The organism is Nostoc sp. 'Peltigera membranacea cyanobiont' 210A (genome assembly GCF_002246015.1).
Taxonomy (GTDB): domain Bacteria; phylum Cyanobacteriota; class Cyanobacteriia; order Cyanobacteriales; family Nostocaceae; genus Nostoc.
Genome location: NZ_NOLJ01000002.1, coordinates 802,477 through 858,273, shown reverse-complemented (window position 1 = coordinate 858,273; position 55,797 = coordinate 802,477). Strand labels below are relative to the sequence as shown.

Sequence of the window (55,797 nt, the reverse complement as noted above, 5' to 3'; positions counted from 1 at the left end):
TAAAACACCAATAAAAATTAGTACTCTTGAGGAATACATCAATTTTGATGATGGCACAGACAAGCGTTATGAACTTGAGGATGGGGTGCTGCTAGAAATGCCTCCTGGTACTGGCAAACATGAGGCGATTATCACCTTACTGTTAGTTCGCTTTTTTTTAGAAATTCAAAAAATGGGACTGCCTTTACAACCGCGCCCTAACGGTACAGAGGTGCTGACCAATAAACAACTTAGAAGACCTGATATTTGTGTAATTACCAATGAACAGGCAAAAAGTATTGAGACTACCTCGGCTATCCTCAAAACTGCTCCACCCCTCTTAGTTGAAGTGGTAAGCCCCGAATCTATTGACAGAGACTATAACCAAAAAACCTCTGAGTATGCAGCTATGGGTGTGGTCGAGTATTGGATTGTTGATCCTCTGGAAAATAAAGTAACTGTGTGTTTGCTAAATCAGAGCAGTTATAAGCAAACTGTGTTTATCGAAGACCAACGGATTATTTCTCGAACTTTCCCAGAATTAACCCTGACAGCCCAGCAAGTATTTTCAGCTTAAGTGAAATCAAAAAAATACTGATTGCGTTCGTCGTTCGCGTAGCGTCTCGTAGAGAAGACGTTGCCGTTGGCGAAGCCTCTCGTTCGCGCAGCGTCTCCGACAGGAGAAGAGAAGGCATCGCCTAAATTTTGCAATGTTCAACTCGGTATAGGGATCTAACTTGTTAGTTTGCTGTCGCCTCAAGCAACTGCAACCAATATCTCCTCATTTTTCTCGGCTGCTAAAAGATACAGATTTCTCCACCCCTCGAAGTCTTCAAAACACGATTCATCTCTTGCAAACAGTGTTTCAGGATCGATCTGTCGAAAAATGCTGGCTCCTTCACTGACTAGCTCACGAGATATAAGTCCCAATGACTCCTCTGTTGATAACATTGGAGCAAGAATTCGATCTCCGAACATGAGCTTTTCAACAATCTCATCAGCATTCGCAAACTTTCTTCTCGATAGCTCCTGCGACAAACGTTTCTCGATCTCAACAGATGTTTTTTCTAGTGATGCTCTTCTATCTTCAATCCCTGGATAGGCTTGACGAGTAAGCCTTAACTCAGACCGCAATTGTGCGATTACCCGATCTGCTTCTAGCTCAGATCCAAAAGTCTCTTGGTGTGTTTCGATAACATCTTCAAAAATTTCATTAATCTCTTCAGGATCAATCTCAAAAAAGCGGAAAATCCCGCAACCATAAGGGAAAAGAGAAACTACAAGGATGCTAAGTGCCTTTTGGCTCTGAAGGCGTGCGTACAGGGTACTGCCAGGAGGAATTGCGCTGTAGAGTACGGAAACACCCATAAACAAGCTCATCTGAATTTTAACGCTTCAGACTATATCACTCTCAAATTGACACTGCCAACCTAAGTTTTGTGAAATGCAATCGATTCTACTCGATCAAAAATCACTACTTCTACGGTAGTCAGCCAGCGATGAACAGGACACACTTACGTGAGAAAGTGGGAACACGGAGAGAAAAAAAGCCTTCTAGGATATTACTGACGTTTATACTTAGCAAAAATTCTTTTAGAAAGACCTTATATTAAGTTCTGTAAATGTTACACTAAAACCTATCCAATGATGGATGTCTTTATTAAAATTTAAACTGTGTCAAGTTATGAACAAGATCGTAATATTACACTACCGATCCCCAGAAATTTGCGATTAACTTGACGTAGTAATAAATTAGGTTCTGACTTAAGTGGCTAATCAGGTATTACATTGTATCGCAGTCAGAACGCGATTTTTCCGGGAAAGTTCGTTGCCACGTTGTATATATTCATCAAAAAGGTGAATAGCCTCAATAACACAGAGGGTTAACCATGAAGGTATTCGACAATACCACCAAAAAGATTTTTCTGGCAAGCTGGGTATCAATCAATCAAGCAGAGACTACTGACCATAAAGCAACCCAGCTTAACCATTCTCCTTCCAAGCCCTACTGGGATATTCTCCAACCCCTACGGCAGCGAGTAGAAAACATTCAAGTCCGCGATCGCCAACTAGCTCACCGTTTGTGCAAGCTGATTCCATCTCAGTGCCCTTTTGAGCGCGATGTCAAATTATTTGGGAAGACCTTGTTTCACATCCCGCCCATGTGCAAGCTCAACCCCTTATATGAAGAAGTGGTTTGTTTACGTTTCCGAGCGTTGTGCTATCTAGCCGACGAGTGTGGCGAAGATATATCGCAGTACTGCTAATACTGAGATATGAACGCTGAGGAAAAAGTTAGGAGTCAGGAGTAAAAGGTCGGGGATCAATAATATAACTCCTAATTCCTAACTCCTAACCATTTTTTATTATTTTTTTACTATTTCTTTTGCCATTTTTGAATGGCATCTTGAGCATCTTCATAAGCGGCTGTTTCCTCTGGGACTAAAGCAGCGGTCGCAATTGCGGCATTACGTTCTCCTTCGGCGGCACGACGCTTGGCCAGGTCTAAAATTTTCTCACTCCATTTATTGATCGACTTTTGGGCTGTATCGAAGCCTGGTTGATCTGCTGGTACTTTCTTGGCAACTTCGATCGCCCGATTATAGGTAGATGCCTGCTCAGACTTAATTAAGGCATTAGCTGCATCTAGAAGAGTTCTGTTGCTCACATACTGTTTACCCTCTAGCCGCCACAGGTTAATTGCTGCTTGTGCTTTGGCGTAGGGGGCTTCGTCTTTGGTGATTAGTCGAGCAGCAGCAATAGCGCTGGCATACTGTCTTTGTTTAGCACGACCTTCTGCTAAATCTAAAATCATCTGGCTCCAAATCTGAATATTCTCTTGAGCTTGTTCGTACAGTGGTTCACCCGATTGAATTTTTCGGGCTGTAGCGATCGCCATGCTCAAATCGCTAGCCTGAGTTTGTCTGAGCGACATTTTCGCCAGGTCTAATACTGCTTGATTTCGCTTTTTTGACTGGGAACTAGAGGCTATTTGGGCGCTAGATTGGTTTTTGAGTCTAACTGGTGAAGTGCGTAGGCGTTGCCCGTCGTAGACATCGCTTGGTAAATTCTCGACAACCTGGCGATCGCTAACACTAGCATTAGGTGATGTGCTTGATATTTGCTTAATTCTAAAAGTTTCTTGATTACGCAGAAAAACTACGGCGATTAAACCTGCTACCAGCAAGCTGCCTCCGCCCCACAAGATAAACTGTTTCCAAAAAGGGATGCTTGGCTGATTCGCTGGCAATCGAGAGACGTAACCTTTGGAAGAATTGGGTATAAATCTTCCTCTGGTATTCACTCCCAAGGAAGTTTCTGCCATTGGCTGGGCAACTAATTTGCTACCTGACTCCTGGACTTTTTGACCCTTCACCTGTTGCGAGGAGTTCACACTAGCTTCTCCCCGTCTGCCCCGCTCTGTTGAAGTTCTAGAGGAATCATCGAGGGGAGGAGCTGCAAGGGCAATAGCAAAAGATTCTTCAGGATAAATCACCGCTTCTGGTTTAAAATTATTTTCCATTGCCAATTTTGGCAAGATTACTTGCTGCCTTGATGGGATGATCGTGGCAGGGTTTTGGATAGGACGCCAGTGGTGGTGACATAACTTTGGCACAATCAGGCTTAGGTAGTTTTCTAAATCTGCCAAGTTGCTGCCATTGCCAGAACGCAAAGCTTCTAATAAAGCTGCTGTAAAGAATCCGTGGCCTAGTTCGCTACTCTCATGGGAAAATTGCTCTGGTTGGCAAGAAAGAATTGTTGCCAGTTGTAGTTCTTGGGCTAGTTCTATTGTTTCTTCACCAACGGGGGCATCCGCTTGAGTGCCAAAAGCGCGGTTGATATCGAGTAGTAGCAATACATTCAGATCGGCAAGTTGCAGGCTTTGCATTAGCGATCGCAATTCTATGCCAGTCTCTTGCACCAGTTCGGGGTTGCCCTCTGCTGGCATTAAGTAATCTTTGCCCTTGTAGTTAACTCCATAGCCGCTAAAGAATAACCACAGATAGTCTTCCGGTTGCCAACTTGTTGCTGCCAAATCTTCAAGCAGCAGCAAAATATTCTCCTTCGTCGGGTAAGTCGATCTATCCCCAATCGGCGGCGAAGTATCTGTCATCACTAGACAGTGCTTGGGGAGAAAACCTGCCTCTGTCACCAAAAAATCTTCTAGTGCCTCAGCATCTGCTTGGGCACAACTTAAAGGTTGAAATAACTGATATTGATTGATACCAATCGCGATCGCCCAGTAATTTGCCATCCCGCTCTTTGTCAGTTATTGTTGTTTGCTGGTCTTAAAATTGTGGTTGGCTTTGCCAAAAAAACAAAGCTAACCTATGTCTTAATACTCTAGGTGATTCTAATTGAATCTTAAGTTAGAATGTAATTTTTATTACGTTAATTAGCCGGAAAATACCTTTACCTAATTTCAATAACAGATCATTACTAAGGAGATAGAAGGTCATGAGCAAAATTTCTGCTCACCTACCATCATCGCTCGCTCCCTTTTCAGTTATTAGCCAAATTGCCAGAAGAATCCGGATAATTCCTTTAGTAGTTTTGCTTATATCTACTGTCCCTGCGTGGTTTTTGATGGAAGCGATCGCACCGCAGCTTGTGCGAGCTTACACCGCTAGAGTCGATCTAGCTATTGACCGCCTGCCGGAAGAAAACTATGAAACCGTTCTCAGGAGAGCGGAAGCGGTCGCTAGGGCAGCTGCTCAAAGGAGCTTCGACCAAGATATCTTGGTGACAGATGTTTCCATCATTGTGTCCGTACAAAATTATGGAGCGATCGCACCAGTCCTGACATTAGATGTCAGTCGTCCTCAATGGCGATCGCGTCCTGATGCTCAAAATTGGGCCACTTACTTCAAAACTGCGCGATCTTTACTTTTCTTTGAAAATAACTCTAATCAAGTTCCAGCAGCTAGCGCTGTGTCAACGCCAAAATGACGGGTTGAGCTAGACACGTAGAGAAAGTCCGAGCCAAGGATTTCATTGGCTCGGAATTTCTCTTAAAGGAAACGCTACGCATTGCTTGCTTGTTTGTCAGAGTAGAGGTAATACGGTTCGGTTAAGGCAAGAGACGCGATGAATCGCCGTCTTTACAATAATCAGTCCTTTGTAGAGACGGCGATTCATCGCGTCTTTGCAATCTAGGGCGTGTCATCAAAAAACCTTATCCAAACCGTATTGAGAGTAGAGGAGACGCAAATAAGTCACTTTTAGAACTCCTTCTGTAAAAGCATCACCACGCCAGTCTTAACCCAACTTACTTATTCCTGACTCAACTGTTGTCTTTGGCGTCTGTGGATGGCCTAGAATAAGAAGGTTGTCAAGAATCGCGATATCTGCTGACATGGCTGTTCCTAAGAAGAAAACTTCCAAATCAAAACGAGATAAACGTCGAGCTACCTGGAGGCATAAAGCCGTCGTTGAAGCTCAGAAAGCCCTATCTCTGGGCAAGTCAATTTTGACTGGACGTTCTACATTTGTTTATCCAACTGCTGAAGAAGAGGAAGAAGAATCATAATTTCTCAGTCAGGAAAAGCATGAACAGCACCGATAGATTTGATTGCCAAGCTCAACAATCAAAGTTCCCATCGCTAGATAAATGCTTTTTCTTAGCTTTCCTGATTGCATTATGAATCATAGACACTCTACATAAGCTCATTAGATCGAAAAAAATTGGTAGTGAGTAATTGGAAATATCCATTACCCATTACCTATCATTCAAGAGTTCATATAAAGAGTAAAACATCTGATACTGTTGGCAACTCAGCAAAAAAGCTTGTAAACATCTTGAGAAAACTTATTTTTCTCTAACTATGCTAGGAAAATTTTTTCAGAAACCAGGCAAAGAAGAAGGCGAACGCGTTCCTCCTGGTCAACACTTAGCTAAAGGTTTTCCCGTATTAACTTACGGTGAAACTCCCCAAGTCAGCAGTGAGGAATGGGAGTTTCGAGTTTGGGGTTTAGCAAAATCTGCTACCTTTAGTTGGTCAGACTTTATGGCGCTTCCTCAACACGAATTCACAGCTGACTTCCACTGTGTAACGCGCTGGTCTAAACTTGATGTCAAATGGACTGGCATTAAAGTTACAGATTTCATGGGTTTGATTGAATTAGACCCGAAAGTAGCCCACGTTATGGAACACTGCTATGGCGGCTACACTACAAATATTTCTGTAGAAGATTTTCTGCGCGAAGAAAACTTCTTTGCTTTTAAAGTCTTTGGTGAAGACCTTCCATCTGAACACGGAGGGCCAATGCGGCTAGTTGTACCCCACCTCTACGCTTGGAAAAGTGCTAAGTGGATTAATGGTTTGGAATTTTTAGCTGGTGAAGAACTTGGTTTTTGGGAGCGCAATGGCTACCATCGGCGTGGTGAACCTTGGGCTGAGGAGCGTTACAGCAACGCTTTTGGGATTTAATAGTTCAGAAGGGAATAGGTTACAGTCAAGAAAAACTGTACCCTATCACCTGTACCCTTTAACCTTTTTAACCTAGAAGTTTCTTTATGAGCGGCAATTTGCCCTGATATGGAGCATATCGCCATTTTAAATCCAGCCAGAAGGAGTTTTGCAATACACTTTTCTTATGGGAAAAGGTGTCAAAACTAGCTTTGCCGTGATAGTTGCCAATACCGCTATCTCCCACTCCACCAAATGGTAAAGACGAGACACCAACCTGCATCACTGTATCGTTAATACAGACTCCACCAGAGGAAGTTTCCTGTAAAACTCGCTTTTGCAGGTTTTTGTCTTGAGAAAATAAGTATAACGCCAAAGGTTTGGGTCTAGAGTTAATTAAGGCGATCGCTTCTGCAATGTCAGTATATTCAATGATGGGTAAAATGGGCCCAAAGATTTCTTCCTGCATGACAGAATCTTCTAGTGAGACATTATCAATAAGTGTTGGGGCGATATAACGCTCTGAAGGTTGATTTTCTCCGCCGATGACAACTTTTCCATCTTTGAGAAAACTCACCAACCTTTCAAAGTGTTTTTGACTGATAATCCGGGCATAATCAGGACTGTTTACAGGATTATCACCATAAAATTCTTTTAAAGATTTTTCCAGACCATCTATTAAATCTTTCTTGATTGTTTTATTAACTAAAAGATAGTCGGGAGCGATACAAGTTTGTCCAGCATTAATGAATTTGCCCCAAGTAATTCGTCTGACAGTGTGTTCCAGATTAATGTGAGTATCTACAATACAAGGACTTTTGCCACCCAATTCTAAAGTCACTGGTGTGAGATATTTTGCTGCTGCTGCCATGATGATTTTGCCGACAGCTGTGCCACCAGTAAAAAAGATATGGTCAAACTTTTCTGCAAGTAGTTTTTGACTTGCTTCTACGCCTCCTTCTACTACTGCAAGATAAGCAGGGTCAAAATGTTTGGCAATAATCTTAGCAATGACATCAGACGTATGAGAAGCAATTTCTGAAGGTTTGATAATTGCACAATTTCCGGCTGCGATCGCACCTATTAAAGGTGAGATAATTAACTGAAATGGATAGTTCCAAGGCCCAATAATTAAGACAACCCCTAACGGTTCTGGATAAATTTTCGCTGAGTATGAAAAAAAATCCCAGGAAACCGCTGCTTTTTGGGGTTTACTCCAGTTTTGAAGATGTTTGATGGCGTAATCAATATCCTTAATTACGCTGATTTCTGTCAGGTAAGTTTCTACTTCTGGTTTATGTAAATCCGCTTTTAATGCCTCGACTATTGACTGTTCATGCTCAATGATTGCTTGCTTAAGAGTTGTTAGTTGTTCAATGCGAAAATTTACATCTTTAGTTTTACCCGTTTGAAAAAAATCTCGCTGAGTCTCGATAATATTGCCAATGTTAGATAATTCAGTGGTAATCATTGTTTTGTCCTATTAAAAACTATTTAATACTATTATTTCAGCATATTTGATTCGTCACTTTTTAGCATTTTATTTCATAATTTAAATTTTTACTTTAAGTTTTCGGTAGATAGTAGTAAGGTTATAAATTATGAATTCCCAGGATAAAAACTCTAAAATTCATAATTTATAATTACTAGTTTTATCATGCCTTGATGGGTAGAAACACAATAAATACACTACCTTTGCCCAACTCGGAATTAAGCAGAATAATGCCTTGATGTGCCTCGACAATTCGACGAGCAAGGTACAATCCTAAGCCACTACCAGAACTTTTATGGCTGCCTTGGCGAAATCGTTCAAATATAGTGGCTTGTTCTTCAGCGGGAATACCTGGGCCAGTATCCGCTATCTCAATTCTAATGTAGTCAACGGAATTGGATTTTTCAGAGAACTGAGATTGATTGCTTTTATCGAACTGGCGTTGAGAAGTAAAACGAATAGTAATAGACCCAGAGTTGGTAAATTTGATCGCATTGCCTATGAGGTTGGTAAATAAACGATGCAATTCTAAGCGATCGCCCATGACCGTGTTTGATTCTTCGGTAAAATCCACACTTAGCGACAGTGCTTTGTCTTGAGCTAAGGGTGATAATTCTCCAGTTACCTCTTCTAGCAATTGGCCCAGATTAACTGGTTGAAACGCTAAACTTTTGCGACCTGCTTCAAAACGATAAACTTCCAATAAGGTATTGACCATAGAAAGCAGGTTGATATTGCTACGGGCCATGATGGCGATTACTTCCTGCATTTGCGTTGATAATGTTCCCAACGCGCCTTGCTGAAATAGCATTAACATGCGGTCAGCGGCTACTAATGGAGTGCGTAAGTCGTGGGTAAGGCGGGAGACAAAATCTTCTCGCTGACGGGCAATTTCATCACGTTCATCCATACTATGCTTCAAACGCAGGAGCGATCGCACTCTTGCCAGCAATTCATCTACTGTTACAGGTTTGCGGATAAAATCATCAGCCCCCAAGTCTAATCCGTGGGCGACGTTGGGCGTATCGTGGGCAGTGATCAGCAATATGGGGATATATTGCGGCAATTTCATCTCACCACGAATGTGCTTGGTGACTTCATACCCGTCCATACCTGGCATCATCAGATCCAGCAGAACTAAGTCACAAGGAGAAGCTTTCAATTCTGCCAAGGCTGAAATACCATTTTCTGCGGTGCTAACTGTGTAACCTTCCTCCTCCAAAATAGTTTTGATCAAAAACACGTTATCAGGAGAGTCATCGACAACTAGAATTTTGTCAGAGCGAGAAGATTGTGAAGTCATATAGATGCAAGGTATGGGGTAAAAGTAAATTTTTAGAGTAGTTGCTTTATTGGTATAGTTTTACTAGATATTACCTTTAGATATATTTTTTCAAAAAAAAATTGTTTATCTAACAAATTTATACAAATTGACTTTCAAAACAACTTTACTTACCTTTTTTAGATATAGCCACAAGCTAATTAAATTATGGCTCGTAAACTTCTAGAACTGAATACAGAGGATGGCGGCACAATTTTGGTAGCAGTTGAACTGCCAGATGCATCAGTGGGTCGTGTATCGCCCACTGGTGAGTTACCTATAGAGAAAGTAGAGGCTAACTTCGATGCAGTTAAGGATTTGATTGTTCGCGGGTGTCGCCCAATTACAAAGGCGTTTCGTACCTTGCAGCAAGAATCGCAACCTGTAAGCGGAGAAGTTGAGTTTGGCGTAAATTTTACCGCCAAAGGCTCGGTTTATGTGGTCGAATCCACTGGGCAGGCATCACTGAAGGTGAAAATAACTTGGAAACTGGCACTCGAAGAAAACAAGTAATAAATTTTCATGAATTGGGAATTAGTTAAAGCTTGTACCGTAGCGATCGCTACTCCAGAAGGTTGCATCCAAGGCACGGGCTTTTTTATCTCACCCAATGGACATTTACTCACCTGCGCCCATGTAGTTGAGTCGGCAGGAGGCTGGGAAAAAGTCCGAGTCAATGGGCAAGGGGTTGAGTTGGTTTATTTAGGCGATCGCACCCGCGATGATTTCGCCATATTGCAATTACCTGATTATCAAGGTGCTTCAGTTCCCTTAGCTGTTAATTTTCAGCCGATGGATCGATTTTTGTCTATTGGCTATGGGCGAACGGATTTTCCTCAAGGTGCTTCGATTGATGGCACGATCACTGATATGAATCCCCAATCTGAATTTAGCAACTTACCAATGTTGCGGTTGCGAGTCAAGGCGAATTCGCAACAAGTGCAAGGGGGTTATAGTGGTTCGCCCGTATTTGATGCGGAAACTCAACGAGTTATTGGCATAATTGCCGCTTATGACAATACAGAAGGCGCATTGGCTCTACCTCTGGTTACAGTGCAGCAAAAATGGTTAAATTTGTCAACATTCTTGGATATTAATCAGAATGTACCACTGTTGCCACCAAATAGCGACAGCGCCAGAGTTTTTATTAGCTATCGCAGTCAAGATCCAGACTTGAGCCTTGCCCAGTATTTTTATGAAGCAATCAAAGCTGCTGGACATGAAGTATTTATGGCGGGTGAGAGTATTCGCTTGGGGGAAAACTGGCCCCAGCGCATCGATACAGAATTAGAACGGTGTGATTACTTTCTGCTGCTGTTATCTCCACAATCAGCAACCAGTGAGATGGTTACAGAAGAAGTAAGAAGGGCAAAGCAGTTACAAGATTTGCGTCCTGAGCATAAACCAGTAATTTTGCCCATTCGTGTCAATTTTCCTTTAAGTTCACCACTAAATTATGATTTACGGGGTTATTTAAGTCAGATTCAGCAGCGAGAGTGGAAATCGCCTGCCGATACTCAGAGGATTTTGCAAGAAATTTTGTCATTGTTGACGGAAGATGGTGGAAGCAGCGCAAATCGTGCTGCTATAGAAGAATTACCAGCTGTAGCACCTGCTTGGGAAACTCAGGAAAGTCCGCCTCTACCAATTGCAGAACCAGAATTGCCAGAAGGACAAGTAGATTTAGTTTCGGAATTTTATATTGAACGTTCCCCTATCGAATCTCGCTGCTACGAGGCAATTTTGAAGCCAGGATCTTTGATTCGGATCAAAGCGCCCCGGCAAATGGGTAAAACCTCACTCATGGCGCGGATTCTTCATCAAGCATCGCAACAAGATTATCTAAGCGTGCCTTTGAGCTTTCAATTGGCAGATGGAAAGGTTTTTGCAGATTTGGATAAGTTCCTTCAGTGGTTTTGTGCCAGTGTAGGACGGAGGTTGAGGCTACCCAACAAGTTAGCAGATTACTGGGATGTGATTTTTGGCAGTAAGGACAATTGCACCGCTTATTTTGAGGAGTATCTCTTGCCAGAAATCAACCAACCCCTAGCATTGGGATTGGATGAAGTTGATCGTATATTTCAATATCCCGAAATTGCCGCAGACTTTTTTGGGCTGTTACGCGCTTGGCATGAAGATGCTAAAAACCGCGAGATTTGGAAAAAACTGCGGTTAGTTGTGGTGCATTCCACAGAAGTTTATATTCCGATGAATATAAATCAATCGCCGTTTAATGTAGGTTTGCCGATTGAGTTACCAGAGTTTAACGCCCAACAGGTTCTTAATTTGGCACGAAGGCATGGACTCAATTGGAGTTTTACCCAAGTTGAACAATTAATGGCAATGGTAGGAGGACATCCCTATCTTGTACGAGTGGCACTTTATCACATTGCAAGACACGATACTACGCTCAATCTACTTTTGCAAACAGCCCCTACAGAAGCTGGCCCTTATAGCGACCATTTACGTCGGCATTTGTGGAATTTAGAACAGCGTCCAGAATTAGCTGCTGCTATCAAAAAGGTAGTTGCCAATACTAGCCCTGTTCGCTTGGATTCGATACAATGCTTTAAATTACTCAGCATGGGTTTATTACAACAGCAAGGAAATGATGTAACACCACGTTGTAATTTGTATCGTCAATATTTCCGCGATCGCTTGAGAGTTAGCTGATGAACATAGAACAAAACCCAGCTTATGAATATCAAGTTGGTGGCAGTTTACCAGTTGATGCCCCTAGTTATGTAAAGCGTGAGGCAGACCAAGATTTGTATGAGGGATTGAAGGCTGGGGAATTTTGTTATGTTTTGAACTCCAGGCAGATGGGCAAGTCTAGCTTGCGAGTACAAACAATGCAACGGCTACAAAAGGAAGATATAGCCTGTGCTGCAATTGATTTAATGAAAATTGGTAGCCAGAATCTTACACCAGAGCAATGGTATACAGGTGTAGCGCGTAGTTTAGTGAGTAGTTTCCAGCTTTCAGGAAAGTTTAATTTACGGAGTTGGTGGCGCGATCAGGATCATCTTTCTCCCGTACAGCGATTGAGTGAATTTATCGAAGAAGTTCTGCTAGTTGAAATTTCTCAATCTATAGTCATTTTTGTAGATGAAATAGATAGCGTTCTTAGCTTAAATTTTTCTAGTGACGATTTTTTTGCTTTAATCAGAGACTGTTATAACCAGCGTGCTGATAAGCCCGAATATAAGCGCCTCACTTTCACATTGCTGGGGGTAGCTACTCCGTCAGATTTAATTAAAGATAAGAGCCGCACGCCGTTTAATGTTGGTCGAGCGATTGAACTCAAAGGTTTTCAGTTGCATGAAGTTCAACCTTTAGCTCAAGGATTAGTGGGGAAAGTTAGCAATCTCCAAGCACTGCTGCAAGAGGTTTTGGCTTGGACGGGTGGACAACCATTTCTTACCCAAAAACTTTGTAAACTCATTCCTGCTGGTATAGAAGTTGAGGGAGTTGAAGAATTGGTGCGATCGCACCTGATTGAAAATTGGGAATCGCAGGATGAACCGGAGCATTTAAGGACGATACGCGATCGGATTTTCCGAGATGAGCAACATACAGGTAGATTACTAGGACTTTATCAGCAAATTTTACTCATAGGAGAAATTGCAGCTTATGAGACTTCTGAACAAATGGAATTGCGACTATCTGGCTTAGTGATTAAGCAGGAGGGAAAGTTAAGGCTTTATAACCATATCTATGAAGCCATTTTTGATCAAAATTGGGTTAAGAAAGCTTTAGCCCAGCTACGTCCCTATGGGCAATCGATTATAGCCTGGTTAGATTCTAATTGCCGAGATGAATCACATTTGTTGCGCGGTAAAGTATTGCACGATGCACAAACCTGGGCATCAGGTAAAAGCTTGAGCGATCAAGATTATCAATTTTTAGCTGCTAGCCAAGAACTGGATAAACAAAACTTTAAATTCGCTTTAGAGGCTGAAAGACAAGCAAAGAAAATCTTGGCTGAAGCACAAAGAAAAGCAGAATTAGCCTTACAGGAAGAAAAAAAGGCTAATCAACGATTAGCTGAAACGCAAAATAAAATCAAGCATACTATTCGTATAGGGTTTGCTGGACTAGCCCTCATCTCATGTATTGGAATACCAGTAGGTATACGGGCAGTACATTCAAGTATAGCTCTGGAAAATTTACAGCAAACCCTTAATGTTGCATATTTAGATATAGATAATGCTAGTAAACAGTGGAAAAAATTAGAAAAAGATAAACAAGATATACAGGTAAAGCTCCAAGAAGCTACCAGATCATTGATATCTGTACAGAAAAAACTGAATGACGAAAAGCAACAAGCTAATAAGCAAATTCGAGAGTTTAGTAAAAAAGAAAAAGAGAGACGCTTGGCATCTGAGCGTGTGCGAAACTATCTAGAAGTTACTACAAAACAACTAGGCACCGTCAAGAAACAAATAGAACTATTACAATCTCAAAAAGCAAAAACAGATTATAAACTGAAGAATATGGTAGAATTGCTAGAATTGACTAGTCGTATTCCTCAGTCAAATAATGATATTAATAGTCTAAAACCGCCTGTCGAATCAGAAATATCGGACAAATTATTAGAAAGCCTACGTACCAGTAAAAACATTCCATCTTTGATGACTTATCAACTGGGAAAAAAAAATGTTAAGCGTTACTTAGTTAGTGTTACAGATGATAGTTCTGCTGTTTTAGAAGAAGTTGAAAAGATACAGCCAGGAGCCTTTAGATGGCAATATAGCGGCAATAATTATGTGATATATGCAGGAATATTCGATAATGAATATGATGTTCAGAAGAGGGTTAGGCAATTAGAATTACGAAAAATTAGTGCGGAAATAATTACTATTATTCCTGGGAAAGAACCTAATAAATTATCAGATAGTATCATTAGAAAAGGTGATCGAGGAGAAGCCGTAATAACACTTCAAAAACAGTTGAGAATAATAGGATTTTATGATAGTGTAGAAACTGGTATATTTGGTTCAATTACCGAAGAAGCTGTGCGGAAATTTCAGGAAGTAAACGCTCTACCAGTTAACGGTATAGTTGGAACTTTAATGCAACATAAATTACAGAAATTGGGACTTTTGAAAGGAGAGTTCATCATAACAGGTAGAGGGAGGACTAGAGGGGGTGCTAGAGGGGGTAATATTCATATTGATGCTAATGTTAATGCTAATTTGGTTCCGATAAATACTGGAGATACAGGATATAGAGGTAATGGAGGTGATATTAGTATATCAACCCAGGATTTGAAAATTAATAAAAATAGTAATTCTAGGATTATTGAATTACAAATATGGCTGAAAAAGAGAGGCTTGTATACTGGTCTTATACACGGTACTTTTGATTATAAAACAAGGGCAGCAATTAAACAAGCTCAGGAATTTTATAGTATTGAAGATATTGATATTCGCCACATATCAACTCAAGGAAATCCTTAAACCTTTACTCTAATCTTTAAGAGTAATATCTGGCAACAAGCCGCTCGATGCCTACACGCATTTTCCAGAGTTGAGGTTATCTAAAACTTGCTGAAATTCTGCTGTGGAAGGAATTGCGATCGCACTTTTGAAAAGCATTTTGAGTACAGATGGTTCTTCTATCTCATTGATAACTTCGACAATGGAGCTTGGCACTTCTCCAAATCGCGTTTCTAGGACTGTAATGATGCTTTCTCTCGCATTTTCAACAATTCCTTCTTCTTTTGCTAGCCTTTCAATACTAGTTACGTACCGCATTCTATCTGCCTCCTCGTAACTTCTTACTTCTGTTTTAAAACTAAGTGCCAACTCTTTTGGCAAAACCATTATCCAGTCGATAAACCGAAATAATTCCCGAATATCTTCCCGGCTATATCCCCGTTCATACAGCCGTCTGACTAGGCTTAGTTTCCACTGTAGCCGATTTTCTGGGTTTCGTTGCGTTGCCTTGGTCTTGAGATGCGCCATCACAATTACACCAAATGGATTGGTTGTTTGCTCTAGGGTTTCCCACCCTTGCTCATAGTCCAACAGTTTCGCCACAGGAAACTCTAAGCTTTTATGACGGTCAAACAAGCGGTAATTATATGTGTACATCCGTTCGGCAAATTGGCTGTCATATTGCCCTTGGACTTCCACATGAACCAATACCCAAGCTTCCTCTCCATCCAGTAGCCAAACTTTTGCGACTTTATCGACCAAACGCCGCCCAATTTCTGCGTCTGGTTCTAGTTGTTGCAGTTCTGTGTCCAGAAATTCATAAGGTCGCGTCCAGTCAATTTCGGCATAAGCTTGGGTGAAAAAGAATTCTAAAAAGCGGGGAAAATATAGCTCGATGACTTCTTTCCAAGGACTATCGTAATCAGTAACTTGCTCGGTCATGAATTAAAACAAAAAGTACCTCTGTGCCATTGGTAAAACTGTCGCAGGTTCACAAATCAGCAACTCTCCATCTGCCCTAACTTGGTATGTTTCTGGATCTACTTCAATGTGGGGTAGTGCATCATTCAACTTCATATCCCGCTTACTCAATTGGCGTGTTCCAGAAACGGCAACTGCTGCCTTTTGTAAACCTAGCTGGCTGGGAATTTCTTTCTCTAAAGCTGTTTGCGAAACAAAAGTTAATGATGTGGCATGACGTGCCCCTGCAAAACTACCAAACATCGGTCGCATATACACTGGTTGCGGTGTGGGAATACTGGCGTTAGCATCGCCCATTTGCGACCATGCAATCATCCCGCCTTTAATCACTATCTCTGGTTTCACGCCAAAAAATGCAGGACGCCACAAACATAAATCTGCTAATTTTCCTTCTTCCACTGAACCCACATATTCAGCAATTCCGTGAGCGATCGCAGGGTTAATCGTATACTTAGCAACATATCTTTTTGCTCTAAAGTTGTCTGCTTGTTGCTCACTTCCCTGTGGGTTAATAGTTCCCCGTTGCACCTTCATTTTGTGAGATGTCTGCCAGGTGCGAATTATCACTTCGCCTACCCTTCCCATTGCCTGAGAGTCGGAAGAAATCATGCTAAATGCGCCTAAGTCGTGCAAAATATCCTCAGCAGCAATGGTTTCCCGGCGAATGCGAGATTCGGCAAAAGCGACATCTTCAGCGATCGCTGGGTCAAGGTGATGACATACCATCAACATATCCAGGTGTTCATCTAAGGTGTTGAGGGTGTAAGGACGTGTCGGGTTGGTGGAAGATGGTAGAACGTTGGCTTGGCTGCAAACTTTGATGATATCTGGTGCGTGTCCGCCGCCTGCGCCTTCGGTGTGGTAAGTGTGGATGGTACGATTTTTAAAAGCAGCGATCGTATCTTCGACAAATCCAGCTTCGTTCAGCGTATCAGTATGAATCGCTACTTGCACATCATATTCCTCGGCAACACTAAGGCAAGTATCAATTGCTGCGGGCGTGGTTCCCCAGTCTTCATGAAGTTTTAACCCCATTGCACCGGCGGTTACTTGTTCTACAAGTCCTTGGGGTTGACTGGCGTTACCTTTGCCCAAAAATCCTAAGTTGACGGGAAAAGCATCAGCAGCTTGCAGCATTCGGTAAATATTCCAAGGGCCGGGGGTGCAGGTAGTGGCGTTTGTGCCTGTGGCGGGGCCAGTACCACCGCCGATCATGGTGGTAATACCGGAAGCGATCGCAACTTCAATTTGTTGGGGACAAATAAAATGAATATGGGCATCAATACCACCAGCAGTGAGAATCATTCCTTCCCCTGCTAAGGCTTCAGTTCCGGGGCCAATAATAATATCTACATTGTTTTGAATATAAGGATTTCCGGCTTTACCAATTTTGAAAATCTTGCCATCTCTAATGCCAATATCTGCTTTGACAATACCCCACCAATCGAGAATTAAGGCATTAGTAATTACTAAATCTACAGCACCATCAGCGTTAGAAATAGGGGATTGTCCCATTCCGTCTCGGATGACTTTACCGCCGCCAAATTTCACTTCGTCGCCGTAGGTGGTGAAATCTTGTTCAACTTCAATAAATAATTCTGTATCTGCAAGTCGGATGCGATCGCCTACTGTTGGGCCGTAGGTTTCGGCGTAGGCGCGGCGATCCATTCTGTAACTCATATAAAATCCTTTTTTTTTAACGCAAAGGGACGCGGAGGGAAGCGCAGAGGTACGCGGAGAGTTTTTAGAGGTTTCCGTTTATTTTGGCGTTAAAGCCGTAGACTTGGCGAGTACCAACTAGGGGGATTAGAGTTATTTCTTTTTCGTCGCCTGGTTCAAAGCGAACTGCTGTTCCTGCGGGGATATCGAGACGCATTCCTTGCGCTTGTTCTCTGTCAAAGTTTAAGGCGGTGTTGACTTCATAAAAGTGATAGTGGGAACCGATTTGTATGGGGCGATCGCCTGTATTTGACACTTGTAATTTTATAGTTGGACGGCCAAAATTTAGTTCAATTTCACCTGCTGGTGTAATAATTTCGCCAGGAATCATAATAAATTAAAAATTAAAAAATTAACGAATTGGATTATGTACTGTTACTAATTTTGTGCCATCAGGAAAAGTAGCTTCTACCTGCACTTCATGCACCATTTCTGGTATCCCTTCCATGACATCATCCCGCGTCAATAGAGTTGTACCATAACTCATTAATTCAGCTACAGTTTGCCCATCCCTTGCACCTTCTAAAATGGCAGCAGAAATATACGCGATCGCTTCGGGATAATTCAGTTTTAAACCCCTTTCTTTACGTCTTTCTGCTAATAAAGCAGCTGTAAAAATTAATAGCTTATCTTTTTCCTGCGGCGTAAGTTGCATTCGTACTTCCTCCTCTGAGTTCTCCGCGCCTCTGCGGTTCGTTTAAAGCTGCCACACTCTTGGTATACAATTACCACAATTCAAAAAAGAAACTCGTAGCAGCTGCCAAACATTAATAAACCAGTTTCTCACCTCAGATGTAGAAGCACCGCGATATCGGCACAATAATCCATGTTGTAACCGACTAACACCCGCTTCCCCTTCCCCATTCCATAAATTTCGCGTTTTTTCGACGATTTCTGCCGAAACTGCACCGCCAACCCAAACTAGATTACCTACTATTGGTTTTCCAGCCAAACCGTGGGGACTGTGAAAAGTTTCTTCGCTACCCCGTAACCATTGCCGATCAATCCATAAAGGAACGCCTTGCTGCCAAATTTCGGTGTGCGATCGCCATTCTCCTTGCAAGAATTTTTCTCCTCTAGCACTGCGACCAAATCGGGTAATTTCCCAGCCTAACCAACTGCCCCCGGTTGCTAATTCTACCCGTAAATCTTGCCGATAAATCGCGTCGTTAAATAAAATTGTCTCTTGCGGCAACCATTCTAAACAAGCACCAGCGTCAACTTGCATTTGGATGATTTGTCTAGCTTGTAAGCCATTGCTGCGGTATATCTTGCTTGCAGCAGCTGTAGTGATTAAGGCTTGGGTTTGGGGTTGGAGGTGGATGTTAGAGGATAAGCGATCGCCTCCCACCATTCCCCCAGCTGTATGTAAAATGACGCTATGACAAACCTTTTCCCCTTCTGGATAGAATGGGCGTTGTACCTTCAGGGGCGCTTGTTGGTGATTGTAAATTAATTGGGTTTTATCGTGGCGATCGGCATAGACTAAATTAAGTTTGCCATGCCAACCTTCTACTGCTTGTGAGTTGGAGATCATTTAATTAATTGCTTCACCAAGATGTACGCTAGTGGAATAAACTAGGTACACAAAACCACTTTCATCACGAAAGCGCTGATATAATTCCTGAAAACTATCAAGAAGTTTTTTGTATGCCAAGCCTTCATTAGGTAGATAAGAAACACTTGTTGCTCTACCAATCAGTCCAGTTAAATCTAACTGTTGTCTATAAGTAAAAGTATATTCGCGGATGTTGATAAAATGGGGAGTTGCTAACAGTGGCTCTACTGACTGCATTCTAGATTCTGCTGGGTGATTATTAGATGCTTCGCGGACTATGCGGCTATATTCTGTAGTGAATGCATCTTCTTGATCGCGGTTATTCCACACCACAGCCAAACGTGCTGATGGTTTTAAAATGCGGTGGAATTCCAATAAAGTTGGTTCGGGATTGAACCAGTGGAAAGCTTGAAAACAAGTAACTAAATCAACTGAATTATCAGGTAGTTGGGTAACTTCTGCTGTTCCATCACGAAACTCTATCAAAGGATGTGGTTTAGCAGCTTCTCGCATCGCTGCATTTGGTTCTATGGCTATGACATTAACTCCGTGTTCAGCTAAAAGTCTTGAAGCAATTCCTGTACCTGCACCAATATCTGCTGCTACGAGTTGTGAATTTTCACTTAATCCTTCCAAGATAATATCAATTGCATCTGCGGGGTAGCTTGGTCGATATTTCACATAATCATCTGCTCTGTCAGAAAATCGGTTGAGTGGGTTTAAGGTATGTAAGGGGGTTGTTTCAGGATTAATTTGGCTCATGGGTTTTTATGTAAAAGTAGAAGTGCGTAGGCGTAGCCCGTCGTAGATATCACTGTAGTTAAAAAAAGCGATACGATAAGAATTAAATCGCTCCAAATAGTAACATCTACATACAATAATGGAAAGATTGCTAAACATCCACATTGAGAAATTACCTGAAGGCGTTTATTTAGCAACATCTGATGAGCTTCAAGGTTTAGTAGCTCAAGGATGGACTGTTGCTGAAACTTTAGAAATTGCTAGTGATGTAGCGATTAAATTAATGGAATTACAGTATGGTGATTGTAAATTACCTGGGTGAAATTTTGGCGATCAGCAGATACTAAGTTAAGTTTGCCATGTCAACTAGTAGAATTTTCTGATTCTAGCTGAAGGCTCATGCTTGTTTAACTGTAAAATTACCACTGCACTGCAATTGTTGAAGTAACTTGGAGTTTCCAGAACCAAAAATATATAGTACATCTTGGGCACGAGTCATAGCAACATAGAGTCTTCTACAAGTCAAAATATCACTTTCTGAATGTGGAGGTATACTAAACTCCCAGTCTTGAACCCAGAGTATTAAAACGACTTTAAATTCTAAACCCAACGCACCAAGCGTATTAATAATTTTAATACCAGAATTTTTAATATTATATTTTTTCTCAGACTCTCTATTTTCACTAACCCAATCTGTTTCAATTCCTAAATTTTGCAATTTTTGAATTAGAGATTTTAATAATGCCTTTTTTTGATCATCTGCCATTCTATATAAAATAGCAATATCATTTAGTACATAACCTAGTCTTGCTAAATCTTTAACTTCATTAATGACAGATTCTACTTCATAAATCTCTGATGTTTTAATATGTAGAATTGGATTTACACCATGACGTACAGCGTCTGTAGGCTTAACAATATCGAATGTTAAATTTTCTTCATCAATAACGTTACTAAATAAACTCCAGGCTGCTGCTAATATTTCCTGAGTATTTCTATAGTTTTTGTCAAGGTTTAATTTTTTGTTACTTGTCCGTCCAACTGCTTTGACTCCCACAGAATTCCAAGTAAAATTATTACGTTTATAAACGGATTGACGAGCATCTGCCACAATCATGAGATTGCCATGTTCTGGGTCTTTTAACGCAGCCACACAACATTTAAACCACATAGGATGAAATGTTTGTCCTTCATCAACTAAAACTGCGTCATATTTATGTTTTATCGGAGTATTTTCAAGTTGCTTTAGTAGTATTTCACCTAAAATCCCATCATAATATTCTGTAGTAAAACCTAAAGGTGCTGGGATTTTTCTTACAAGCGAACTTACCAAACCATAAAATGTAAACACCCCTATTTTGCTAGTGGAATTGTATTGATTGGAATATTCATACATTAAAGACTTGAGAGAAGCAGCAAGACTTCTGTTGAAACAAAGAATTAAGATTTTTTGATGAGGATTTTGTTTAACTAGTAATTTTGCATGAGATAGAAGTATTAAAGTTTTTCCTGATCCAGCTACACCATAAATTATTCTATGTCCATCACCAATAGCTCTAACTATACATTCTTGACGATGATCTAACGTTTTAAATACATAAATTTCATTTTTTAATTCAATGCAATTAGGAACAGTGTGGAGAGATGCTGGTACAAGCTTAATAGCTATTTCTGGAAAAATAATAGCTTTTATAGTGTCAATTTGCTCATGGGTAAGACGAGGGAAAGTAAAAGTATTGGTAAATATTTTTATTAATCTATTTACTAATTCATCACTACTACTAATACTCTGACTATAAGATAATTCATTACGGTATATAATTTGTGATGGAGATAATAATTTATCAATATTTTTCGCCTGTGCTTGCTCTGCGGTAATATTAGAAAAAAATAGATTATAGTTACAAGGGAATGCTAATTTCTGTTGATTATCTCCATTAAGGTGAGTGAGTATGTGATATTTTTGTAATTTCACTAATAATTTATCTATCAACTCTTGATATGGATTTGTCCATACTGACAAAGTATCCTGTTCCTCGTTTATCTCTATAGAACGCTTACGGGTTCGTCTTCCCGAAATATCTAGGTATGACGGAGAATTTTTTAATTCTATTTTTTTATTTTTTTCTGGAGAATTAAGTAATTTAATTTTGTTAATATCAGTAGCGTTAATTTGCGATGGATACCAAGTAATAACTTGAATTATCAATAGTCCAAAATTAGGTGCAATAATCAGGAAATCAATATAATTACTTTCAACGACTTGCTTATACCAAACTAAAAAGTCATCTGGCAATTTTTCACGAAGTATTTTATATAAAATTTGTTCGCCTTGACTAGCAGATGATGATATAGATTCGGGAACCATTAAAGCCATAGTTTAATACCTATCTTATTTTTCTTCTTTCTGCTGCTCTACCCAAGCTACCAAATCAGCAATTTCGGAAAAATCAAGCAACTCTTCTCCCAACTTCTCTAACTGTTCAGCAGATAAATTCCGAATCTGCTCAACTAATGATTCATCAATATCACCAAAACGCCGTTTAATTAGACGACTTATTAATTTAAACGCTTCCTTTTGAACGATATCTTGATAAATTACAGACTCTTTCATATTATCTGCAAAAATTTTAGTTCCTCTCCTGCTGCTCTAACCAAACTACCAAATCAGCAACTTTGGAAAAATCAAGCAGTTCCTCTCCCAAATTTTCTAACTGTTCAGCAGATAAATTCCGAACCTGCTCAACTAATGATCCATCAATATCACCAAAGCGCCGTTTAAGCTGACGACTAATCAATTTAAATGCTTCCTTTTGAACGATATCTTGATAAATTACAGATTCTTTCATAATATCCTCCCGCAAAAATTGCCGAACCAAATCCTTATCAAACCGCAAACCCGCCAGAATTTCTACACAACCCGCGATATTTTGTCGCTCCTCCCTATCTGGAATTGTAGCGACTTGTTCAGCCACTTGTGCCAGTAAAGTTTGCGGCGAGTCAGTTCGCGTCAAACTTGCTAAAGGTAACAGCGCCGGATTAACTAAAAATAGTGTTGAATCTTGCTCCCAAAGACGAACAACCTGATATTGGTGAATCGTCGTGTTGTCCCGATATTCTTCAGTAAAAGCCATTTCGTTAGTAGTTTCCTGCAAAAATATTAGTATTTGCACTACAGGACAACGATATTGGCGCTTCAACCTCACAGAATAATCGAGCATTCGGAAATTAAGCGCCGGATTAGATTTCGCCAAAGTTTGAAATTCAATGTGCAAAATTTGGTTAGCTGCTTGCAAAAATGTCACAGAATCCGCGCGAATTGGTTCAAGCGTGAGTTCCGTTTTTAAGACTTCAATTTCTTGCACCTCTATCCCAAGTAACCAACGCACAAACTCGGCTGGGTACTGTTCAGCTAAATATTTACAAGCGTTGTCGTAACTCACCGTCTTCCTCTTCTTTTGACACAAAAAAACAGCCGCCTCCACAAGGGAAGCAGCTGTTGTACAAACTATGTAACTACAAAGTATTAGTAATCGAAGTCACCGCCGCCAGCACCAGCGCCAGCAGGAGCACCATCCTTAGGCTCAGGCTTGTCAACTATAATACATTCGGTTGTCAACACCATACCAGCGATGGAAGCAGCGTTTTGCAGAGCAGAACGAGTCACTTTCGCAGGGTCAACAATACCAGCCTCTAACAAATCGACGAATTCGTTTGTCGCAGCGTTGTAGCCAACGTTGAATTCTTTCTCTTTCACGCGTTCAGCGATCACAGCACCATTCTGACCGGCGTTTTCAGCAATCCGCTTCAGAGGTGCAGGTAAGGCACGAACGACAATCAACGCACCAATCAACTCTTCATCTTTAAGATTGCTCTTTGCCCAAACTTCCAATTCAGGAGCAAGGTGAGCCAGAGTTGTACCACCGCCAGGAACAATACCTTCTTCCACAGCAGCTTTGGTAGCATTGATAGCGTCTTCTAGGCGCAACTTCTTGTCTTTCATTTCGGTTTCGGTCGCTGCACCAACTTTCACTACAGCGACACCACCAGAGAGTTTAGCAAGACGCTCTTGTAATTTCTCTTTGTCGTAAGAAGATTCGGTTTCATCGATTTGACGACGAATCTGTTCTACACGAGCCTTAACAGCAGCTTCGTTACCTTCGGCAACAATTGTAGTGCTGTCCTTGGTAATGGTGATCCGGCGAGCTTTACCCAGGCTATCCAGCTTGGTGTTATCTAGCTTCAAACCAGCATCTTCGGTAATTAATTGACCACCAGTTAAAACAGCGATGTCTTCTAGTAGTGCTTTGCGGCGATCGCCAAAGCCAGGAGCCTTAACAGCAGCCACATTGAGTACACCGCGCAAACGGTTTACTACCAAGGTTGCCAAAGCTTCTTTTTCAATATCTTCGGCGATAATCACCAAAGGACGACCAGCACGAGCTACTTGCTCTAACACTGGTACGAGGTCTTGTACCAAAGCGATTTTCTTATCGGTCAGCAGTATGAAAGGCTCATCAAAAACTGCTTCCATCCGCTCAGGGTCGGTAGCGAAATAAGGAGAGATGTAGCCTTTGTCAAAGCGCATCCCTTCAGTGATTTCCAACTCGGTGAACATAGATTTCCCTTCTTCTAGGGAAATTACGCCTTCCTTACCCACCTTGTCCATTGCTTGGGCAATCATCTGACCAACTTCTTCGTCATTACCAGCCGAGATCGCACCAACTTGGGCAATGGCTTTGGAATCTTCCACTGGACGGGCGTGTTCTTTGATTTTTTCTACCAAGAAGGCAGTAGCTTTGTCAATACCGCGCTTGAGCGAAATTGCATTAGCACCAGCTGCAACGTTCCGCAAGCCTTCTTTGACGATCGCATGAGCTAAAACGGTAGCGGTGGTAGTACCATCGCCCGCAGCATCATTGGTCTTAGAAGCAGCTTGACGAATCAAAGCTACACCAGTGTTTTCAATATGATCTTCTAATTCGATTTCTTTGGCGATCGTTACACCGTCATTAACAATTTGCGGTGCGCCAAATTTCTTTTCTAGGACTACGTTACGACCTTTGGGACCAAGGGTAACAGCTACAGCCTCAGCCAGGATGTCAATGCCTCGTTCCAAGGCGCGACGGGCGTTTTCGTTGTAGATAATGCGCTTTGCCATAATTTCTTCTTAGTTGTCCTTTGTCATTTGTCTTTTGTTCTTCGTCATTTGTCATTTGTCCTTTGTCATTGGCTAATGACTAATGACCAATGACTAATGACTACTAGATAACAACTGCTAAAATATCTTTTTCAGAAAGCAGTACATATTCTTCAGTGCCGAGCTTGATGTCAGTACCAGCGTACTTAGAGTACAGCACCTTATCGCCGACTTTAATTTCCAATTCCTGACGGTTTCCATCGTCATTACGCTTGCCAGGACCAAGGGCCACTACTTCCCCTACTTGGGGCTTTTCCTTGGCGGTATCGGGCAAATACAGACCACCTGCGGTCTTTTCCTCAGAGGCGCTCACTTTTACGAAAACGCGATCGCCTAAAGGTTTAACTGTAGAAACGCTTAGAGATAAAGCTGCCATAATTATTTTCTCCAGTTTAGCACTCTCAACTCCTGAGTGCTAATTTACCGAAAAGTGGCGTCTAATGGCAAGAATCCCTTGAGTACGGGTTCCCGAACTAGAGGGTCATAGATGTACTTAAGTATAAATGCTTAATTATTTCTACTTTGCGGGTTTTGTTCCGTAAGTTACGAAGAGAGTAGGGAGTAGGGAGGTATGAGAATTCTTCTCCACTCCCCAGTCAACTTTATTTGCAAAGCTTGCAAATTGTTATAGAACTGTAATCAGGGAGCCACTCGATAAGTAACAATACAGTGACAGCGATCCAGTCCAGCCATCAAATCCCCAAAGCTACTAAGTCTCTGGAACATAAGACCCTGAGTAATTGTGTAGAAAGCTTAGGACTTACAAAAATTCAGCAATACATTTTTATTTGCGCTGACCAGGCAATTGCTGCCCAAAACGAGCTAGTCTGGAATTCTGGGATTACTTAAAAAAAGCGACTTAAAGAGTTAAAACTCAATAAACCGCAAGAAAGTTATCCTATTTGCGTCTATAAAACTAAAGCCAACTGCTTGCGTGTTTCTTGTTCTAGACCGATAATGGTGGTATACCCTGATGGTGTCTGGTATCGCCAAGCAAACCCGGAAGTTACCCTGCGGATCATCCGAGAACACTGAATCGGCAATAAGGTGGTAGAAGAATATGCGTTTTCAATCCATCTTTTGCCAGAAACTTCCCTAGTTTCTTGTGAACACCTCATAGAGGCTTAACAACTAAAGGATATGGTATAGCAGTAAGCTTTAAGAAAGTGCGGGTTGGTTTTGAGGTAGGGTCATCTTTAAGCCAATACTTACTTGTGAGTCCGAAAGATTATTATTTAATCAGTGTTTTTTACCCCGCCCCTTTCAAAGCGATATATAATAGCGCATTATAGATACTACTGCTATACGTATCCTTGCTGGACTTTTGCTATCGAGCTACTAGTCTATTGAAAGTGCTCGGCATTTTTGAGACTTCGAGACAGTAAAGGCAAGTTAAGTAGGAAAAAGGACAACATCTCGAATAACCCACCATAGAGGATAAATATTCAAGACTTTGATGGACCGAAGCGCGACAAGTGCCACTGCTATGAAAGAGCCCAGCATGAAAGATCACAAACGACTTCTATTGATTGATGATGACCCTAACCTCATCTTGCTGGTGAAGGATTACTTAGAATTCCGGGGATACGAAGTCATCACCGCCGAAAATGGACGTGAAGCTCTGGAAATTTTAGAGCAAGATGTTCCAGACATGATTATCTGCGACGTGATGATGCCGGAAATGGACGGATATACTTTTGTAGAACAAGTCCGGCAAAACGAACGCACCAGTTGGATTCCGGTTCTTTTCCTTTCAGCTAAGGGACAAAGTGCAGACCGAGTTAAGGGTCTGAATAAAGGTGCTGATGTTTATATGGTCAAACCCTTTGAACCAGAAGAACTCGTAGCGCAAGTTGAATCCTCGCTGAAACAAACTATCCGTTGGAAAGAACACCAAGCTAAAGGAGGAGAAAACGGTTCCCGCATCCAGGTTCCCTTCGATGTGCAATTAACCCCAACCGAACTGAAAGTAGTCCAGTTTGTCGCTAGGGGTTTAGCTAACCGGGAAATTGCTGAAGAACTAAATGTTAGTCAGCGCACAGTTGAAAGCCATGTGTCCAATATGTTGGGCAAAACCAATCTCCACAACCGCACTGAACTAGCGCGGTGGGCGATTGAAAATCAAATGGCTTAAACAAAGTTAAGAGTTAAAAGTTAGGAGTTACGAATTATGAATTTTTTAACTTCTAACTCCTAACTCCTAACTAAGATTTACCACCCATCTTCTTCAGGGCTGGATTGGTGCAAAACTTCTAAATCCAGTTCATCCAGGTAAGTTAGGGCGCTTTCAATCTGAGAAACAGTACCTCGCAGTTCCAGATCGAAGCAGCTATATTGTGGCACGTTTGCGCTTACCTGAGCATCAGCAATAATGACTATGACCCCATAGTGAGAAACCAGTCGTGAAATGACTGGTTCCTCATGTAAGTCTTTAGGAATGCGAACTTGGATACGAGTTTGGGTGCGTCTATTATCTAAAATATCAGTATTAGATTTTACTTCTTTATTTGGAATTACCATTCTAGCTTCCTACTCGACTTCTGGGATGGGGGGTTTCGCTTTGCACAATTCTTTTAACACTAGCGTCACTTATCCCACGCAGGCAAGCAAGAAAGTATTTGCCTTTGCAAACCATTAATCTAGATGTAGTAAATGTGAAGAATTGCTCATAATTCGGTAGTTATGAGGTTAATTGTTATCCTATAGTGATTTTCAAGCAGATTTAATATAGCCAATCTCTAGGGTTACAACAATTGTTGTAACCCTAATTTATTGTGTATGAAATTTAATACTGAAGTTAGAACTGCTATATATGTTACTTGGTCAAAGTTTTAGGGAACTCTATTAATAGAACCTTATAGGTTTAACCCTCTGTTTAGATATCAAGAAAAATCGATTCTTTAGGATATTTACTTCTGTGTAATGACCTATTGTATAAATCCCCATTGTCCAAAACCTGTTGACCCAGTTAATGCAAACAACCTTATTTGCCGTAACTGTGGGTCAGAAATACTGTTGCAAGGTTGCTATCGGGTAATCAAACAACTAGGACAAGGTGGCTTTGGTAACACTTTTGAAGTTGACGAGCGTGGGAAAACTAAAGTTTTAAAAGTGCTGACTGATAATAACCCAAAAGCCATTGAACTGTTTCAGCAGGAAGCAAGGGTTTTGAGTCAGCTAAACAGTGCGGGTATTCCCAAGGTAGAACCAGATGGTTATTTTACTGTTTTACCTAAAAATAGCTCTCTACCATTGCACTGTTTAGCAATGGAGAAAATTGAAGGCGTAAATTTAGAGCAGTGGATGGAATTTCGTAATTATCAACGTATTTCTGAAACTCAAGCTCTCAATTGGCTTAAACAACTTGTAGAAATTCTCGCTTTAGTACACGCTCATCAATATTTTCATCGTGATATTAAGCCTCAGAATATCATGCTGCGACCAAGTGGCCAGCTTGTCTTAATTGATTTTGGTGCAGTTCGACAAGTCACGACAACCATTTTGGCGGGAAATTCCCATACCAGAATTATTTCACAAGGCTATTCACCGCCAGAGCAACAAAACGGTTATTCGGTACAGCAGTCAGATTTTTTTGCATTGGGACGGACTTTTATTTTTCTGCTTACAGGTAAGGAACCCCAGGATAAAGAAATTTATGACCCTCTGACTAATGAGTTGCATTGGCGAAAATCTGCACTCAATATTTCTCCACTTTTGGCAGATTTAATCGACCATTTGATGGCTCCTACTGCAAATCAGCGTCCTCAAAATACACAAGTGATTTTGCAGAAATTGAGCGAAATTGAAAAAGCGTTACAAATGCCTAGAATACTATGGCAAAAAACGGCAATTCAATCAAGCAATGGGTTTAAATCTGTTGCGTCATCTAGTTCTGTTGCTACTGTATCAGTCGGTAGAGCTAAATCAGTCAATGCGTCTTCTAGCCAGACTCAGAAAAACCAAAAACTTTGGCAAGTTCTCATCGGTTTAGGGCTGGGATGTTTTGCTGTTGCTATTGCGGCTATTAATCAACCAAACGCCAAAAATCCGGTTTCTGTTTCTCCTGTAGAAAATGTTCCGGTAGCTATTCCTAGTCCAGTTACCCAAATTCCTGAAATCCCATTAACTGTTAAATCTCAACCTACAATAAGTCCTTTAACTTTGCCTACATCTGACAAAGTAGAAACCGAACAAGCTCAAATAGAGGAGATAGAAAAACAAAAACTTCAAGCTGCTTTAAAAACGGAGGAAGAGAGACAAGCAGCTATTAGAAAAGAAGCTGCTGTTAGAACAGCAAGAGAGCAGTTAGAAGCTGTGATAAGGGAAAAAAGAGAGATGAGGAAAAGAAGAGAGCAGTTAAATGCTGATATAAGGGCAAGGGCTTTAATAACACAAAAAAGGCAACAAGCCGATAAACAGCAACAGACAAAAATTAGCCTTGAAAAAGCTAAACAAGTTTATTTGCAAATTAAGGCTCAACCAAAAACAACTATAACAACCTCAAATAAACGGCAAGTACCGCCTAAGCAAAAAGTTACAACAGAACGGCCAAACAATGCAGTAAATACAAATAATGATGGGGCTAATATCCCTAATCCTTGGGAATCTACATATCCAATTCCTAAAACTTCTGATGAATTAGAACAAGTAATAAGAGAGGGAAATCAATGAGAAATTTCACAGTTAAAAGCTTAATAACTTTGCTAATAACTAGCTCGGCTTTGTTGTTAACACCAATGAAAAGTGATGCACAGGTAAATATGACTAGACTAGCTCAGGTGGCGAAAAGCTGCCAAGAAGATATGTTTTCTTCTAACTATTACAAGCGAATGGGATTTGATACAAATAGTATTAATCAATATCTGAGAAATTCCTATAATCAAGAGCGAGCAATCACAGATTGTATCAGTTCTCGATACCATTACTCCTTAGTAATGACTAAATATGCTTGGCTTGATTCAACAGGAGAAATACTCCCTGGATATCCTGGTTCTGTTCTTGTTGGATCTCTAGCAAATTACTTTGAGGGTATTTATCATACAACTTCTATTTTAGATTGTATTGCCAATCAAAATTTATCAAGTGAAAAATGCCCTTTAGTTGCAACTTTTATTGCTAACGGAACTGCTTTTAGAGGGGAATGGTTTTATCATTATACTGTTAACGTTTGTCCTTCTTGCGTTGTTGCCCATGATGAGTTATTAGGTTCAAAAAAAGAAATCTTTAAAGCTTTTGTTCAATGGTTTCTTACACTTGAAAAAACACAACGAAGAGAATTGATTTCTCTTTTAGGAGATGGCGATGAAGCTAGTAAATTGAGATTAGCAATAATCAGTGAATCTAAGGCAGCCGTAAAAAAATATTGGGAAGTACGCCAAGACATTCAAGAGCAGGAACAGGAGCGGCGTAGACAAGAAATACTTGGTAATTAGGTAGTGTTTAAAACAGTGATGTAGTAACATTAGGTTGGGTTTCCTTGCGTCAACCCAACACTAACAAATTTACTTTTAATAAACAATACCTGATACCCTTTCTTTAAGGCTGCCATGTATGACAATATATGTAAATTCATTGCCGAAAACTTTAAAGATGATTTAGCAACATGGTTACTAGGTTCACCGATTAAATTAACAGAACTTAGCCCGACTGAATTATCAAGCGAACCAATTCGCGCCGATTCATTAATTTTATTGCAATCTGATGATTTAGTTCTACATACCGAATTTCAAACCGATCCTGATGAAGATATTCCCTTTCGGATGTTAGATTATCGGGTTAGGGTTTATCGCCGCTTTCCTAACAAAGAAATGCGCCAAATAGTAATCTATTTGAGAAAAACAAGTTCAGAATTAGTCCATGAAAACAGTTTTAGATTAAATAACACTTACCATCAGTTTGAGGTAATACGCCTGTGGGAACAACCGACAGACAGGTTTATGAGCATTCCAGGGTTATTACCCTTTGCCGTGCTAAGTCAGACAAACGATCCTACAATGGTATTAACCCAAGTAGCCAAAGCAGTTGAAGCAATTAGCGATCGCCAACTACAAAGAAATATAGCTGCTGCCAGTGGCATTTTAGCAGGTCTGGTATTAAATAAAGATGTAATTAGCAAGATTTTAAGGAGTGAGATTATGCGCGAATCAGTCATTTATCAACAAATCCTAGAAGAAGGCGAAGCCAAAGGTGAAGCCAAAGGCAAAGCAGAAACAACAAGAAAGTTGGCTTTAAATTTGTTGCGAATTGGAATGAGTTTAGAGCAAATTGCTCAAGTTACTGAATTATCTATTGAGCAAATTCAAGTTTTACAAGAGGAAATGCAAAAATCTTAATTTTAACTAATCGCTTGATAAAATACGCAGCAATAAAAGTAAAACCCGCATTCGCGGTTTTCAAAGTTTTTATTAGTTCGACCAAACTAATTTAGTCAGTCTGTGTAGAGGCGATTTGAAATCGCCTGATTTTCTCTAAAACTCAGCACTTTGTGGTGTACGCGGAAACGGAATCACATCACGAATATTTCCCATACCCGTCATAAATTGCACTAGTCTTTCAAAGCCTAACCCAAAACCAGCGTGGGGAACAGTACCATAACGACGCAAATCAAGATACCACCATAAATCTTCTGGGTTTAACCCTTGCGCTAACACGCGGCGTTCTAATACTTCTAAACGTTCTTCGCGCTGGGAACCGCCGACAATTTCGCCAATTTTAGGTGCGAGAATATCCATTGCGCGGACGGTTTTTTCATCATCGTTCAAACGCATATAAAAAGCTTTGATTTGCGCTGGATAATCTGTAACGATCGCAGGCTTTTTAAATAGTTGTTCAGCCAAGTAACGTTCGTGTTCTGATTGTAAATCTAAACCCCAACTTACTGGATATTCAAATTTAACATCAGCTTTTTCTAAAAGTTTGATCGCTTCTGTATAAGTTAAGCGTTCAAACTGATTATTAATAATATTTTCGGCTGTTGCCAACACAGATTTATCAATGCGTTCATTAAAAAATTCCATATCTTCGGGGCAAGTTTCCAACACATATTTAAAAATGTGTTTGAGAAACGCCTCAGCTAAATCCATATCGCCTTCTAAGTCACAAAAAGCCATTTCTGGCTCAACCATCCAAAATTCTGCTAGGTGGCGGGAAGTGTTGGAATTTTCTGCACGGAAGGTAGGGCCGAAGGTGTAGACGTTACTAAACGCCATCGCCATAACTTCTGCTTCCAACTGGCCGCTAACTGTTAAATATGTGGGTTTAGCAAAAAAATCTTGGCTGTAATCTACTGCTTGGTTTTCTGTGCGGGGGATATTCTTTAAATCTAAACTGGTAACGCTAAATAGTTCACCTGCGCCTTCGCAGTCGCTAGCAGTGATGATGGGTGTGTGTACCCACAAAAAGCCTCTTTCTTGGAAAAATTGGTGAATTGCAGCCGAACAAGCATTTCTGACACGGAAAACTGCACCAAAAGAATTAGTCCGCGATCGCAAATGTCCAATGGTTCGCAGAAACTCAAAGGAATGGCGTTTCTTTTGCAGGGGATATGTATCGGGATCAGCTTCCCCGTAAACTTTTACAGACTCGGCTTTCAATTCAATTCGCTGTCCTTTACCAAGAGAAGCCACTAGTACCCCTGTCGCTTCCACAGCCGCACCCGTATTCAATTTTTTCAAGATAGCTTCGTAATCTGGCAAATCTTGATTGATGACGACTTGCAAATTAGCTAGTGATGAGCCGTCATTGACTTCAATAAAAGCAAACCCTTTGGACTCGCGCTTCGTCCGCACCCAGCCTTGAACTTGCAGGGACTCATCAGGTTGGCCACTTCGCAATATTTCTGCAATCCGTCGATTTACCATATTTACCCAGCATAAGACTTTAATATCCAGCCTATGATAACGCCCATTCCACCAAAGCGGACTACTTGCCAGAAAGGTTTTTTGAGGCTACGCCAAGAAAATAACTGGCTTTCTAAGTTTAGTTCTAGCATTTCCAACTGTCGTTGAATTTGCCTTAATTCTGCTTTGATTTCTGGTGTCTGAGATTTATTGTGCTTTAGTTGATCCCGACGCTGTTGCCATTGTGCCTGTTGTTGGCGATCGCGTTGCACTTGATCGTAACGTTCTCTTAAGGATAAGAGCGATCGCTCTACTTCCTCTAATTCTTGTTCAAAATCCGGTTCTGGAGTTTCCCCTGGCGGTTGTGATTGTTTAGACGGCTTCATGTACAAGTAGTAAACTAAAATTAAAGGCGAGTCTGCCAATAGTCAAAATTAAAACTATGAGTTTTTGACTCAGCACTCAATACAGGCTAAACGCCCCGCTATCGCTAACAGCACTCAGCACTGATAATTATGTCTCAATCTACCCAGCTGCCGAAAACCAGTCAACTGAATGAACTTAGTACTTTGGAACTAGCTCAAGCCCTGATGGAAAGACTGAGCATTTCCCCTAACGATTGGCATCGCCTCAAGTCTAACCGCAATTCCCGCGCTAATGAACAAGTGGCAGCAGCTATTGTGTATCTTTTAAAGAATCAGCCACAAGAAGCTCAAGCGAGATTAGAACAGGCAATTGGTTGGTTAGATCGCTCTATTTCTGCCCCTCCCTGTCCGACTCACGGAAAAAGTTAGAAGTTAGGAGTGATGAGTTAAAAGTTTTAAATTCTTAACTCCTAACTCCTAACTCCTCTACCGCCGCAGAGATAATCCCCGGCGATTTTCCATTTGTTTGCAAAGCCTCAATTCTGTGCCTTTGCGGTTCCACTCTACCTGATCAAAAATTTGATGTAGAAGACATAAACCACGACCATTTTCTGACTCATCTGGTGGAAGATAGTCTGTTGGTTCTTCATTACTAGTAGATGAAGGAGTAAAGCCACTACCTTGGTCTGATATTATCCACCAATATTGATTATCTATTACGGAAAAACGAACTACAACTGTTTTACTCGGATCGAGATTATTGCCATGTTTGGCTGCGTTGACTAGGGCTTCTTGAAGTCCTAGCCGCAGTTCTGCTTGTAATCTTGCTGGAATTTCTGCCAACAATAAGTCTAATATGGGACAAAGGTAGAGGGTTGAGGCAAAACTAATAGTGCCCCAATAACGTCCAACTGGACGGAGTGAAATAGTAATCACAAGAGAAACCCCATAGCTTTCAGTTAGCTAGACATCAGTTTGCTATTACAGTCACCCTGATAAAACTTGAGGTGGTCATGCTGCCTTCAAACTTGCGTCTTTAAAACTAAATTTTGAAAATGCTAGGGAGCATTGGCTCTATAACTATGAATTGGGATTGTTTAGGTATATATCGGCTGAAATAATTTTGATAATGAAGTCAGCAAATTAAGAATATGCTGTTAATTTTAGAGAGTATTGGGATACTCTAGTTAGTTGCCGATTTATAATTTACACAATCTTCTTCATGTTTTTAAGAACCCATGCAACTTGAATTTATTTAAACAAAATGAATTTTTATTTTTGGCTTAATTCAATTTTAGCATCTTTAGTATGCACTAGACTAAAATTTTCAAATTTCAGTTTTTTTGAAGGAATTACTACCCTTGTCAAAATGTGATAGCACAAGAAAGGCGGCAGTTTCAACATGAGCAGTTTGAGGAAAAAAATCAGCAGGTTGTACCCGTGTGATGGTATACTGCCCATCTTGACAAAGCAATTTCAGGTCGCGGGCGAGGGTAGCTACTTTACAGCTGACGTAAACGATCCGAGATGGTTTCAATTGCCGTAAAGTATCTATGACTGCGCGATCGCACCCCTTACGTGGCGGATCGAGTATTACTACTTCTGGTATTGTGCCCATTTTGGGAAGCAATTTCTCTACTGCCCCGACAAGGAAAGTCACATTATCAATTCCGTTGCGGTGGGCATTCAAAATTGCTTGTTCTACTGCTGCTGCTTGCACTTCTAATCCTGTAGCAATACGTACTTTTTTGGCGAGGGGTAAAGTTAAAGTCCCAATACCACAGTAGGCATCAACTAGCAACTCATGCCCTTGAAGATTGAGTTCTGATTGAATTACCTGCAATAGTGCCTCTGCTGTTTCGGTATACACTTGGAAAAATGTATCTGGGCGTACTTGAAATTCCAGTCCAGCAAAATTTTCACGCAGGTGGGGTACTCCAGCGATGCAACGGGTTTCTGATCCAAAGATAGCATTTGTGCGATCGCTATTGCGATTGAGCGACACTCCCACTAACTGCGGATAGCGCTTTAACCATTCCTGGGCTTGGGTTTCAATTCCTGATAAATTCCAGTCCTTTACTACCAAAGTCAGCAACATTTCTCCAGTGTGTCGGCCAATGCGTAAACCGAGATGGCGAATTTTTCCTTGGTGGCGCTGTTCGTCATAAATTTGCCAACCCTGTTGTTGGATATCCTGCTTAACTTCGGCAAGTAAGGGATTTAATCGCGCATCTTGGACTGGACATTGATTTAAATTAATTAATTGGTGACTACCTTTTTGGTAGTAACCAGCTTGTACCTGTCCCGTTGCCGATATGCCTAAAGGATATGTAGATTTATTACGGTAGCCCAAAGCAGAAGGGGCAGCAAGTACCGGATCTACTGGTGGTTGGATAAAACCGCCAATGCGCTCCATTGCTTGGATAACTTGATTTTGCTTGGCTACTAGCTGGTAATCATAATTAATATGCTGCCACTGGCAACCACCGCACTTGTCAGCCACAATACAACTGGGTCGGATACGGTGGGGGGATGGTTCTAATAGCTGCTGGAGCTTACCGTGGGCGTATTTGGGTTTAACATGAACTAAACGGACAATGGCGCGATCGCCTGGAACAGTATCTGGGACAAACACTACACGCTCATCAGCACGCCCCACACCATCGCCTGTATCACTCAGGTTAGCGATCGTCACTTCAATTAATGCACCCTGTTGCCAAATTATTTTAGTCATTTGTCATTGGTCGTTGGTCATTAGTCATTGGTCATTAGTCATTGGTTATTGGTCATTGGGAAAACACTTTCTTCGTTCCCAATCCCCAGTCCCCAGTCCCCACTCTCCCCAAACAGATAAATTCAATACATAAGTAACTCCGATCCCTTCACTTGTGTACCTCCAACTCGCTAAACTAACAGATAATATTTCAGGTGATTTCAATAATCATGACTGTAATTAGCCAAGTTATTCTCAAAGCCGACGACGAACTGCGTTATCCCAGCAGTGGCGAACTTAAAAATATCAAAGACTTTTTGCAAACCGGCGTACAACGGACGCGGATTGCGGCTACCTTAGCCGAAAACGAAAAGAAGATAGTTCAAGAAGCAACCAAACAACTTTGGCAGAAGCGTCCTGACTTTATCTCCCCTGGAGGTAATGCTTACGGTGAACGCCAACGCTCTCTATGTATCCGTGATTTTGGCTGGTACTTACGCCTAATTACTTATGGTGTACTTGCCGGTGACAAAGAGCCAATTGAAAAAATTGGTTTGATTGGTGTCCGGGAAATGTACAATTCATTGGGCGTTCCCGTGCCTGGAATGGTAGAAGCGATTAATTCCCTCAAAACAGCTTCCCTTAGCTTACTGAGTGCAGAAGACGCTGCTGAAGCAGCACCTTACTTTGATTACATCATTCAAGCGATGTCTTAATACAAGGTGTGTGCTGGTTCTAGAAGTTACTTCCGGTCTACTAGAGTGAGTGCAAGATATTAGCACTCGATAGGCATAAGATCCCCAATTTCATCATACCCTCCCCACATTTGGTAGTGGCTGTGGCAAAATCTCTGTCAAGTTACCAACCAGTTGTGGGGAAATTTTATGGATATGGGCATGGGGCACTTGCGTTCGGCTTCTCTACGAGACGCTACGCGTAGCTTGCTTCCCCGCAGGGGTACGCTCAGGGCAAGTGGGCATTGGGCATTTAAGTGATGACTAATGACAAATGACAAATACAAAAAACCGACAGTCCTTGATTAAGGCTGTCGGCTATTAAGTGTGTTCCCTATTAATGACTCGGCTAGAGTTCAGTTGTCATTAATTATGCCTAGTTAGCGAGATGAAGGAGACGATCCTAATCATCGATATGTGTGATTCTCGTCACTTGATTGTTACATCTAAACTGCATATACCCGAATAATCTCTGAGTGACACTAGACTCACGTAAGTAAAGGAGCTAGAAATTTCACCAACATTAAAAAATAAAGTTATCTTTAAACACTAAAGCATTTGGTGTGCTAATGATCTTCATCTTGTCTAGTTCATGGTCGGAATAATCCTGTTGAGTGCATTCTGGGGTTTTACTACCCCTCCATCCAAGAAACAAGTTTGCTTGTAATAAAGGCTGCACAGGCATCTACTGCCAATATTTACCAAGATGAAAATACAGGTATTTAGTTAAAGTTTAATTGAAGAGCGATCGCGCTTTAATCTACAGGAAAGTAAAAGTGCGTAGCTTGCCGCCGTAGGCATCGTGTTTTGCAACATAAATTAATTAGCATCCTAAAATACTTTTAACGCCATTAACCAATTCAGCTACTAATTGAAATGATGCGGTGGTTGCAGCAATTGTATTAAGCATTGCTCCTTACGTATTTTTGCAGTTGCCTTAATTGAGTAAATCACAATAGCGCGATAAGCTAGAGTTAGCAGCAGAAGTGATTCACAACTGGTAAAAAACCTAGCTTGGGTAACGATGGCAACAGAACAAAAGCACAGCAATTATTTATCAGAAGCCGAAAGCCGTTTGCGTCAACTTTCTCCTGAGAAGTTGCGAGTAGCAGTTGCAATTATTGCTTATCTACAAAAAATAGAAGAAAGTGAAGCTACTGAAAAAATATTATTAAATATTCCTGATTTTGCCGAATATTTCCGTGAAATTGAACAAAATGAAGACAAATTAGAAAATACGGCCTCAAATCAGATTGCCTCAGATGAAGAGGTATGGCAGGCTTATTTAACTTCTAAACAGAAATGGCAGGAGGTTTATCGTCGCCTTGCAGACTCCTAGATTTATTTCTATTTCTCAAGTCCTAGACATTCACCAAGATGAGATAAACAGCTTTGGTGGAACATCAGGTGTAAGAGACAAAGGTTTGCTAGATTCAGCACTGGCACAACCTCAAGCTACTTTTGGCGGTAAACTTCTCCATCCAACAATTCACCAGCAAGCAGCAGCGTACCTCTACCATTTAACAATGAACCATCCGTTTATTGATGGCAACAAGCGCACTGCATTTGCGGTTATGGATACCTTCATAACCTTAAATGGCTACACTCTCAATTTATCTCAAGAGCAAGCTTACAACTTGGTGATTCAAGTAGTTCAGAAAGAAATATCCAAAGAAGAATTATCTGCATTTCTGGAACTGTACTTACAGGGCAAGTAAATCGATAGAATAATGCTCTGTCCCCCCAGAGTGCATTACTTCCATGACTGCAACCTCAAAACCAGCCTTTTCCCCCCAAGAAATTGCGGCTGTTGGTCTTAAACCAGAAGAATACGCAGAAATTGTCCATCGGCTAGGCCGTCATCCCAACAAAGCTGAACTGGGAATGTTTGGCGTGATGTGGTCAGAGCATTGTTGTTACAAAAATTCTCGACCTCTACTCAAACAATTTCCCACCGAGGGCCCCCGCATCCTGGTGGGGCCTGGTGAAAATGCTGGTGTTGTAGACTTGGGTGATGGACTCCAACTAGCTTTTAAGATTGAATCTCACAACCATCCCTCAGCAGTCGAACCCTTTCAAGGAGCTGCGACGGGAGTCGGAGGTATTCTCAGAGATATTTTTACAATGGGTGCGCGTCCCATTGCCCTATTAAACTCGTTACGCTTTGGTTCCTTAGAAGATCCCAAAACCCAACGGCTATTCACTGGTGTGGTGGCAGGAATCTCTCATTATGGTAACTGTGTGGGAGTACCCACCGTTGGCGGCGAAGTTTACTTTGACTCTGCTTACTCTGGTAATCCTCTGGTGAACGTTATGGCACTGGGGTTGATGGAAACCTCAGAAATCGTCAAATCTGGAGCATCTGGCTTAGGCAACCCCGTGCTGTATGTTGGTTCCACCACTGGGCGCGACGGCATGGGAGGCGCGAGTTTTGCTAGTGCAGAATTGAGCGAGCAATCCATAGACGATCGCCCTGCTGTGCAAGTGGGCGATCCCTTTTTGGAAAAGTCGTTGATTGAAGCTTGTCTGGAGGCATTTAAGACGGGTGCAGTTGTCGCCGCCCAAGATATGGGAGCAGCCGGGATCACCTGTTCTACCTCAGAAATGGCAGCAAAAGGCGGTGTGGGAATTGAACTAGATTTAGATAAGATTCCCGTCAGAGAAATGGGGATGGTTCCTTATGAATATCTGCTTTCGGAATCACAAGAACGAATGCTGTTTGTTGCACACAAGGGACGTGAGCAAGAATTAATTGATATTTTCCATCGGTGGGGACTTCAAGCCGTTGTCGCAGGGACAGTCATCGCTGAACCTATTGTGCGGATTCTCTTTCAGGGTGAAGTAGCAGCAGAAATTCCCGCTGAGGCTTTGGCGGAGAATACCCCACTGTATAACCGGGAGTTATTGGCAGAAGCACCAGAATATGCGCGTAAAGCTTGGGAATGGACTCCTGATTCCCTACCTCCTTCCACAACTGCTGGAATAGAACTTCAAGGAGGACTGCAAAGTTGGAATGATATTCTCTTAACTTTGCTCGATACACCCACGATCGCTTCTAAAAATTGGGTATATCGTCAGTATGACCATCAAGTACAAAATAATACAGTAACACTGCCAGGTGGTGCAGATGCCGCTGTTATCCGTTTACGCCCCCTGAAAGAGGACAAGGGGACAAGGGGACAAGGAGGACAAGGAGGACAAGGAGGACAAGGAGGACAAGGAGGACAAGGAGGACAAGGAGGACAAGGAGACAAAGAAACCCTCAATGCCCAACGCGGTGTTGCGGCAACGGTAGATTGCAATCCTCGTTATGTTTATCTTGACCCCTACGAAGGAGCTAAGGCAGTGGTGGCAGAAGCAGCCCGAAATCTTAGCTGTGTGGGTGCTGAACCTCTGGCGGTGACAGATAATCTGAATTTTGGCTCTCCAGAAAAACCCATTGGTTACTGGCAATTGGCAGAAGCTTGTCGCGGTTTGGCAGAAGGTTGCCGAGAATTGGCGACACCAGTTACGGGCGGAAACGTCTCTTTATACAACGAAACTCTTGATTCTCAAGGCATCCCACAACCCATTTATCCCACTCCTGTTGTCGGTATGGTGGGCTTAATTCCTGATATAACCAAAATTTGTGGTCAAGGTTGGCAAGCATCCGGCGATGTGATTTATCTTCTCGGATTGCCTTTGGCATCTAAACTCAGTTTGGGAGCATCTGAATATTTAGCCACTATCCACGGAACTGTTGCCGGAAAACCGCCACGGGTAGATTTTGACTTGGAACGCCGCGTCCAGAAAGTTTGTCGTGAAGGAATTCGTAATGGTTGGGTACGTTCAGCCCACGATTCTGCTGAGGGAGGAGTGGCGATCGCCATAGCCGAATGTTGTCTTGCTGGCAATCTTGGTGCCGAAATCAATTTAGAAATAGCACCAACACAGTTAAACCGCTTGGATGAGGTGCTATTTGCCGAAGGTGGTGCCAGAATTTTAGTTTCTGTAGCATCAGCACAGCAAGGAATTTGGGAATCATATTTACAGGAACATTTAGGCCAAGAGTGGCAAAAATTGGGTACGGTTGGAAATTTTGAGACGGGTTTGGGGGTTTTCACCACTGATAACCAAACCTTAATCAAAGTTAGTATCGAAGATATGAGCGATCGCTACTTCCATGCGATCGCTAAACGTCTCGCCATCCATACTACTACTACCCCTGAAGAAGTTAGGAGTTAGGAATAAAAAGCATAACTCCTAATTCCTCACTCTTTTATTAACGTCTCTGAGCAAAATTACGGTACTGTTTTAATGGATGGTTAAAGATTTGTTAAGAAATCCTCAACCATTTATATAATCCCAGTAACTTGACTACCGATTTTAGATTTTGAATTTGAGATTTTAGACTAGCGGCGTTGCTTCTAGTTCATATCTTGCTCTTACTGGGCACAAAAATCTAAAATAGCCGTTCTCAAATCCCAAGCCGCATCCTTACTACGGTGCGATCAATCCAAAATCGTCAATCTAAAATCCAAAATTGATTGACTCCCCCCCACCAGGAGCAAAGCTAGCATGATTTCTATTCATTCTGTCACTTCGGATGAATACCCCGACCCAACCAACAACCCAATCAATAGTCATGAAAATCAGCCTGACAAGCCCGAAGAAGCTTGTGGTGTTTTTGGCATCTACGCCCCAGGAGAAAACGTTGCTAAACTGACCTACTTTGGATTGTATGCCCTCCAGCATCGGGGTCAAGAATCAGCTGGTATTGCCACCTTTGAGGGTACACAAGTACATCTCCACAAGGATATGGGCTTGGTGTCTCAAGTTTTCAATGAATCTGTCTTGGATCAATTGCCCGGTAGTCTTGCTGTTGGTCACACTCGTTATTCCACCACAGGTTCTAGCCGCAAAGTTAATGCTCAACCCGCAGTACTAGAAACCCGTTTAGGTTCATTAGCACTTGCACACAATGGTAATTTAGTCAATACTGTGCAACTACGTCAAGAGTTGCTTGAAAATAAATGTAACTTAGTCACAACAACAGACTCAGAAATGATCGCTTTTGCGATCGCAGAAGCCATAGATACGGGCGCTGATTGGCTAGAAGGTGCAATTAAGGCATTTCACCGTTGCCAAGGAGCCTTTAGTTTAGTTATTGGCACTCCCGTCGGCGTTATGGGTGTCCGTGACCCTAATGGAATCCGCCCCTTAGTAATCGGCACTTTGGCTGGTAATCCAGTCCGTTACGTTTTGGCTTCTGAGACTTGTGGTTTAGACATTATTGGAGCCGAATATCTGCGAGACGTAGAACCAGGTGAATTAGTTTGGATTACTGAAGAAGGTTTAGCTTCTTATCATTGGAGTCAAAAATCTGAGCGGAAATTGTGTATCTTCGAGATGATTTACTTTGCCCGCCCTGATAGCGTCATGCACAACGAGAGTTTGTACAGCTATCGAATGCGGTTAGGACACCAGCTAGCTAAAGAATCTTTTGTAGATGCCGATATTGTCTTTGGTGTTCCTGATTCTGGTATACCTGCTGCGATCGGATTTTCCCAAGCGTCTGGTGTCGCTTACGGCGAAGGACTGATTAAAAATCGCTATGTTGGGCGAACCTTCATTCAACCAACCCAAACCATGCGGGAATCGGGTTTGCGGATGAAACTCAACCCCCTCAAAGATGTGCTAGTAGGTAAACGAGTAATTATTGTAGACGACTCGATTGTACGGGGTACTACCAGCCGTAAACTAGTCAAAACCTTACGTGATGCAGGTGCAGTAGAGGTACATATGCGAATTTCGTCTCCACCTGTAACTCATCCCTGCTTCTATGGTATCGATACCGATTCTCAGGATCAGCTGATTGCTGCTACCAAGTCAGTAGCGGAAATTGCCAAGCAACTGGAAGTAGACAGTCTCGCCTATCTGAGTTGGGAGGGAATGCTAGAAGCGACACGGGAGGACACCAATAGTTTCTGTTCTGCCTGCTTTACTGGAGATTATCCCGTGACGATTCCTGAGCAAGTGAAGCGTTCTAAGCTGATCTTAGAAAAAGTAGTGATGTAGGGGCTTCAAACAAAAGAACCCCACCCCGCCCTACGCTTTGTCTCCCTGCCCCTAATCCCCAGAGGGGGCCCCACCCTCCCCGCTTGCGGGGAGGGGATTAAGGAATGGGGTGAAAGATTAGGATTCTTCTGGGGATGATTCTGATTTTTCTGGCTTGAGTAAGGGGAAAGCGATCGCATCCCGAATACTGGCACAATCAGTTAATAACATCACCAATCGATCAATCCCAATCCCTAAACCACCAGTAGGCGGCATCCCATATTCCAAAGCGGTGAGAAAGTCTTCATCTACACCTTGGGCTTCTAAGTCACCGGCAGCTTTCCGTGCCGCTTGTGCTTCAAGACGTTCTCTTTGATCGATAGGATCGGTAAGTTCTGAGAAGCTATTCCCAGTTTCTCGCCCGACTATAAATAACTCAAATCTTTCCACCAAACCAGGTTGAGAACGGTGAGGTTTTGCTAGGGGCGAAATTTCTACAGGGTAATCAATTACAAAGGTAGGTTGAATTAAATTGGCTTCTACCTTCTCTTCAAAGGCTAAATTTAATAACTTACCAATTGATTGGGCTTCATCTATACCAGGAATAGCAGCATTTTTACTTGCTGTTTTTGCTTCTTCCAAACTCTGGAACGAATTAAAATCCAAGCCCGTAAATTCTTTAACTAAATCGTGCATTGTTACCCGCCGCCAAGGTGGTGTTAAATTTATAGGTTCCCCTTGGTAGGTAATTTCCAATGTGCCGAGTACCTCTTGGGCGACAGTGGTAATAATTCCTTCTGTCAGCGCCATCATATCGTTGTAGTCGGCGTAGGCTTGGTAAACTTCAATCGTCGTAAATTCAGGATTGTGTCGAGTCGAAATTCCCTCATTGCGGAAAACTCGCCCCAATTCAAACACCTTTTCAAAACCACCCACAATCAACCGCTTGAGATGGAGTTCTGTGGCAATTCGCAGATACAACTCCATTTCTAAAGTGTTGTGATAGGTGATAAATGGACGTGCATCTGCACCCCCAGTCTCACTTTGCAAAACTGGTGTTTCAATTTCCAGAAAATCCCGCTGTTCTAAATAACGGCGAATACCAGCAGTAATTTGAGCGCGACGGCGGAAAGTTTGCCGCACTTCCGGGTTAACAATCAAGTCAACGTAGCGCTGACGGTAGCGCTTGGCAACATCCGTTAATCCATGCCACTTGTCGGGTAGGGGCAGCAGAGATTTAGTGAGGATAGTATATTGTTTAACGTAGACAGATAACTCGCCCTTTTCAGTCCGTTTAATAGTACCTTTGGCTCCTAATATGTCACCTGCATCTGTAAGTTGCTTCAGGTGATTGAAGGCATCGGCATCAATATCTGCCATACCTTCTTGGATACGATTTTTATCTAGATAAAGCTGAATTGTACCGGTTTCATCTTGCAAGGTGAAGAAAGCCAATTTACCGAAAACGCGACGCGCCATAATGCGTCCGGCTATGGCAACTTCCAAATCAACTTCTTCACCACTAGATAAATCGGCAAACTGTTCTTGCAACAGCGCTGCGTGATGGGTAGATTCCCAACGATAGGCATAGGGATTAGTCCCTAGCTGCTTGAGCTGTTGTACTTTCTCCAGCCTCGCGGCTCGGATATCTTCTTCCGACATGGTAACGAACTAAATAGGGCAAGATTAATTATAGATGCTGCCAAAGTTGAGAGTAAGAGATAATCGCCTAAAAGTGATGTGCGTTAGACGTAGCCCGCCACAGGTATCGCTAAAGGAAATACAATGACACAAACTAGAGTGCGCCTGTGGACTGTAAACGAATATCACCTGATGCTGAAGACGGGTATTATTGCACCGGATGAACGGGTGGAACTGATTTAAGGGCAAGTTATCCCGATGAGCGCCAACGACTTTGTGCATCTGACTATCTGAAGCGTTGGCGCAGCCCGCCGCAGGCATCGCTAGTAGAAGTTGCCTTAGTTCGGGTGCAAAATCCCATTCAGTTGAGCCAATACTCCGAACCTGAGCCAGATATCGCTGTTGTCCGCATCGATTAGCGAAAGTATATCGATCGCCATCCCGCACCCAATAAAATCTTTTTATTAACTGTTCTTGCGTATTTGTCAAGATTTTGAGATATTAAATTGAAAAATCAATTCGGATAGAAACTTATGACAACCGAGCAAGAGCTTCAATCTCTTTTTAATAGCTTAGATGGCGATCGAGACGGCAAAATCTCCATTAATGATCTTTTTCTAAGTCCTGGCTTAAGTGCAATCATCTCATCAGAAACAAATACCACTAGTCCCCAGGAGTTACTAGTACAGTATGATTCAGACAAAGACGGTAGTATTACCTTTGAAGAGTTAAAGGAAGCAGTTGAGAAAGCAAATAATTTAAACTAGCAGTCAAAAAATCAACGCCACACTCACCCCAAAATCTCTCTCTAGCCCACACAAAATCCCTCTCTAGGCAACTATTGAGGGATTTGCCTTTATTGGCCCCTTAGTGACACTTTGCTATCCGATATGATAGCTAGTAATAACCTACCATCGACTCTGTAGCCACCTCTCAGAGGGTTTTCGATTGGTTAATGGTTTTGACTATTCAACACTAGAGACAGATCGCAAACAAAAAGTGCCTCTTTATGCTATGGCAGGGATTGCTGACTACTGGATTTTGGATGTGAATCAGCGTCAGGTTTATGTTTTCTGCGAACCGGGTTTGGAAGGTTACAATCTTGAATTTATTGTGCAGGAGGATGCAACGTTATCCTTGATTCCCTTTCCAGAAATTGAAGTCCAGATTAGTCAAATGTTTCCATAAGTTCTACAAATCAAACTTTTATTTCTCTCCTCTTGTCAGTAAATGCCTAGATGAAATAGCCTTCATTTTCAAGTTAGTAAATTGCACGATCGCCTTTACAAAATCTTGCTGTTCTGGTTGCAAATTTAGTTTTTCTAGGGCTTGCTTGATATTATTACCAGCCCGAAGATGATGATTAAGTTGGGCACGCTGGGCTGAGTTTAACACTGTCTCAATTTCCCTGTTTCTTCTCTGACGCACAGCCTGAAGTTCTTGGCGTTGTAAGGGAGTCAGGTTAATCTCCGACGAGGTGGAGTAGCTTGCAGTTTTGGTAGTTTGGGCGAAAATAACACCAGAAGTAGTATTGATTTGAAGGGGTGCAGCTAAGGCAATTCCCGGTATGAACAGGACAAGAGCAAGAATATTAGCGAACACAGATAGCCGTTTTGTCAAGTAAATTGCCATATTGAGAAATGCCTATTACACTGTGGTGGAAGTTTCCCCACCTTTAACAAGTTGCTCAAGCAACTTGTTTGGTTAATTAACCTCCAAAACCAGGAATTAAACGCTTGAGGGCGCGACCGGCAACATCGCCATAGCGAAGTTCTCCACACAGAATCTTACCCATGATTTTCGCACCGGAGGGACGCTTAACACCAACTTTGTAGCCAATGCCAGGAAAACGATAGAATGCTCCACCTAATTTTTGCGCCCAAGCCATCTCAGTACCCCATTCTTCATTAATCGTTTCGCTATATTTTTCTAAAGCGTTAGTATCACCCGAAAGAGCCTCATTAATGGCTCCTGCTGCAATCAAACCGCTAAAAATTGACGGACGAATGCCTTCTGCTGTCATCGGATCGACTACACAAGCAGCTTCCCCAGCTAAAACCGCATTTTGGGTATGTAACTTTTGGTTGCCATCCCACAAGCAAAGGGGATAACCATACTGCTTACCAGTTTTGATATCTACATTAAACGATCGCGCGTACTCATCTAAAATTTTCTTAAAGTCCTGGGGTTGACCACCAATAAACGTACCAACACCAATGGAATAACCGTCTGCCTTCGGGAAGTTCCAAATGTAGCCATTTTTTACTAAGCCAAACTCGAAGTGAATTGTAGATTTGTCCTTGACAGTTGCGGGAATTTCTGCTTCCAAAGCTGCTGCTAAACGCCGTTTACGGTCTTTGAAGCCGAGCCATTTTGCCATTGGCCCTTTAGCACCATCAGCCGCAATTAAGTAGCGACTTGTAACTGGGCCATTAGTTGTGTTAACTTGCCAATAGTCGCTTTTAAATTCAATACCCGTTACTTCCGTATTATCTCGTAGTTCAGCCCCTTGCTTCTGTCCTTGCTGCACTAAGAAATGGTCAAAAATATCTCGTCGCACCATCCAGACTGGTTCTTTGGTGGCTATTTTTGCCTCCACAGGGTCGCCCAAATTCCAGGTAAAGCGAAGGGAGTCGGCTTTTACAGAAATTACTGGGCTAAAATCAAAGTCAAACCATTGAGCGATTGCTGGAGATACACCACCACCACAAGGTTTATATCTTGGCAGGGATTCTTTTTCTAACACTAATACTGAGCGACCTTGTTTGGCTAAATGATATGCGGCTGTTCCACCAGCTGGGCCAGCGCCGACAATGATACAGTCGTACATAAGGCTGAATTTTTGCTCCAGAATTAGTTTATTTTCTATTGAGATACTCAATCAATTTTTGTTAAATACCTAATAAATGATAAAGGCTGAAGAATTTATCCATCATTCTTCAGCCTTTATACTCAGACTTGAGACTTTAAACAGTCGTAATGTCTTTTTCTTTTTCTGCCAACAGTGAGTCTATTTTGGCAGTGTACTCGTTTGTTAGTTTTTGCAAGTTGTCTTGTTGGTCTTTTGATTCATCTTTGGAGATTTCGGAGGCTTTCTCCTGTTTGCGAATGGCGTCTATGGCATCGCGGCGAATGTTGCGAATAGCAACACGACCCTCTTCAGCATATTTGGATGCCATTTTGACGAATTCTTTACGGCGTTCGCTGGTTAAGGGCGGAATATTCAACCGGATTACAGAACCGTCGTTACTGGGTGTTAAACCCACATCTGAGAGGGAAATAGCTTTCTCAATGATGTTTAGGGTGTTGCGCTCGTAGGGTTGAATTAAGATTGTCGTGGCATCCGGCGTGCTAATGTTCGCCAGTGATTTCAAGGAAGTGGGCGAACCGTAATAATCCACCAATACCTTATCTAATAGACTCGCATTGGCGCGACCAGTGCGAATCGAGTTAAAAGATCGTTGAGTCGCCTCAACGGTTTTTTGCATCGTACTTTCAGCTTCAGCTAATTTCACAAGAACCTCCCACAAGGGTGCCGATGGATTCTCCCAAGACTGCTCGGTGGATATTTCCTCGCACCGTTAGGTCAAATACCAGAATTGGGATATTATTTTCTTTACACAAGGCGATCGCAGTACTATCCATCACCCGCAAATCTTGGGCTAAAACGTGCGCGTAGGTTAAGCTATTGTAACGCTTGGCGTCAGGATAAATATGAGGATCGGCATCATATACTCCATCTACTTTGGTGGCTTTAAAAATCACCTCAGCATCGATTTCTGCTGCTCTTAATGCCGCAGTAGTATCTGTAGTAAAAAAGGGATTTCCAGAACCAGCACCAAAAATTACCACCCGTCCTTTTTCAAGATGACGGATGGCACGACGACGGATATATGGTTCTGCTAATTCTTGCATAGCGATCGCGGTTTGTACTCGCGTCTGTACTCCTATGCGTTCTAGCGAATCTTGCAGCGTCATGGCATTCATTACCGTGGCAATCATCCCGATATAGTCAGCGGTTGCCCTGTCCATCCCCGCCGACGCTGCTTTGACGCCACGAAAAATATTGCCGCCGCCAACAACTATGGCGATTTGAGTACCAGTGGCTATCACCTCTGCTAATTCTTGTGCTATTCCTTTGACCACTTCGGGATCAATGCCATAGCCCATGTTGCCCATTAAGGCTTCACCGCTCAGTTTGAGTAAAACCCGTCGGTAATTCGTTCCCATGAAGTTACGCTTTATCAAAAAAGTTGCAATTGCCTCCAATTTAAGATAACAGTTACAGGGACTATCTATGTCTAGTTACGCCAAATCAATGTAGTACCTACTGGTTCTGTTTGTGGTATGGCTATTTCTTCACCTTTAAACAGAGAGGCGATCGCAGTTCTCAAATAATCCTCTCCCACTGATAATGGTTCTTGGGGATGATTATCAATTTTACCTTTGTAGCGTACTATACCATTACTATCTATTAAAAAGGCTGTTGGTGTTTTGGTTGCCCCGAAACTACCGGTCACATCTTGAGTTGAGTCCCACAGGTAGGGAAAATTCAACTGGTGACGCAGGGCAAAAGCTTTCATATTTTCAAAGCTTGACCTAGTGTCGTAGTCAACATTACTACCATTGAGTCCAATTAGTGTGAACCCTTTTGGAGCAAATTCGGCTTGAATGTTTTTTAGCCTGCCTAAATACCACTCTACGTAAGGACAGTGGTTACACATGGAAATAACGCCCACTGCTCGGAACTTCTCAAGATAACGCCTGAGATGGTGTACTTGACCATCAATTCCTGGCAGTTCAAAATCCGGTGCGTAGCTCCCAACGGGAGTATCAATTGTTTCTAGTAGATTCATGATTTCTGGCCCGCAGAACTAGGAACAAGAAAAATATTATTAAATTCAGCGTCAGTTTCCAGTTGCAAACCACCCCTTAGCCGATGCCTCATATTCGCCAATCTTATAGACCAAATTTGCGATCGTAAATTGTGAAACTACTGAATCTAGCACTGATGGTAATTCTCTCACATCTAAAAAATAGCCAAAATATTACTCACATTAAAAAAGTTATGATTTCAACTACTGACATAATCTCAGTTGTGAGTAAATTACCTCTATCAACAAGATGAAAACTCTATACTGGATAAAACTATCACCTTAGAAGCTTTCGTGGTATATGTATAGGCTATCACTAGAGCAAAAGATTTATTTTGAAAATCTGATAAATTTTATCCAAATTAAAAACAATTTTACTTGTGCCTTGCTGTTGAAAGCCTTTATACCCTTGTTATCATCAAATTTTCCATGACAACCTCAAGTTCAAAAACAGCACTTAACTCTACAAAAACCTGGATTTGGCAAGATTTTCCGATCTGCTATCAAACCCAAGGGACTACTGGGCCAGCTGTTGTCCTGGTGCATGGATTTGGCGCTTCTTGGTGGCACTGGCGAAAAAATATTCCTGTACTAGCACAAAATTGCCGTGTTTATGCTATTGATTTGATTGGTTTTGGCGCTTCCGCAAAACCTCAACCTGGTGAAAAAATTAACTACACACTAGAAACCTGGGGACAACAAGTAGCAGATTTTTGCCGTGAAGTTGTCGGTGAGCCAGCTTTTTTAGTCGGAAATTCCATTGGCTGTATTGTCGCTATGCAAGCAGCAGTAAGCAACCCAGATATTGCCTTGGGAGTTGCTTTGCTCAACTGTTCTTTACGGCTGTTGCACGATCGCAAACGGGTAACTTTACCTTTATCTCGTCGTTACGGAGCGCCTCTACTGCAACGCCTGTTATCTATCAAACCAGTTGGCGATTTCTTTTTCAATCAACTCGCCAAACCGAAAACAGTGCGGAAAATTCTCCTGCAAGCTTATGCGAATGCTGAGATGGTGACAGATGAGTTGGTAGATATTCTCACTTCCCCAGCAGGCGATCCGGGGGCTGGGGCTGTGTTTCTAGCTTTTACTTCTTATTCTACAGGGCCACTACCAGAAGACCTTTTACCACTGTTACAGTGTCCTGCGATTATCTTGTGGGGAACAGCCGATCCGTGGGAACCAATTAAGTTAGGTAGAGAATTAGCTAACTTTCCCCAAGTACAAAAGTTTATTCCTTTAGAAGGAGTGGGGCATTGTCCGCAGGATGAAGCGCCGGAGTTAGTCAATCCGATTTTACTTGATTGGATTTTGGAGCGATCGCGGTAATAGACAAGGGTTCAATTTTCACCTAATGGGTGGTATTGAATATAATCAAAAAGATTTATTTTTTGTTGATTGAGCCGATATGAAAAATTGACTTTCTACCACTTTTTTTGTACAAATATGATTTTTTCGCTAATATTCCTACAGAAGTTCAGGAAAAAATTTAAGAACGATCTATTGAGGGAATTATAGAAAAACTCAATGCTATCAAGTCTATTATTGAACCTGCTCCTTTACTTGCTGATGGATTTCCACTCTCCAAAGTAAGGCCCATGTTCAATAGTGCCATCGAACATAATAGTATCCCAGATTACATTCATGCCACGACAGATCATGTCGTGGAGGGCAGGGGTAGCACCTCGAAAATCAGCACCAATCAAAATAGCGTGTTCAAAAGGAGTGAGCTGTGCCCCACGAAAAATGGCATCAACAGCATTCATATAAGTCAAGACAGTTCCAGTCAAATCGGCATTGGTCAAATTACACTGATACAAATTGACACATTCCAAGTTAGCATCTCTGATAATCGCATTATCCAACCGAGCTTCAATCAGAGAAGCACCAAAGAGATCGGCTTCACTCAAATCGGCTCCTCTCAAATCAGCGAAACTCAAATCGGCTCCACGCAAGTTGATATCCCGCAAGACAGCACCTTTAAGGTCAATATAGTTGCGCCCATATCCTCTTTCTCTAATTACCACAGCCCCAGCGAAGTTTCGTTTACCAGAAGTGTACTTTTTCAACAACTCTTCAGTGGTAATTTCCCAAGCCATAATTTAAAATCCAATTTCTTTTCTAATCTCAAATATAGTACTACTCCCTCTCTAAGAGGTTCAGAAGGACTTTCTTATAGTTCTTGAAGTATTGTATTAGTCCAAAAACTTTTAACTATTTCTCCCTATCTTCATCTAGTGCTTTTTGGATAGCTTGGCGACAAAACTCAGGAGGATCGTCTTTAGCCTTTACCTCTTCCTTCATTTCCTTAGAGACTCTAAAACTCAATTGGTCAGTTAATGGCTTATCTCCCTTTGCTTGCGCTGGTTCAAAATTTTGAGGGTTCCCTTTAGGATTAGGCATTGTTGAGAGATGTAAATATAGCTTAATACTAACGAAACCATTAGAATAAAGTTTTAGATCGGTGGTGATACCCAGTCTACAAAACAAGTTCACCACCGATACCACTTTTACAAATGGGTAACTCTATTTTATGTTTACAAGGTCAGAACTTGAAATTAAAACCACTGCTGAGTTGAGAGACTTATGTAGGCGTTACGGATTGAAGCCTACTGGGAATGGAGGCTACAAGACCAGTTGGATTGTTACCTTGATGGCATTCCCACAGATAGCACTCGCTCAACTAAGACAAGGAAGAGGGTTGAAGTCTCCAGGCTTTAGCGTTATTCAATTCCTTGAAGGGGTGGTAGATGAGATGAATTCACCCACAGATGAGCAAGCAGCACTGATCAAGCTGACGATGGAAGGCAAAGCTATGAGCTACCCTGACAGATACGATCAAGAGAGCTTGCTTAACTTGCACAAGGCTAAGATGTATCTTGAAATGGCGATCGGACTGCTAAACCAGTAAATCAGTTTACGACTTTAACGCACCTAGTTCCCAGCATCCTAAGCCTGGGGATTTTTTTATGTTTATTTCTCTACGTCTACGCGAAACTAGAGACGGTGGCAGAAAAAGTCAAACCACGCTCAGATGATTAAAATGAAACCAGCCCACGAAAGAGAACAGTTAATTAAAGATATCAACGTACTGCTACATCAAGCTTATGACAGTACTTTAGATGAAATTCACGCACTCTTAAAAAGAATCGACGATCTAGACGACGAAGAAGACTTAAAAGCCATTAAAGAAGCTAGGGAAGATATACGCATTAATGGCACAGTGTCTTGGGATGAAATTCAAAACGAAATAAGAAACGAAATAAACAAGGATGTTGCGTGAGGTACGAAGTTAAATTTTCAAAGGGTGCAAAAAAGCAGTTTAGGAAACTACCTCTAGACATACAAGAGCGCATACAAACTAAAATCAACGACTTGGCAATAGAACCACGTCCAAACGGGGTTAAAAAATTACAAGGTGATGATAATTCATATCGTGTTCGAGTCGGAGATTATCGAGTTATTTATGAACTAAATGACGATGTTTTGATAGTGACTGTAATTAAAATAGGACATCGTAGCGAGATTTATAAAGATGGAAGTTAGCACAAGTCAGTCAAAGTAAGATGCACCTTGAAATGGCGATCGGACTGCTAAACCAGTAAATGTAAATCGGTTTACGACCCTAATGCACCTATTCTCTAGCATCTTAAGCCTGGCGATTTTTTTATGTTTATTTCTCTACGTCAAAGTTGTTGGACAACTTTAGAGATAATTAGTCGGAGAGCGATCGCGGTAAGAAACTCGAAGCAAGCTCTTAAAACACAAGGTATATATTCTCCTCCATCTGAACCATCTGCTTCTTTTTTGGCAGAGGTATACCCTGTAACATCTTCACAGTATTTATTAGAAAGGAATGTCCTCCCCATTAACTTTGTCCGGGGAAGGGGCCGGATAAATTACATAAGTAAAACCGGGGATGAACTCTCCGTCCGGTCGAATAACGTCCCAGAACTCACACGGTTCTTCTCCAGAACCGCTCAACTTGGCATCTCGAAGGTTAACTCTGATGAAACGAGTACTGGTCATATCACATATCCTGGTGTTGATCCCTCCCAAATCACAGTCAAAAAATCGGGTACATTCCAAGTTACAAGACTCGATGTTGCCATTGCTCAAGTTACAGTAACAGAATTCAGATCCAATCAAATTGCAACTTCTCAAATTGATACTGCTCAAGTTGACATAGCGAAATTTAGCACCTCTAATATTGAGAAATTGCAGTTCAACCCCACTCAAGTCAGCGTACTCCAAAATGAGGCTCTGAAAATCTCTCTCCCCAGCAGCATAATGTCTCAAAAACTCCTGAGCATTCATATTATTAACTTACAATGAATTTTTGGCACTATCTCTTAATTTAATCAATTAGGAATAGCACTCAAAAAGATTAGTAACTAAGAACTAACTGACTTAAAAAGAAAGCAAGGGCTGCACTACCCAAAGGAACTGTTAAATTGTCAATACCTAAAAATGAAACAGCTTCTAAAGCAGTAGCTATAACTGCCACTATCAGCGATATCGCCCAAGTTTGCCAACTGTTTCCTTGAGTTCCAACTAAAATCAAACTACTGACAAGATAGCTAACGAGCATCATAGTTAGGGAGCCTTCCCAACTTTTTTCTGTCCCAAAAACTTTATACTTATGTGTACCAAAGCGTTGCCCAATTAAGGCTGCTAATCCATCTCCCCAAGTCATTACTAAAATTCCGAGCGCTGCGTACTGGGGTTGTTGTAAATACCAGAACCAGGCAACTAAAATACCGAAACTGACGGAGTAAAAAAACGTCCCTAAGCTTTGCCGTCCAACGCTATTAATACCAGGAAGAATGGGCAATCGGTAGGATAATAAGGTGATTGCACTCGCTAAAATAGAAGCTGTAATCCCTACGCTGGCGGGAATATCTAGCCACCAAGCGATTAAAATCACATTACCAGTGCCAATGTGAACTATCTTCCGCACGATTTCTGGCTTGTCGGCAAAGCGGTTTACCACCCCTGCAATCAGGAGGATGAGTAACACCCAAATTGCAGCCGACGCAATTTGCAGCCAGAAAACCGGAATTGAGGTTAAGTCAGAAAATGTAATTAACAAAGATGCGACAAAATGAAAATTTTTACCCCTGTTACTAATTTATAAGATTTGGGTAGCTGCAATGAAATTATTATTTATTTGGCTGATTCGGGGCTACCGAATGTTTATCTCGCCGTTGTTTCTCCCGACTTGTCGCTTTCAACCAACTTGTTCGATGTATGCTATTGAAGCTATTGAACGATTTGGAGTGTTGCGTGGTAGCTGGATGGCAACTCGGCGGATTTTGTGCTGTCATCCGTTTCATCCAGGTGGTTACGATCCAGTGCCAGAGCTGGTGGAAAAGGTGAAGGAGGAGTAGTTTTGTGTAAATGGTGGCGAATTGAGGATTGGAGTTTAAACGCAGAGGGGCGCAAAGGGAAGCGCGGAGGGACGCAGAGAATGAGAAGAGGGGTAGATTATTAAAGGATGTGTTCGTGGGTATAGCTATTTGGGGAGATGTCAACAGCTGAGGTTGTCATCTAGCGTGGGAGGGTTGAATAATTTAATTTGGACTTACGATGATTAATCCTACTGCGATTTCTATACCCGAACCACAAATTCCTACTCCTGGTCCGAGTCCACTACCTAGTCCCGAACCTGTACCGGGACCAGCGATTCCTCAACCGTTACCGGGGCCTGTACCAGAACCAGTACCTGCTCCCATTCCTCAGACGGTTCCAGGGCCAATTCCCCAAACCATACCGGAACCTGTTTAGATTACCTTGGTAATGTAATCCAAAATCTCAAATCTAAAATCCAAAATGCTAAGAGCCGGAATTGTCGGACTTCCCAACGTCGGAAAATCTACTTTATTTAATGCTGTAGTTGCTAATGCCAAAGCAGAAGCAGCTAACTTCCCTTTTTGCACGATTGAACCGAATGTCGGCGTTGTCGCAGTACCGGATGAACGGTTAAATGTTCTTGCTAAAATTGCCAGTTCGGCACAAATCATCCCGGCACGGGTGGAGTTTGTGGATATTGCGGGTTTAGTTAAAGGTGCAAGTCAGGGTGAGGGACTAGGGAATCAATTCCTGTCCCACATCCGGGAAGTTGATGCGATCGTCCATGTGGTACGTTGTTTTGAGAATGACGATATTATCCATGTTGCTGGTTCTGTCGACCCAGCGCGAGATATTGAAATCATTAATATAGAGTTGGGTTTATCAGATTTAGCACAAATTGAGCGGCGAATTGATCGTACTCGTAAACTAGCTCGTACCAGCAAAGATGCACAGTTTGAAGTCTCAGTTTTAGAAAAATTAGCTGCGGCTTTAAATGAAGGTAAATCGGTACGTCAGGTGAGTTTGAATGAAGAAGAAACAGAAATTATTAAAGGATTAGAACTGCTCACTTATAAACCGATTATCTACGCTGCGAATGTATCTGAGGATGAGTTGGCAACGGGTAATCATTTTGTGGAAACAGTGCGGCAAATCGCAGCAACAGAAAATGCCCAAGTTGTGATAGTTTCGGCTCAGGTTGAAGCTGAATTAGTAGAATTACCAGAAGAAGATAAAGCTGATTTTCTTGAGTCTTTAGGTGTGGAAGAAGGCGGTTTGAAATCATTGATTCGGGCAACTTACACGCTTCTAGGCTTGCGGACATATTTCACTTGTGGCCCTAAAGAAACCCGCGCTTGGACAATTAATGCGGGAATGTCTGCACCTCAAGCTGCTGGTGTAA

The 55,797-nt window shown here is 41.8% G+C and carries 61 protein-coding genes (2 of these 61 cut by a window edge); 28 read left to right on the top strand and 33 right to left on the bottom strand.

Annotation, left to right across the window (positions count from 1 at the left end):
• On the top strand, positions 1-556 hold the 3' portion of the coding sequence (locus tag CDG76_RS08660) for a Uma2 family endonuclease (protein WP_094348618.1). It extends 5 nt beyond the left edge of the window; only the last 556 of its 561 coding nucleotides appear in the window; its start codon lies off the left edge, out of view; its stop codon occupies positions 554-556.
• A gap of 179 nt (positions 557-735) precedes the next feature.
• Here CDG76_RS08660 and CDG76_RS08655 read toward each other — a convergent pair whose 3' ends face one another.
• Entirely contained in the window at positions 736-1,347 is a 612-nt protein-coding gene (locus CDG76_RS08655; RefSeq protein WP_094348617.1) for a hypothetical protein, read from the bottom strand.
• A 521-nt stretch (positions 1,348-1,868) separates the two neighbouring features.
• Here CDG76_RS08655 and CDG76_RS08650 point away from each other — a divergent pair.
• Entirely contained in the window at positions 1,869-2,246 is a 378-nt protein-coding gene (locus tag CDG76_RS08650; RefSeq protein WP_094348616.1) for a Mo-dependent nitrogenase C-terminal domain-containing protein, read from the top strand.
• A 110-nt stretch (positions 2,247-2,356) separates the two neighbouring features.
• Here the strand turns inward: CDG76_RS08650 and CDG76_RS08645 are convergent, their stop codons facing one another.
• Positions 2,357-4,234, bottom strand: a complete 1,878-nt coding sequence (locus tag CDG76_RS08645; RefSeq protein WP_094348615.1) for a caspase family protein — start codon at positions 4,232-4,234, stop codon at positions 2,357-2,359.
• A 203-nt stretch (positions 4,235-4,437) separates the two neighbouring features.
• Between CDG76_RS08645 and CDG76_RS08640 the strand changes: the two genes are divergently transcribed.
• The 3 genes from CDG76_RS08640 to CDG76_RS08630 all read left to right on the top strand — a co-directional run bounded on the left by CDG76_RS08640 (position 4,438) and on the right by CDG76_RS08630 (position 6,410).
• Positions 4,438-4,929, top strand: coding sequence for a hypothetical protein (locus tag CDG76_RS08640; protein ID WP_094348614.1), 492 nt, complete (start codon positions 4,438-4,440; stop codon positions 4,927-4,929).
• A 406-nt stretch (positions 4,930-5,335) separates the two neighbouring features.
• Positions 5,336-5,509: a 50S ribosomal protein L32 gene (gene rpmF, locus CDG76_RS08635; RefSeq protein WP_012407602.1), complete on the top strand. Its 174-nt coding sequence runs from the start codon at positions 5,336-5,338 to the stop codon at positions 5,507-5,509.
• A 295-nt stretch (positions 5,510-5,804) separates the two neighbouring features.
• Positions 5,805-6,410 carry a sulfite oxidase-like oxidoreductase gene (locus tag CDG76_RS08630; protein WP_094348613.1) on the top strand — a complete coding sequence of 202 codons (606 nt, stop codon included), beginning with the start codon at positions 5,805-5,807 and terminating at the stop codon, positions 6,408-6,410.
• 67 nt (positions 6,411-6,477) lie between these two features.
• Here the strand turns inward: CDG76_RS08630 and CDG76_RS08625 are convergent, their stop codons facing one another.
• Together CDG76_RS08625 and CDG76_RS08620 are read right to left on the bottom strand one after the other, a co-directional pair.
• On the bottom strand, positions 6,478-7,860 hold the full coding sequence (locus tag CDG76_RS08625; protein ID WP_094348612.1) for an aldehyde dehydrogenase: 1,383 nt from the start codon (positions 7,858-7,860) through the stop codon (positions 6,478-6,480).
• A 184-nt stretch (positions 7,861-8,044) separates the two neighbouring features.
• Entirely contained in the window at positions 8,045-9,184 is a 1,140-nt protein-coding gene (locus tag CDG76_RS08620) for a hybrid sensor histidine kinase/response regulator (RefSeq protein WP_094348611.1), read from the bottom strand.
• A gap of 186 nt (positions 9,185-9,370) precedes the next feature.
• Here CDG76_RS08620 and CDG76_RS08615 point away from each other — a divergent pair, with 186 nt between their 5' ends.
• The 3 genes from CDG76_RS08615 to CDG76_RS08605 are packed head-to-tail and all read left to right on the top strand — an operon-like array spanning position 9,371 to position 14,664.
• Positions 9,371-9,715, top strand: coding sequence for a CU044_2847 family protein (locus tag CDG76_RS08615; protein ID WP_094348610.1), 345 nt, complete (start codon positions 9,371-9,373; stop codon positions 9,713-9,715).
• A gap of 9 nt (positions 9,716-9,724) precedes the next feature.
• A complete protein-coding gene (locus tag CDG76_RS08610) occupies positions 9,725-11,875 on the top strand; it encodes an AAA-like domain-containing protein (RefSeq protein ID WP_094348609.1) in 2,151 nt (716 codons plus the stop codon).
• Entirely contained in the window at positions 11,875-14,664 is a 2,790-nt protein-coding gene (locus CDG76_RS08605; RefSeq protein WP_094348608.1) for an AAA-like domain-containing protein, read from the top strand. The genes CDG76_RS08610 and CDG76_RS08605 overlap by 1 nt, the downstream gene beginning before the upstream one ends.
• A 51-nt stretch (positions 14,665-14,715) precedes the next feature.
• Here the strand turns inward: CDG76_RS08605 and CDG76_RS08600 are convergent, their stop codons facing one another.
• The 6 genes from CDG76_RS08600 to CDG76_RS08575 all read right to left on the bottom strand — a co-directional run bounded on the left by CDG76_RS08600 (position 14,716) and on the right by CDG76_RS08575 (position 19,663).
• Positions 14,716-15,585, bottom strand: a complete 870-nt coding sequence (locus CDG76_RS08600; RefSeq protein ID WP_094348607.1) for a transposase — start codon at positions 15,583-15,585, stop codon at positions 14,716-14,718.
• Positions 15,586-15,588: 3 nt separating this feature from the next.
• On the bottom strand, positions 15,589-17,304 hold the full coding sequence (ureC, locus tag CDG76_RS08595; RefSeq protein WP_094348606.1) for an urease subunit alpha: 1,716 nt from the start codon (positions 17,302-17,304) through the stop codon (positions 15,589-15,591).
• Between the two features lie 64 nt (positions 17,305-17,368).
• Positions 17,369-17,674 carry an urease subunit beta gene (locus tag CDG76_RS08590; RefSeq protein ID WP_190240796.1) on the bottom strand — a complete coding sequence of 102 codons (306 nt, stop codon included), beginning with the start codon at positions 17,672-17,674 and terminating at the stop codon, positions 17,369-17,371.
• Positions 17,675-17,695: 21 nt separating this feature from the next.
• Positions 17,696-17,998 (bottom strand): urease subunit gamma, encoded by a 303-nt coding sequence (gene ureA / locus CDG76_RS08585; RefSeq protein ID WP_094348604.1) that lies wholly within the window; start codon positions 17,996-17,998, stop codon positions 17,696-17,698.
• Positions 17,999-18,040: 42 nt separating this feature from the next.
• Positions 18,041-18,880 (bottom strand): urease accessory protein UreD, encoded by an 840-nt coding sequence (locus CDG76_RS08580; RefSeq protein WP_094348603.1) that lies wholly within the window; start codon positions 18,878-18,880, stop codon positions 18,041-18,043.
• Positions 18,881-19,663, bottom strand: a complete 783-nt coding sequence (locus CDG76_RS08575) for a methyltransferase domain-containing protein (protein WP_094348602.1) — start codon at positions 19,661-19,663, stop codon at positions 18,881-18,883.
• 118 nt (positions 19,664-19,781) lie between these two features.
• On the opposite strand from CDG76_RS08575, the gene CDG76_RS08570 reads away from it, so the two are divergent.
• Positions 19,782-19,964 carry a type II toxin-antitoxin system HicB family antitoxin gene (locus CDG76_RS08570; protein ID WP_094348601.1) on the top strand — a complete coding sequence of 61 codons (183 nt, stop codon included), beginning with the start codon at positions 19,782-19,784 and terminating at the stop codon, positions 19,962-19,964.
• Between the two features lie 75 nt (positions 19,965-20,039).
• On the opposite strand, the gene CDG76_RS08565 is transcribed toward CDG76_RS08570, so the two are convergent.
• The 6 genes from CDG76_RS08565 to CDG76_RS37170 all read right to left on the bottom strand — a co-directional run bounded on the left by CDG76_RS08565 (position 20,040) and on the right by CDG76_RS37170 (position 25,960).
• Positions 20,040-22,019: a 3'-5' exonuclease gene (locus CDG76_RS08565; protein ID WP_094348600.1), complete on the bottom strand. Its 1,980-nt coding sequence runs from the start codon at positions 22,017-22,019 to the stop codon at positions 20,040-20,042.
• Between the two features lie 15 nt (positions 22,020-22,034).
• On the bottom strand, positions 22,035-22,256 hold the full coding sequence (locus tag CDG76_RS08560) for a DUF4351 domain-containing protein (RefSeq protein ID WP_094348599.1): 222 nt from the start codon (positions 22,254-22,256) through the stop codon (positions 22,035-22,037).
• 16 nt (positions 22,257-22,272) lie between these two features.
• Positions 22,273-23,085: a DUF4351 domain-containing protein gene (locus tag CDG76_RS08555; protein WP_094348598.1), complete on the bottom strand. Its 813-nt coding sequence runs from the start codon at positions 23,083-23,085 to the stop codon at positions 22,273-22,275.
• Positions 23,086-23,168: 83 nt separating this feature from the next.
• Positions 23,169-24,803, bottom strand: a complete 1,635-nt coding sequence (groL, locus tag CDG76_RS08550) for a chaperonin GroEL (protein ID WP_094348597.1) — start codon at positions 24,801-24,803, stop codon at positions 23,169-23,171.
• Positions 24,804-24,906: 103 nt separating this feature from the next.
• The gene (gene groES, locus CDG76_RS08545; RefSeq protein WP_094348596.1) at positions 24,907-25,218 is read right to left on the bottom strand and encodes a co-chaperone GroES; all 312 of its coding nucleotides are present in this window, start codon (positions 25,216-25,218) and stop codon (positions 24,907-24,909) included.
• A gap of 532 nt (positions 25,219-25,750) precedes the next feature.
• Positions 25,751-25,960, bottom strand: a complete 210-nt coding sequence (locus CDG76_RS37170) for a hypothetical protein (RefSeq protein WP_190240795.1) — start codon at positions 25,958-25,960, stop codon at positions 25,751-25,753.
• A 338-nt stretch (positions 25,961-26,298) separates the two neighbouring features.
• Here CDG76_RS37170 and CDG76_RS08535 point away from each other — a divergent pair, with 338 nt between their 5' ends.
• A complete protein-coding gene (locus CDG76_RS08535; RefSeq protein WP_012407592.1) occupies positions 26,299-26,976 on the top strand; it encodes a response regulator transcription factor in 678 nt (225 codons plus the stop codon).
• Positions 26,977-27,053: 77 nt separating this feature from the next.
• On the opposite strand, the gene CDG76_RS08530 is transcribed toward CDG76_RS08535, so the two are convergent.
• Positions 27,054-27,362 (bottom strand): NIL domain-containing protein, encoded by a 309-nt coding sequence (locus tag CDG76_RS08530; RefSeq protein ID WP_094348595.1) that lies wholly within the window; start codon positions 27,360-27,362, stop codon positions 27,054-27,056.
• 402 nt (positions 27,363-27,764) lie between these two features.
• On the opposite strand from CDG76_RS08530, the gene CDG76_RS08525 reads away from it, so the two are divergent.
• From CDG76_RS08525 to CDG76_RS08515, 3 genes are all read left to right on the top strand, one after another.
• The gene (locus tag CDG76_RS08525; protein ID WP_094348594.1) at positions 27,765-29,513 is read left to right on the top strand and encodes a serine/threonine protein kinase; all 1,749 of its coding nucleotides are present in this window, start codon (positions 27,765-27,767) and stop codon (positions 29,511-29,513) included.
• Positions 29,510-30,274, top strand: a complete 765-nt coding sequence (locus CDG76_RS08520) for a hypothetical protein (protein ID WP_094348593.1) — start codon at positions 29,510-29,512, stop codon at positions 30,272-30,274. Before CDG76_RS08525 ends, CDG76_RS08520 begins: the two co-directional genes overlap by 4 nt.
• A gap of 114 nt (positions 30,275-30,388) precedes the next feature.
• Positions 30,389-31,174 (top strand): Rpn family recombination-promoting nuclease/putative transposase, encoded by a 786-nt coding sequence (locus tag CDG76_RS08515; protein WP_094348592.1) that lies wholly within the window; start codon positions 30,389-30,391, stop codon positions 31,172-31,174.
• 135 nt (positions 31,175-31,309) lie between these two features.
• Here CDG76_RS08515 and asnS read toward each other — a convergent pair whose 3' ends face one another.
• Together asnS and CDG76_RS08505 are read right to left on the bottom strand one after the other, a co-directional pair.
• Entirely contained in the window at positions 31,310-32,701 is a 1,392-nt protein-coding gene (gene asnS, locus CDG76_RS08510) for an asparagine--tRNA ligase (protein ID WP_094348591.1), read from the bottom strand.
• A 2-nt stretch (positions 32,702-32,703) separates the two neighbouring features.
• Positions 32,704-33,066 carry a hypothetical protein gene (locus tag CDG76_RS08505; protein ID WP_094348590.1) on the bottom strand — a complete coding sequence of 121 codons (363 nt, stop codon included), beginning with the start codon at positions 33,064-33,066 and terminating at the stop codon, positions 32,704-32,706.
• A 129-nt stretch (positions 33,067-33,195) separates the two neighbouring features.
• Between CDG76_RS08505 and CDG76_RS08500 the strand changes: the two genes are divergently transcribed.
• Entirely contained in the window at positions 33,196-33,474 is a 279-nt protein-coding gene (locus tag CDG76_RS08500; protein WP_094328229.1) for a DUF6439 family protein, read from the top strand.
• A gap of 57 nt (positions 33,475-33,531) precedes the next feature.
• Here CDG76_RS08500 and CDG76_RS08495 read toward each other — a convergent pair whose 3' ends face one another.
• Together CDG76_RS08495 and rlmD are read right to left on the bottom strand one after the other, a co-directional pair.
• Positions 33,532-33,981, bottom strand: a complete 450-nt coding sequence (locus CDG76_RS08495) for an ATP-binding protein (protein WP_094348589.1) — start codon at positions 33,979-33,981, stop codon at positions 33,532-33,534.
• Positions 33,982-34,372: 391 nt separating this feature from the next.
• A complete protein-coding gene (gene rlmD / locus CDG76_RS08490; RefSeq protein WP_094348588.1) occupies positions 34,373-35,779 on the bottom strand; it encodes a 23S rRNA (uracil(1939)-C(5))-methyltransferase RlmD in 1,407 nt (468 codons plus the stop codon).
• Between the two features lie 209 nt (positions 35,780-35,988).
• Here rlmD and CDG76_RS08485 point away from each other — a divergent pair, with 209 nt between their 5' ends.
• From CDG76_RS08485 to purF, 5 genes are all read left to right on the top strand, one after another.
• Positions 35,989-36,474, top strand: a complete 486-nt coding sequence (locus CDG76_RS08485; RefSeq protein WP_094348587.1) for an allophycocyanin subunit alpha-B — start codon at positions 35,989-35,991, stop codon at positions 36,472-36,474.
• A gap of 1,042 nt (positions 36,475-37,516) precedes the next feature.
• Entirely contained in the window at positions 37,517-37,831 is a 315-nt protein-coding gene (locus tag CDG76_RS08480) for a hypothetical protein (RefSeq protein WP_094348586.1), read from the top strand.
• Complete coding sequence (locus CDG76_RS08475) at positions 37,818-38,210, top strand: type II toxin-antitoxin system death-on-curing family toxin (RefSeq protein ID WP_094348585.1); 393 nt, start codon at positions 37,818-37,820, stop codon at positions 38,208-38,210. The genes CDG76_RS08480 and CDG76_RS08475 overlap by 14 nt, the downstream gene beginning before the upstream one ends.
• Positions 38,211-38,253: 43 nt before the next feature.
• Positions 38,254-40,716, top strand: a complete 2,463-nt coding sequence (purL, locus tag CDG76_RS08470; RefSeq protein ID WP_094348584.1) for a phosphoribosylformylglycinamidine synthase subunit PurL — start codon at positions 38,254-38,256, stop codon at positions 40,714-40,716.
• Positions 40,717-41,049: 333 nt separating this feature from the next.
• A complete protein-coding gene (purF, locus tag CDG76_RS08465) occupies positions 41,050-42,549 on the top strand; it encodes an amidophosphoribosyltransferase (RefSeq protein WP_094348583.1) in 1,500 nt (499 codons plus the stop codon).
• A gap of 117 nt (positions 42,550-42,666) precedes the next feature.
• Here the strand turns inward: purF and lysS are convergent, their stop codons facing one another.
• Complete coding sequence (gene lysS / locus CDG76_RS08460) at positions 42,667-44,190, bottom strand: lysine--tRNA ligase (RefSeq protein ID WP_094348582.1); 1,524 nt, start codon at positions 44,188-44,190, stop codon at positions 42,667-42,669.
• A gap of 24 nt (positions 44,191-44,214) precedes the next feature.
• The gene (locus CDG76_RS37165) at positions 44,215-44,658 is read right to left on the bottom strand and encodes a hypothetical protein (protein ID WP_190240794.1); all 444 of its coding nucleotides are present in this window, start codon (positions 44,656-44,658) and stop codon (positions 44,215-44,217) included.
• Between the two features lie 44 nt (positions 44,659-44,702).
• Between CDG76_RS37165 and CDG76_RS08450 the strand changes: the two genes are divergently transcribed.
• Together CDG76_RS08450 and CDG76_RS08445 are read left to right on the top strand one after the other, a co-directional pair.
• A complete protein-coding gene (locus tag CDG76_RS08450; protein ID WP_094348581.1) occupies positions 44,703-44,936 on the top strand; it encodes an EF-hand domain-containing protein in 234 nt (77 codons plus the stop codon).
• Positions 44,937-45,117: 181 nt separating this feature from the next.
• On the top strand, positions 45,118-45,357 hold the full coding sequence (locus tag CDG76_RS08445; RefSeq protein WP_223265179.1) for a Uma2 family endonuclease: 240 nt from the start codon (positions 45,118-45,120) through the stop codon (positions 45,355-45,357).
• A gap of 18 nt (positions 45,358-45,375) precedes the next feature.
• Here the strand turns inward: CDG76_RS08445 and CDG76_RS08440 are convergent, their stop codons facing one another.
• The 5 genes from CDG76_RS08440 to CDG76_RS08420 all read right to left on the bottom strand — a co-directional run bounded on the left by CDG76_RS08440 (position 45,376) and on the right by CDG76_RS08420 (position 49,025).
• Positions 45,376-45,801 carry a hypothetical protein gene (locus CDG76_RS08440; RefSeq protein WP_094348580.1) on the bottom strand — a complete coding sequence of 142 codons (426 nt, stop codon included), beginning with the start codon at positions 45,799-45,801 and terminating at the stop codon, positions 45,376-45,378.
• A 76-nt stretch (positions 45,802-45,877) separates the two neighbouring features.
• A complete protein-coding gene (locus CDG76_RS08435; RefSeq protein WP_094348579.1) occupies positions 45,878-46,999 on the bottom strand; it encodes a geranylgeranyl reductase family protein in 1,122 nt (373 codons plus the stop codon).
• 136 nt (positions 47,000-47,135) lie between these two features.
• Positions 47,136-47,684, bottom strand: coding sequence for a ribosome recycling factor (gene frr, locus CDG76_RS08430; protein WP_094348578.1), 549 nt, complete (start codon positions 47,682-47,684; stop codon positions 47,136-47,138).
• Positions 47,671-48,399 carry a UMP kinase gene (gene pyrH / locus CDG76_RS08425; protein ID WP_094348577.1) on the bottom strand — a complete coding sequence of 243 codons (729 nt, stop codon included), beginning with the start codon at positions 48,397-48,399 and terminating at the stop codon, positions 47,671-47,673. Before pyrH ends, frr begins: the two co-directional genes overlap by 14 nt.
• 71 nt (positions 48,400-48,470) lie before the next feature.
• A complete protein-coding gene (locus CDG76_RS08420) occupies positions 48,471-49,025 on the bottom strand; it encodes a thioredoxin family protein (RefSeq protein ID WP_094348576.1) in 555 nt (184 codons plus the stop codon).
• A 447-nt stretch (positions 49,026-49,472) separates the two neighbouring features.
• On the opposite strand from CDG76_RS08420, the gene CDG76_RS08415 reads away from it, so the two are divergent.
• Entirely contained in the window at positions 49,473-50,372 is a 900-nt protein-coding gene (locus CDG76_RS08415) for an alpha/beta fold hydrolase (RefSeq protein ID WP_094348575.1), read from the top strand.
• Between the two features lie 230 nt (positions 50,373-50,602).
• Here the strand turns inward: CDG76_RS08415 and CDG76_RS08410 are convergent, their stop codons facing one another.
• Together CDG76_RS08410 and CDG76_RS08405 are read right to left on the bottom strand one after the other, a co-directional pair.
• A complete protein-coding gene (locus tag CDG76_RS08410; protein WP_094348574.1) occupies positions 50,603-51,142 on the bottom strand; it encodes a pentapeptide repeat-containing protein in 540 nt (179 codons plus the stop codon).
• A 115-nt stretch (positions 51,143-51,257) separates the two neighbouring features.
• Positions 51,258-51,446, bottom strand: a complete 189-nt coding sequence (locus CDG76_RS08405; RefSeq protein WP_094348573.1) for a hypothetical protein — start codon at positions 51,444-51,446, stop codon at positions 51,258-51,260.
• A gap of 130 nt (positions 51,447-51,576) precedes the next feature.
• On the opposite strand from CDG76_RS08405, the gene CDG76_RS08400 reads away from it, so the two are divergent.
• From CDG76_RS08400 to CDG76_RS08390, 3 genes are all read left to right on the top strand, one after another.
• On the top strand, positions 51,577-51,954 hold the full coding sequence (locus CDG76_RS08400; RefSeq protein ID WP_094348572.1) for a hypothetical protein: 378 nt from the start codon (positions 51,577-51,579) through the stop codon (positions 51,952-51,954).
• Positions 51,955-52,086: 132 nt separating this feature from the next.
• Positions 52,087-52,326, top strand: a complete 240-nt coding sequence (locus tag CDG76_RS08395) for a hypothetical protein (RefSeq protein ID WP_094348765.1) — start codon at positions 52,087-52,089, stop codon at positions 52,324-52,326.
• The gene (locus tag CDG76_RS08390; protein WP_094348571.1) at positions 52,323-52,589 is read left to right on the top strand and encodes a type II toxin-antitoxin system RelE family toxin; all 267 of its coding nucleotides are present in this window, start codon (positions 52,323-52,325) and stop codon (positions 52,587-52,589) included. Before CDG76_RS08395 ends, CDG76_RS08390 begins: the two co-directional genes overlap by 4 nt.
• A gap of 140 nt (positions 52,590-52,729) precedes the next feature.
• On the opposite strand, the gene CDG76_RS35950 is transcribed toward CDG76_RS08390, so the two are convergent.
• The 3 genes from CDG76_RS35950 to CDG76_RS08380 all read right to left on the bottom strand — a co-directional run bounded on the left by CDG76_RS35950 (position 52,730) and on the right by CDG76_RS08380 (position 54,135).
• Positions 52,730-52,912: a hypothetical protein gene (locus CDG76_RS35950; protein ID WP_143854046.1), complete on the bottom strand. Its 183-nt coding sequence runs from the start codon at positions 52,910-52,912 to the stop codon at positions 52,730-52,732.
• Entirely contained in the window at positions 52,890-53,360 is a 471-nt protein-coding gene (locus CDG76_RS08385; protein ID WP_094348570.1) for a pentapeptide repeat-containing protein, read from the bottom strand. Before CDG76_RS08385 ends, CDG76_RS35950 begins: the two co-directional genes overlap by 23 nt.
• Before the next feature lie 70 nt (positions 53,361-53,430).
• Positions 53,431-54,135, bottom strand: a complete 705-nt coding sequence (locus CDG76_RS08380; protein ID WP_094348569.1) for a diacylglycerol/polyprenol kinase family protein — start codon at positions 54,133-54,135, stop codon at positions 53,431-53,433.
• Between the two features lie 61 nt (positions 54,136-54,196).
• Between CDG76_RS08380 and yidD the strand changes: the two genes are divergently transcribed.
• The 3 genes from yidD to ychF form a co-directional block, all read left to right on the top strand.
• Positions 54,197-54,433, top strand: coding sequence for a membrane protein insertion efficiency factor YidD (gene yidD, locus CDG76_RS08375; protein ID WP_094348568.1), 237 nt, complete (start codon positions 54,197-54,199; stop codon positions 54,431-54,433).
• A gap of 199 nt (positions 54,434-54,632) precedes the next feature.
• The gene (locus CDG76_RS08370; protein ID WP_094348567.1) at positions 54,633-54,830 is read left to right on the top strand and encodes a hypothetical protein; all 198 of its coding nucleotides are present in this window, start codon (positions 54,633-54,635) and stop codon (positions 54,828-54,830) included.
• Positions 54,831-54,875: 45 nt separating this feature from the next.
• Positions 54,876-55,797 carry the 5' portion of a redox-regulated ATPase YchF gene (gene ychF / locus CDG76_RS08365; protein WP_094348566.1) on the top strand. 170 nt of this gene lie beyond the right edge of the window, so only the first 922 of its 1,092 coding nucleotides appear in the window; its start codon is at positions 54,876-54,878; its stop codon lies off the right edge, out of view.

What these genes read in the sequence shown, in the direction of transcription:
- CDG76_RS08530 (WP_094348595.1), bottom strand. Translation starts at nt 27,362, where the DNA reads ATGGTAATTCCAAATAAAGAAGTAAAATCTAATACTGATATTTTAGAT.
- CDG76_RS08600 (WP_094348607.1), bottom strand. Translation starts at nt 15,585, where the DNA reads ATGACCGAGCAAGTTACTGATTACGATAGTCCTTGGAAAGAAGTCATC.
- CDG76_RS08450 (WP_094348581.1), top strand. Translation starts at nt 44,703, where the DNA reads ATGACAACCGAGCAAGAGCTTCAATCTCTTTTTAATAGCTTAGATGGC.
- CDG76_RS08610 (WP_094348609.1), top strand. Translation starts at nt 9,725, where the DNA reads ATGAATTGGGAATTAGTTAAAGCTTGTACCGTAGCGATCGCTACTCCA.
- CDG76_RS35950 (WP_143854046.1), bottom strand. Translation starts at nt 52,912, where the DNA reads ATGGGGAGGACATTCCTTTCTAATAAATACTGTGAAGATGTTACAGGG.
- CDG76_RS08480 (WP_094348586.1), top strand. Translation starts at nt 37,517, where the DNA reads ATGGCAACAGAACAAAAGCACAGCAATTATTTATCAGAAGCCGAAAGC.
- CDG76_RS08395 (WP_094348765.1), top strand. Translation starts at nt 52,087, where the DNA reads ATGAAACCAGCCCACGAAAGAGAACAGTTAATTAAAGATATCAACGTA.
- CDG76_RS08520 (WP_094348593.1), top strand. Translation starts at nt 29,510, where the DNA reads ATGAGAAATTTCACAGTTAAAAGCTTAATAACTTTGCTAATAACTAGC.
- CDG76_RS08410 (WP_094348574.1), bottom strand. Translation starts at nt 51,142, where the DNA reads ATGGCTTGGGAAATTACCACTGAAGAGTTGTTGAAAAAGTACACTTCT.
- yidD (WP_094348568.1), top strand. Translation starts at nt 54,197, where the DNA reads ATGAAATTATTATTTATTTGGCTGATTCGGGGCTACCGAATGTTTATC.
- CDG76_RS08570 (WP_094348601.1), top strand. Translation starts at nt 19,782, where the DNA reads ATGGAAAGATTGCTAAACATCCACATTGAGAAATTACCTGAAGGCGTT.
- CDG76_RS08655 (WP_094348617.1), bottom strand. Translation starts at nt 1,347, where the DNA reads ATGGGTGTTTCCGTACTCTACAGCGCAATTCCTCCTGGCAGTACCCTG.
- groES (WP_094348596.1), bottom strand. Translation starts at nt 25,218, where the DNA reads ATGGCAGCTTTATCTCTAAGCGTTTCTACAGTTAAACCTTTAGGCGAT.
- CDG76_RS08415 (WP_094348575.1), top strand. Translation starts at nt 49,473, where the DNA reads ATGACAACCTCAAGTTCAAAAACAGCACTTAACTCTACAAAAACCTGG.
- CDG76_RS08515 (WP_094348592.1), top strand. Translation starts at nt 30,389, where the DNA reads ATGTATGACAATATATGTAAATTCATTGCCGAAAACTTTAAAGATGAT.
- rpmF (WP_012407602.1), top strand. Translation starts at nt 5,336, where the DNA reads ATGGCTGTTCCTAAGAAGAAAACTTCCAAATCAAAACGAGATAAACGT.
- groL (WP_094348597.1), bottom strand. Translation starts at nt 24,803, where the DNA reads ATGGCAAAGCGCATTATCTACAACGAAAACGCCCGTCGCGCCTTGGAA.
- CDG76_RS08605 (WP_094348608.1), top strand. Translation starts at nt 11,875, where the DNA reads ATGAACATAGAACAAAACCCAGCTTATGAATATCAAGTTGGTGGCAGT.
- purL (WP_094348584.1), top strand. Translation starts at nt 38,254, where the DNA reads ATGACTGCAACCTCAAAACCAGCCTTTTCCCCCCAAGAAATTGCGGCT.
- CDG76_RS08560 (WP_094348599.1), bottom strand. Translation starts at nt 22,256, where the DNA reads ATGAAAGAGTCTGTAATTTATCAAGATATCGTTCAAAAGGAAGCGTTT.
- CDG76_RS08640 (WP_094348614.1), top strand. Translation starts at nt 4,438, where the DNA reads ATGAGCAAAATTTCTGCTCACCTACCATCATCGCTCGCTCCCTTTTCA.
- CDG76_RS08590 (WP_190240796.1), bottom strand. Translation starts at nt 17,674, where the DNA reads ATGATTCCTGGCGAAATTATTACACCAGCAGGTGAAATTGAACTAAAT.
- CDG76_RS08485 (WP_094348587.1), top strand. Translation starts at nt 35,989, where the DNA reads ATGACTGTAATTAGCCAAGTTATTCTCAAAGCCGACGACGAACTGCGT.
- CDG76_RS08565 (WP_094348600.1), bottom strand. Translation starts at nt 22,019, where the DNA reads ATGGCTTTAATGGTTCCCGAATCTATATCATCATCTGCTAGTCAAGGC.
- CDG76_RS08575 (WP_094348602.1), bottom strand. Translation starts at nt 19,663, where the DNA reads ATGAGCCAAATTAATCCTGAAACAACCCCCTTACATACCTTAAACCCA.
- lysS (WP_094348582.1), bottom strand. Translation starts at nt 44,190, where the DNA reads ATGTCGGAAGAAGATATCCGAGCCGCGAGGCTGGAGAAAGTACAACAG.
- CDG76_RS08505 (WP_094348590.1), bottom strand. Translation starts at nt 33,066, where the DNA reads ATGAAGCCGTCTAAACAATCACAACCGCCAGGGGAAACTCCAGAACCG.
- CDG76_RS08400 (WP_094348572.1), top strand. Translation starts at nt 51,577, where the DNA reads ATGTTTACAAGGTCAGAACTTGAAATTAAAACCACTGCTGAGTTGAGA.
- CDG76_RS08535 (WP_012407592.1), top strand. Translation starts at nt 26,299, where the DNA reads ATGGACCGAAGCGCGACAAGTGCCACTGCTATGAAAGAGCCCAGCATG.
- CDG76_RS08385 (WP_094348570.1), bottom strand. Translation starts at nt 53,360, where the DNA reads ATGAATGCTCAGGAGTTTTTGAGACATTATGCTGCTGGGGAGAGAGAT.
- CDG76_RS08650 (WP_094348616.1), top strand. Translation starts at nt 1,869, where the DNA reads ATGAAGGTATTCGACAATACCACCAAAAAGATTTTTCTGGCAAGCTGG.
- CDG76_RS08525 (WP_094348594.1), top strand. Translation starts at nt 27,765, where the DNA reads ATGACCTATTGTATAAATCCCCATTGTCCAAAACCTGTTGACCCAGTT.
- rlmD (WP_094348588.1), bottom strand. Translation starts at nt 35,779, where the DNA reads ATGACTAAAATAATTTGGCAACAGGGTGCATTAATTGAAGTGACGATC.
- CDG76_RS08500 (WP_094328229.1), top strand. Translation starts at nt 33,196, where the DNA reads ATGTCTCAATCTACCCAGCTGCCGAAAACCAGTCAACTGAATGAACTT.
- CDG76_RS08420 (WP_094348576.1), bottom strand. Translation starts at nt 49,025, where the DNA reads ATGAATCTACTAGAAACAATTGATACTCCCGTTGGGAGCTACGCACCG.
- CDG76_RS08630 (WP_094348613.1), top strand. Translation starts at nt 5,805, where the DNA reads ATGCTAGGAAAATTTTTTCAGAAACCAGGCAAAGAAGAAGGCGAACGC.
- CDG76_RS37170 (WP_190240795.1), bottom strand. Translation starts at nt 25,960, where the DNA reads ATGAGGTGTTCACAAGAAACTAGGGAAGTTTCTGGCAAAAGATGGATT.
- CDG76_RS08440 (WP_094348580.1), bottom strand. Translation starts at nt 45,801, where the DNA reads ATGGCAATTTACTTGACAAAACGGCTATCTGTGTTCGCTAATATTCTT.
- CDG76_RS08615 (WP_094348610.1), top strand. Translation starts at nt 9,371, where the DNA reads ATGGCTCGTAAACTTCTAGAACTGAATACAGAGGATGGCGGCACAATT.
- CDG76_RS08580 (WP_094348603.1), bottom strand. Translation starts at nt 18,880, where the DNA reads ATGATCTCCAACTCACAAGCAGTAGAAGGTTGGCATGGCAAACTTAAT.
- CDG76_RS08435 (WP_094348579.1), bottom strand. Translation starts at nt 46,999, where the DNA reads ATGTACGACTGTATCATTGTCGGCGCTGGCCCAGCTGGTGGAACAGCC.
- ureC (WP_094348606.1), bottom strand. Translation starts at nt 17,304, where the DNA reads ATGAGTTACAGAATGGATCGCCGCGCCTACGCCGAAACCTACGGCCCA.
- pyrH (WP_094348577.1), bottom strand. Translation starts at nt 48,399, where the DNA reads ATGGGAACGAATTACCGACGGGTTTTACTCAAACTGAGCGGTGAAGCC.
- CDG76_RS08645 (WP_094348615.1), bottom strand. Translation starts at nt 4,234, where the DNA reads ATGGCAAATTACTGGGCGATCGCGATTGGTATCAATCAATATCAGTTA.
- CDG76_RS08370 (WP_094348567.1), top strand. Translation starts at nt 54,633, where the DNA reads ATGATTAATCCTACTGCGATTTCTATACCCGAACCACAAATTCCTACT.
- CDG76_RS08620 (WP_094348611.1), bottom strand. Translation starts at nt 9,184, where the DNA reads ATGACTTCACAATCTTCTCGCTCTGACAAAATTCTAGTTGTCGATGAC.
- CDG76_RS08405 (WP_094348573.1), bottom strand. Translation starts at nt 51,446, where the DNA reads ATGCCTAATCCTAAAGGGAACCCTCAAAATTTTGAACCAGCGCAAGCA.
- CDG76_RS08625 (WP_094348612.1), bottom strand. Translation starts at nt 7,860, where the DNA reads ATGATTACCACTGAATTATCTAACATTGGCAATATTATCGAGACTCAG.
- asnS (WP_094348591.1), bottom strand. Translation starts at nt 32,701, where the DNA reads ATGGTAAATCGACGGATTGCAGAAATATTGCGAAGTGGCCAACCTGAT.
- purF (WP_094348583.1), top strand. Translation starts at nt 41,050, where the DNA reads ATGATTTCTATTCATTCTGTCACTTCGGATGAATACCCCGACCCAACC.
- ureA (WP_094348604.1), bottom strand. Translation starts at nt 17,998, where the DNA reads ATGCAACTTACGCCGCAGGAAAAAGATAAGCTATTAATTTTTACAGCT.